60 protein-coding genes, 3 tRNA genes and 2 other RNA genes (1 of these 65 only partly in view) are annotated in these 54660 nt (G+C 65.4%); 31 read left to right on the plus strand and 34 right to left on the minus strand.

What is annotated here, in order from left to right:
- Positions 1 to 61: 61 nt before the first annotated feature.
- Positions 62 to 417: a transfer-messenger RNA gene (gene ssrA / locus HUW43_RS12255) on the minus strand.
- A gap of 39 nt (positions 418 to 456) precedes the next feature.
- On the minus strand, positions 457 to 879 hold the full coding sequence (gene mscL, locus HUW43_RS12260; RefSeq protein WP_188237688.1) for a large conductance mechanosensitive channel protein MscL: 423 nt from the start codon (positions 877 to 879) through the stop codon (positions 457 to 459).
- A gap of 117 nt (positions 880 to 996) precedes the next feature.
- Here mscL and HUW43_RS12265 point away from each other — a divergent pair, with 117 nt between their 5' ends.
- The 4 genes from HUW43_RS12265 (at position 997) to HUW43_RS12280 (ending at position 3774) form a co-directional block, all read left to right on the plus strand.
- On the plus strand, positions 997 to 1599 hold the full coding sequence (locus tag HUW43_RS12265; RefSeq protein WP_188237689.1) for a LemA family protein: 603 nt from the start codon (positions 997 to 999) through the stop codon (positions 1597 to 1599).
- Between the two features lies 1 nt (position 1600).
- Positions 1601 to 2428: a TPM domain-containing protein gene (locus HUW43_RS12270; protein ID WP_317450865.1), complete on the plus strand. Its 828-nt coding sequence runs from the start codon at positions 1601 to 1603 to the stop codon at positions 2426 to 2428.
- 12 nt (positions 2429 to 2440) lie between these two features.
- Entirely contained in the window at positions 2441 to 3127 is a 687-nt protein-coding gene (locus tag HUW43_RS12275; RefSeq protein WP_188237690.1) for a TPM domain-containing protein, read from the plus strand.
- 104 nt (positions 3128 to 3231) lie between these two features.
- Positions 3232 to 3774, plus strand: coding sequence for an NUDIX domain-containing protein (locus HUW43_RS12280; protein WP_188237691.1), 543 nt, complete (start codon positions 3232 to 3234; stop codon positions 3772 to 3774).
- A 30-nt stretch (positions 3775 to 3804) separates the two neighbouring features.
- On the opposite strand, the gene HUW43_RS12285 is transcribed toward HUW43_RS12280, so the two are convergent.
- The 13 genes from HUW43_RS12285 to HUW43_RS12345 form a co-directional block, all read right to left on the minus strand.
- The gene (locus tag HUW43_RS12285; RefSeq protein WP_188237749.1) at positions 3805 to 5109 is read right to left on the minus strand and encodes a sensor histidine kinase; all 1305 of its coding nucleotides are present in this window, start codon (positions 5107 to 5109) and stop codon (positions 3805 to 3807) included.
- A gap of 255 nt (positions 5110 to 5364) precedes the next feature.
- Positions 5365 to 6030: a response regulator transcription factor gene (locus tag HUW43_RS12290; protein ID WP_011541111.1), complete on the minus strand. Its 666-nt coding sequence runs from the start codon at positions 6028 to 6030 to the stop codon at positions 5365 to 5367.
- Positions 6031 to 6145: 115 nt separating this feature from the next.
- On the minus strand, positions 6146 to 6454 hold the full coding sequence (locus tag HUW43_RS12295) for a PepSY domain-containing protein (RefSeq protein WP_188237692.1): 309 nt from the start codon (positions 6452 to 6454) through the stop codon (positions 6146 to 6148).
- A 95-nt stretch (positions 6455 to 6549) separates the two neighbouring features.
- A tRNA-Val gene (locus HUW43_RS12300) sits at positions 6550 to 6624 on the minus strand.
- 179 nt (positions 6625 to 6803) lie between these two features.
- Positions 6804 to 7076 carry an HU family DNA-binding protein gene (locus tag HUW43_RS12305; protein WP_011541109.1) on the minus strand — a complete coding sequence of 91 codons (273 nt, stop codon included), beginning with the start codon at positions 7074 to 7076 and terminating at the stop codon, positions 6804 to 6806.
- Between the two features lie 168 nt (positions 7077 to 7244).
- A complete protein-coding gene (lon, locus tag HUW43_RS12310) occupies positions 7245 to 9641 on the minus strand; it encodes an endopeptidase La (RefSeq protein WP_188237693.1) in 2397 nt (798 codons plus the stop codon).
- Between the two features lie 211 nt (positions 9642 to 9852).
- Positions 9853 to 10188, minus strand: a complete 336-nt coding sequence (locus tag HUW43_RS12315) for a YbaB/EbfC family nucleoid-associated protein (RefSeq protein WP_188237694.1) — start codon at positions 10186 to 10188, stop codon at positions 9853 to 9855.
- Positions 10185 to 11885 (minus strand): DNA polymerase III subunit gamma/tau, encoded by a 1701-nt coding sequence (locus HUW43_RS12320; protein ID WP_411157946.1) that lies wholly within the window; start codon positions 11883 to 11885, stop codon positions 10185 to 10187. Before HUW43_RS12320 ends, HUW43_RS12315 begins: the two co-directional genes overlap by 4 nt.
- 43 nt (positions 11886 to 11928) lie before the next feature.
- An RNA gene (ffs, locus tag HUW43_RS12325) (signal recognition particle sRNA small type) lies at positions 11929 to 12026 on the minus strand.
- Between the two features lie 76 nt (positions 12027 to 12102).
- Positions 12103 to 12534 (minus strand): hypothetical protein, encoded by a 432-nt coding sequence (locus HUW43_RS12330; protein ID WP_188237695.1) that lies wholly within the window; start codon positions 12532 to 12534, stop codon positions 12103 to 12105.
- Positions 12535 to 12539: 5 nt separating this feature from the next.
- A complete protein-coding gene (locus HUW43_RS12335) occupies positions 12540 to 13316 on the minus strand; it encodes a hypothetical protein (protein ID WP_188237696.1) in 777 nt (258 codons plus the stop codon).
- Positions 13317 to 13424: 108 nt separating this feature from the next.
- Positions 13425 to 13754, minus strand: a complete 330-nt coding sequence (locus HUW43_RS12340; RefSeq protein WP_188237697.1) for a 2Fe-2S iron-sulfur cluster-binding protein — start codon at positions 13752 to 13754, stop codon at positions 13425 to 13427.
- Entirely contained in the window at positions 13754 to 14845 is a 1092-nt protein-coding gene (locus tag HUW43_RS12345) for a cysteine desulfurase family protein (protein ID WP_188237698.1), read from the minus strand. The genes HUW43_RS12340 and HUW43_RS12345 overlap by 1 nt, the downstream gene beginning before the upstream one ends.
- 241 nt (positions 14846 to 15086) lie before the next feature.
- On the opposite strand from HUW43_RS12345, the gene HUW43_RS12350 reads away from it, so the two are divergent.
- The gene (locus HUW43_RS12350; protein WP_011541103.1) at positions 15087 to 15743 is read left to right on the plus strand and encodes an alpha/beta hydrolase; all 657 of its coding nucleotides are present in this window, start codon (positions 15087 to 15089) and stop codon (positions 15741 to 15743) included.
- A 104-nt stretch (positions 15744 to 15847) separates the two neighbouring features.
- Here the strand turns inward: HUW43_RS12350 and HUW43_RS12355 are convergent, their stop codons facing one another.
- Complete coding sequence (locus HUW43_RS12355; protein WP_188237699.1) at positions 15848 to 16012, minus strand: hypothetical protein; 165 nt, start codon at positions 16010 to 16012, stop codon at positions 15848 to 15850.
- A gap of 114 nt (positions 16013 to 16126) precedes the next feature.
- On the opposite strand from HUW43_RS12355, the gene rpiB reads away from it, so the two are divergent.
- The 7 genes from rpiB (at position 16127) to HUW43_RS12390 (ending at position 20099) form a co-directional block, all read left to right on the plus strand.
- A complete protein-coding gene (gene rpiB, locus HUW43_RS12360) occupies positions 16127 to 16579 on the plus strand; it encodes a ribose 5-phosphate isomerase B (protein WP_188237700.1) in 453 nt (150 codons plus the stop codon).
- A complete protein-coding gene (gene glyA, locus HUW43_RS12365; RefSeq protein ID WP_188237701.1) occupies positions 16576 to 17883 on the plus strand; it encodes a serine hydroxymethyltransferase in 1308 nt (435 codons plus the stop codon). The genes rpiB and glyA overlap by 4 nt, the downstream gene beginning before the upstream one ends.
- A gap of 4 nt (positions 17884 to 17887) precedes the next feature.
- Positions 17888 to 18106, plus strand: coding sequence for a hypothetical protein (locus tag HUW43_RS12370; RefSeq protein ID WP_188237702.1), 219 nt, complete (start codon positions 17888 to 17890; stop codon positions 18104 to 18106).
- An 11-nt stretch (positions 18107 to 18117) separates the two neighbouring features.
- Positions 18118 to 18585 carry a transcriptional regulator NrdR gene (nrdR, locus tag HUW43_RS12375; RefSeq protein ID WP_188237703.1) on the plus strand — a complete coding sequence of 156 codons (468 nt, stop codon included), beginning with the start codon at positions 18118 to 18120 and terminating at the stop codon, positions 18583 to 18585.
- Positions 18582 to 19331 carry an RNA methyltransferase gene (locus tag HUW43_RS12380; protein WP_188237704.1) on the plus strand — a complete coding sequence of 250 codons (750 nt, stop codon included), beginning with the start codon at positions 18582 to 18584 and terminating at the stop codon, positions 19329 to 19331. Before nrdR ends, HUW43_RS12380 begins: the two co-directional genes overlap by 4 nt.
- A 42-nt stretch (positions 19332 to 19373) precedes the next feature.
- Complete coding sequence (locus HUW43_RS12385; protein WP_188237705.1) at positions 19374 to 19640, plus strand: hypothetical protein; 267 nt, start codon at positions 19374 to 19376, stop codon at positions 19638 to 19640.
- 204 nt (positions 19641 to 19844) lie between these two features.
- Entirely contained in the window at positions 19845 to 20099 is a 255-nt protein-coding gene (locus HUW43_RS12390; RefSeq protein WP_188237706.1) for a hypothetical protein, read from the plus strand.
- A gap of 5 nt (positions 20100 to 20104) precedes the next feature.
- Here the strand turns inward: HUW43_RS12390 and HUW43_RS12395 are convergent, their stop codons facing one another.
- Entirely contained in the window at positions 20105 to 20419 is a 315-nt protein-coding gene (locus HUW43_RS12395) for a chorismate mutase (protein ID WP_188237707.1), read from the minus strand.
- Positions 20420 to 20618: 199 nt separating this feature from the next.
- On the opposite strand from HUW43_RS12395, the gene rpsD reads away from it, so the two are divergent.
- Complete coding sequence (rpsD, locus tag HUW43_RS12400) at positions 20619 to 21230, plus strand: 30S ribosomal protein S4 (protein WP_011541096.1); 612 nt, start codon at positions 20619 to 20621, stop codon at positions 21228 to 21230.
- Positions 21231 to 21317: 87 nt separating this feature from the next.
- Here rpsD and HUW43_RS12405 read toward each other — a convergent pair whose 3' ends face one another.
- The 3 genes from HUW43_RS12405 to HUW43_RS12415 form a co-directional block, all read right to left on the minus strand.
- Positions 21318 to 22283, minus strand: coding sequence for a copper resistance protein B (locus HUW43_RS12405; protein ID WP_188237708.1), 966 nt, complete (start codon positions 22281 to 22283; stop codon positions 21318 to 21320).
- Complete coding sequence (locus tag HUW43_RS12410) at positions 22280 to 24064, minus strand: copper resistance system multicopper oxidase (protein ID WP_188237709.1); 1785 nt, start codon at positions 24062 to 24064, stop codon at positions 22280 to 22282. Before HUW43_RS12410 ends, HUW43_RS12405 begins: the two co-directional genes overlap by 4 nt.
- Before the next feature lie 41 nt (positions 24065 to 24105).
- Positions 24106 to 24190: transfer RNA gene (locus HUW43_RS12415), tRNA-Leu, on the minus strand.
- 119 nt (positions 24191 to 24309) lie between these two features.
- Here HUW43_RS12415 and HUW43_RS12420 point away from each other — a divergent pair.
- Positions 24310 to 25404, plus strand: coding sequence for an AI-2E family transporter (locus HUW43_RS12420; RefSeq protein ID WP_188237710.1), 1095 nt, complete (start codon positions 24310 to 24312; stop codon positions 25402 to 25404).
- A 33-nt stretch (positions 25405 to 25437) separates the two neighbouring features.
- On the opposite strand, the gene HUW43_RS12425 is transcribed toward HUW43_RS12420, so the two are convergent.
- Positions 25438 to 26892 (minus strand): coniferyl aldehyde dehydrogenase, encoded by a 1455-nt coding sequence (locus HUW43_RS12425; RefSeq protein WP_188237711.1) that lies wholly within the window; start codon positions 26890 to 26892, stop codon positions 25438 to 25440.
- A 156-nt stretch (positions 26893 to 27048) separates the two neighbouring features.
- Between HUW43_RS12425 and HUW43_RS12430 the strand changes: the two genes are divergently transcribed.
- Together HUW43_RS12430 and HUW43_RS12435 are read left to right on the plus strand one after the other, a co-directional pair.
- The gene (locus HUW43_RS12430) at positions 27049 to 28236 is read left to right on the plus strand and encodes an acetyl-CoA C-acyltransferase (RefSeq protein ID WP_188237712.1); all 1188 of its coding nucleotides are present in this window, start codon (positions 27049 to 27051) and stop codon (positions 28234 to 28236) included.
- Between the two features lie 246 nt (positions 28237 to 28482).
- Positions 28483 to 28950: a hypothetical protein gene (locus tag HUW43_RS12435; RefSeq protein WP_188237713.1), complete on the plus strand. Its 468-nt coding sequence runs from the start codon at positions 28483 to 28485 to the stop codon at positions 28948 to 28950.
- 224 nt (positions 28951 to 29174) lie between these two features.
- Here HUW43_RS12435 and HUW43_RS12440 read toward each other — a convergent pair whose 3' ends face one another.
- Entirely contained in the window at positions 29175 to 29633 is a 459-nt protein-coding gene (locus HUW43_RS12440; protein WP_188237714.1) for an SH3 domain-containing protein, read from the minus strand.
- 126 nt (positions 29634 to 29759) lie between these two features.
- On the opposite strand from HUW43_RS12440, the gene HUW43_RS12445 reads away from it, so the two are divergent.
- Positions 29760 to 30758 carry a 2-hydroxyacid dehydrogenase gene (locus HUW43_RS12445; RefSeq protein WP_188237715.1) on the plus strand — a complete coding sequence of 333 codons (999 nt, stop codon included), beginning with the start codon at positions 29760 to 29762 and terminating at the stop codon, positions 30756 to 30758.
- Positions 30759 to 30802: 44 nt separating this feature from the next.
- Here HUW43_RS12445 and HUW43_RS12450 read toward each other — a convergent pair whose 3' ends face one another.
- From HUW43_RS12450 to HUW43_RS12460, 3 genes are all read right to left on the minus strand, one after another.
- Positions 30803 to 32206, minus strand: a complete 1404-nt coding sequence (locus HUW43_RS12450; protein WP_188237716.1) for an NAD(P)H-dependent flavin oxidoreductase — start codon at positions 32204 to 32206, stop codon at positions 30803 to 30805.
- An 84-nt stretch (positions 32207 to 32290) separates the two neighbouring features.
- Positions 32291 to 33463: a glycosyltransferase family 4 protein gene (locus tag HUW43_RS12455; RefSeq protein ID WP_188237717.1), complete on the minus strand. Its 1173-nt coding sequence runs from the start codon at positions 33461 to 33463 to the stop codon at positions 32291 to 32293.
- Complete coding sequence (locus tag HUW43_RS12460) at positions 33460 to 34353, minus strand: alpha/beta fold hydrolase (protein ID WP_188237751.1); 894 nt, start codon at positions 34351 to 34353, stop codon at positions 33460 to 33462. Before HUW43_RS12460 ends, HUW43_RS12455 begins: the two co-directional genes overlap by 4 nt.
- 156 nt (positions 34354 to 34509) lie before the next feature.
- On the opposite strand from HUW43_RS12460, the gene astD reads away from it, so the two are divergent.
- The 6 genes from astD to HUW43_RS12490 all read left to right on the plus strand — a co-directional run bounded on the left by astD (position 34510) and on the right by HUW43_RS12490 (position 40034).
- Positions 34510 to 35955 carry a succinylglutamate-semialdehyde dehydrogenase gene (gene astD / locus HUW43_RS12465; protein WP_188237718.1) on the plus strand — a complete coding sequence of 482 codons (1446 nt, stop codon included), beginning with the start codon at positions 34510 to 34512 and terminating at the stop codon, positions 35953 to 35955.
- Positions 35956 to 36117: 162 nt separating this feature from the next.
- Entirely contained in the window at positions 36118 to 36906 is a 789-nt protein-coding gene (gene cobA, locus HUW43_RS12470; RefSeq protein ID WP_223181504.1) for a uroporphyrinogen-III C-methyltransferase, read from the plus strand.
- Positions 36903 to 37199 (plus strand): DUF2849 domain-containing protein, encoded by a 297-nt coding sequence (locus tag HUW43_RS12475; RefSeq protein WP_188237719.1) that lies wholly within the window; start codon positions 36903 to 36905, stop codon positions 37197 to 37199. Before cobA ends, HUW43_RS12475 begins: the two co-directional genes overlap by 4 nt.
- Position 37200: 1 nt before the next feature.
- On the plus strand, positions 37201 to 38832 hold the full coding sequence (locus HUW43_RS12480; RefSeq protein WP_188237720.1) for a nitrite/sulfite reductase: 1632 nt from the start codon (positions 37201 to 37203) through the stop codon (positions 38830 to 38832).
- Positions 38825 to 39238 (plus strand): DUF934 domain-containing protein, encoded by a 414-nt coding sequence (locus HUW43_RS12485; protein ID WP_188237721.1) that lies wholly within the window; start codon positions 38825 to 38827, stop codon positions 39236 to 39238. Before HUW43_RS12480 ends, HUW43_RS12485 begins: the two co-directional genes overlap by 8 nt.
- Positions 39231 to 40034: a phosphoadenylyl-sulfate reductase gene (locus HUW43_RS12490; RefSeq protein ID WP_188237722.1), complete on the plus strand. Its 804-nt coding sequence runs from the start codon at positions 39231 to 39233 to the stop codon at positions 40032 to 40034. Before HUW43_RS12485 ends, HUW43_RS12490 begins: the two co-directional genes overlap by 8 nt.
- Positions 40035 to 40156: 122 nt before the next feature.
- Here HUW43_RS12490 and HUW43_RS12495 read toward each other — a convergent pair whose 3' ends face one another.
- Positions 40157 to 41668 (minus strand): replicative DNA helicase, encoded by a 1512-nt coding sequence (locus HUW43_RS12495; protein WP_188237723.1) that lies wholly within the window; start codon positions 41666 to 41668, stop codon positions 40157 to 40159.
- Positions 41669 to 41799: 131 nt separating this feature from the next.
- On the opposite strand from HUW43_RS12495, the gene HUW43_RS12500 reads away from it, so the two are divergent.
- The 6 genes from HUW43_RS12500 (at position 41800) to HUW43_RS12525 (ending at position 46430) form a co-directional block, all read left to right on the plus strand.
- Complete coding sequence (locus HUW43_RS12500) at positions 41800 to 42297, plus strand: UPF0262 family protein (protein ID WP_188237724.1); 498 nt, start codon at positions 41800 to 41802, stop codon at positions 42295 to 42297.
- Positions 42298 to 42299: 2 nt separating this feature from the next.
- Complete coding sequence (locus HUW43_RS12505; protein WP_188237725.1) at positions 42300 to 43055, plus strand: glycoside hydrolase family 25 protein; 756 nt, start codon at positions 42300 to 42302, stop codon at positions 43053 to 43055.
- Positions 43052 to 43507 (plus strand): cytidine deaminase, encoded by a 456-nt coding sequence (locus HUW43_RS12510; RefSeq protein ID WP_188237726.1) that lies wholly within the window; start codon positions 43052 to 43054, stop codon positions 43505 to 43507. Before HUW43_RS12505 ends, HUW43_RS12510 begins: the two co-directional genes overlap by 4 nt.
- An 80-nt stretch (positions 43508 to 43587) precedes the next feature.
- Positions 43588 to 44142 (plus strand): dCTP deaminase, encoded by a 555-nt coding sequence (gene dcd / locus HUW43_RS12515; RefSeq protein ID WP_188237727.1) that lies wholly within the window; start codon positions 43588 to 43590, stop codon positions 44140 to 44142.
- Positions 44143 to 44449: 307 nt separating this feature from the next.
- Entirely contained in the window at positions 44450 to 45622 is a 1173-nt protein-coding gene (locus tag HUW43_RS12520; RefSeq protein WP_188237728.1) for a saccharopine dehydrogenase family protein, read from the plus strand.
- A 7-nt stretch (positions 45623 to 45629) separates the two neighbouring features.
- Positions 45630 to 46430 carry an acyl-CoA thioesterase gene (locus tag HUW43_RS12525; RefSeq protein ID WP_188237729.1) on the plus strand — a complete coding sequence of 267 codons (801 nt, stop codon included), beginning with the start codon at positions 45630 to 45632 and terminating at the stop codon, positions 46428 to 46430.
- A gap of 181 nt (positions 46431 to 46611) precedes the next feature.
- Here the strand turns inward: HUW43_RS12525 and HUW43_RS12530 are convergent, their stop codons facing one another.
- The 6 genes from HUW43_RS12530 to HUW43_RS12555 form a co-directional block, all read right to left on the minus strand.
- Entirely contained in the window at positions 46612 to 47958 is a 1347-nt protein-coding gene (locus HUW43_RS12530; protein WP_317450866.1) for a sensor histidine kinase, read from the minus strand.
- On the minus strand, positions 47955 to 48689 hold the full coding sequence (locus HUW43_RS12535; RefSeq protein ID WP_188237730.1) for a response regulator: 735 nt from the start codon (positions 48687 to 48689) through the stop codon (positions 47955 to 47957). The genes HUW43_RS12530 and HUW43_RS12535 overlap by 4 nt, the downstream gene beginning before the upstream one ends.
- 142 nt (positions 48690 to 48831) lie before the next feature.
- Positions 48832 to 49422, minus strand: coding sequence for an EF-hand domain-containing protein (locus tag HUW43_RS12540; protein WP_188237731.1), 591 nt, complete (start codon positions 49420 to 49422; stop codon positions 48832 to 48834).
- Positions 49419 to 49559, minus strand: a complete 141-nt coding sequence (locus tag HUW43_RS12545) for a hypothetical protein (protein WP_188237732.1) — start codon at positions 49557 to 49559, stop codon at positions 49419 to 49421. Before HUW43_RS12545 ends, HUW43_RS12540 begins: the two co-directional genes overlap by 4 nt.
- Before the next feature lie 71 nt (positions 49560 to 49630).
- Positions 49631 to 49858 carry a hypothetical protein gene (locus HUW43_RS12550; RefSeq protein ID WP_188237733.1) on the minus strand — a complete coding sequence of 76 codons (228 nt, stop codon included), beginning with the start codon at positions 49856 to 49858 and terminating at the stop codon, positions 49631 to 49633.
- A 183-nt stretch (positions 49859 to 50041) separates the two neighbouring features.
- Positions 50042 to 50115: transfer RNA gene (locus tag HUW43_RS12555), tRNA-Gly, on the minus strand.
- 100 nt (positions 50116 to 50215) lie between these two features.
- Between HUW43_RS12555 and dinB the strand changes: the two genes are divergently transcribed.
- Positions 50216 to 51346, plus strand: a complete 1131-nt coding sequence (gene dinB / locus HUW43_RS12560; protein WP_188237734.1) for a DNA polymerase IV — start codon at positions 50216 to 50218, stop codon at positions 51344 to 51346.
- 3 nt (positions 51347 to 51349) lie between these two features.
- On the opposite strand, the gene HUW43_RS12565 is transcribed toward dinB, so the two are convergent.
- Complete coding sequence (locus HUW43_RS12565; RefSeq protein WP_188237735.1) at positions 51350 to 52951, minus strand: peptide chain release factor 3; 1602 nt, start codon at positions 52949 to 52951, stop codon at positions 51350 to 51352.
- A gap of 374 nt (positions 52952 to 53325) precedes the next feature.
- Between HUW43_RS12565 and HUW43_RS12570 the strand changes: the two genes are divergently transcribed.
- A complete protein-coding gene (locus HUW43_RS12570) occupies positions 53326 to 54123 on the plus strand; it encodes a hypothetical protein (protein ID WP_188237736.1) in 798 nt (265 codons plus the stop codon).
- A 72-nt stretch (positions 54124 to 54195) separates the two neighbouring features.
- On the opposite strand, the gene HUW43_RS12575 is transcribed toward HUW43_RS12570, so the two are convergent.
- Positions 54196 to 54660: the 3' end of a sensor domain-containing diguanylate cyclase gene (locus HUW43_RS12575; protein ID WP_262926804.1), read on the minus strand. Its footprint extends 1272 nt past the window's final position; the window shows 465 of its 1737 coding nt (coding positions 1273-1737); its start codon lies off the right edge, out of view — the gene reads right to left on this strand; the stop codon is at positions 54196 to 54198.

A 54660-nucleotide genomic window follows, 5' to 3' on the forward strand; every position in this document is an offset into this window, starting at 1 on the left:
CCGGCGTCAGCCGGACAGATAAGGTGGGACGATTCTGTTGCCCGGCTCGTCCCCAGCCGCTGGTATCCGATTCTGTTGCCCGGTTCGGTCCGAACCGCGTTCTATTTGTCTAACCTTAGGCCGCGAGGCTTATCGGTTAGGCAGCAAGAGCGAGTGCTTCGTTATCGTTAGCACTTATTGGTTTTGAGCCTTGAACGGGTTACTCAGCCCGGAAGAAAGCATCGTCTTTGAACACACGTCGATCCTGGTTCGGCCCCGTCAGAAACCCGCGCACCCTTGCGAAAACGCGGGTTTGTGGTGGAGCCGCCGGGTACTGCCCCCGGGTCCGCTGTGTCTATTCCACGACACCATTTATCCTCATAGTCGGCCGAAACCGACGCCCCCCATATAGGAAACCGGCCCGCCTATGGGAAGGGGGTCTCCATGCTCCCATCCGCGGCTATCCGGGGGAAAGGATTATTTCCGTCGCAATTCGTCGCGGATTTCGGTGAGCAGATCGACCTCGCTCGGCCCCGCGGGCGCAGCCTCCGCCTCCTGTTTTCGGATCACCCGGTTCACCCAGCGAACGAGCAGGAAGATGATGAAGGCGAGGATCAGGAAATTGATCACTGCGGTGATAAAGGCGCCATAGCCGATCATCGCCACGCCCGCCTCTTTCAGCGCGGCATAGTCGGTTGCGGGCACCCCGTCGGGCACGCGGCCGAGCAGGATGAACTGGCTCGAAAAATCGACCCCGCCAAAGATCGCGCCGACCAGCGGCATGATGACATCTTCGGTCAGCGAGCCGGTGATCGTCGCAAAGGCGCCGCCGATGATGACCCCCACCGCCAGGTCGATGACATTGCCCTTGGCGATGAATTGCCTGAACTCTCCCAGCATGTTGGCGCTCCCCGAAAACCCGAACCTGGCCGCAAAGCGTGCCGCGGCGATTGCACAAAGGCAAGCGCCTTCCTATTATGTGTATTGTTGCGGCAAAACGCCGCCGGAGGGAGCCTGATGACCATGACCTATCGCAACGCCCGCTGGTTGATCCTGCCCGTCGCCGCGATGAGCCTGTCCGCGTGCGGCATCAACAGCGTGCCGACCAAGGAAGAGGCCGCCAAGGCCAAATGGGCCAATGTCGAGGCCGCTTATCAGCGGCGCGCCGACCTGATCCCCAACCTCGTCGAAACCGCCAGGGGCGCCGCGCAGATCGAACAATCGACGCTCGAAGGCGTGATCCAGGCGCGCGCGTCGGCGACGCAGGTCAAGCTCAGCACCGACGACCTGGACGATCCCGCCAAGGTGCAGGCGTTCCAGCAGGCGCAGGGTAACGTGTCGAGCGCGCTCAGCCGCCTGCTCGCCACCGTCGAATCCTATCCGACGCTCGCCAGCCAGCAGCGTTTCGCCGACCTGATGACCCAGCTTGAGGGCACCGAAAATCGCATCAACGTGTCGGTGCAGGATTATAACGCCGCGGTGCAGGACTATAATACGACGATCCGCACCTTCCCCGACATCATCGGCGCCAAGATCGTCCATGGCGCCCGGCCGATGACGCCGTATCGCGCGGTGACGCCCAACGCCAACCAGGCGCCAAAGGTCGATTTCGGACAATAAGGTGGGCACACCCGCCTTTCTCCGTTCGCTGGCGGAAGCGGCCCTTTCCGGGCTGCTGCTTTTTGCCGTGCCCGCAACCGCGCAGACCTTTCCCAAGCTTGCGGGCCAACCCGTCGTCGATCAGGCGGACATCATTCCCGCGGCTGAAGAAGCCGCGCTCAATGCGCAGCTGCTCGACCTCGAAAAACGCACGGGGCACCAGCTTGTCGTTGCGACGGTCAGCGATCTGGAAGGCCGCGATGTGGCCGATTACGGTTATCGCCTCGGCCGCGAATGGGGGATCGGCGATGCCGAGCGTGACGATGGCGTCGTCTTCCTGATCGCCCCGAACGAGCGGCGGATGCACATCGCGGTCGGGCTGGGGCTCGAACCCGTGCTGACCGATGCGATGTCGGGCCGGATCATCCGCGATACCATTACCCCGCATTTCAAGAAGGGCGACTATCCCGGCGGCATCCAGGCCGGGGTGAACGCCATCGCCGAACAGATCGAGCTGCCGCCCGAGGAAGCCGCTGCGCGGGCGCAAGCGGCAGCAGCGCAGGAGCGCGACCGCGCCGACGACGGCAATTTCGGCGGGCTGTTCTTCCTCGGCTTCATCATCCTCATCTTTTTCGTCATCCCCTGGCTGACGAGCCGCGGGCGCGGCAAGAAACGGCGGCGGCGCCGCGACAGCCCATGGGGCGCGGCGCCCATCATCATCTGGGGCGACGATGACGATTGGGGCGGCTGGGGCGGCGGCGGATCGTCGTGGGGCGGTGGCGGCGGCTGGGGCGGCTTTTCGGGCGGGGGCGGCAGCTTCGGCGGCGGCGGCGCGTCGGGCGGCTGGTAGGGAACGAAAAACATGCCACGCAAAGTCCATCATGTGAACGCCGAGGACCATCGCATCGTCACCGCTGCGGTCGCGGCCGCCGAGCGCGCCACCGACGGCGAGATCGTCACGATCATCGCCGCACGGTCGAGCGATTATGACGATGTCGCGCTCGTCTGGGCCAGCGTCGGCGCATTCCTCGCCATGTCGCTCGTCGCGCTGTTCCCCGATTTCTTTCGCGGCCTTTACGATGCCTTGCGCGGCGGCTGGGGGCATGAACCGACCGCGAACGAATGGCTGGGCACGATCATCGCCTTTGGCGTCGTCAAGTGGATCGGCATCTGGCTGATCCTGCTCTGGCGCCCGCTGCGGCTCGCGCTGACGCCGCGGTCGATCAAGGCCGCACGCGCCCGCGACCGCGCGATCGACCTGTTCAAGGTCGGAACCGAGGCAAAGACGGTCGGCCGCACCGGCGTCCTCCTCTATGTCAGCCTTGCCGAGCATCGCGCCGACATCGTCGCCGACGAAGCGATCGCATCGAAGGTGTCGCCCGCCATCTGGGGCGATGCGATGGCCGCGCTGATCGACCGCATCCGCGCGGGCCAGCCCGGCGAGGGCATGGCCGAAGCGGTGCGGCAGGTGGGTGCTGTGCTCGCGACCCATTTTCCGAAAAGCGCCGACAATCCCAACGAACTCTGCGACCGGTTGATCGAGATTTGATTTACCGCCTCGGTGCGGGCAAGGCCGTGCAATCCGGCACGGTTCACGCGCGTTCTGCGCTGCCGCGCGGCTGCGCCGCTCGCGATGACGAAACAGGATGGAAGATGACCCGCCCCGCCCCTGACACGCCGATCGAAACGCGCTGGGAAGGCCGCTTCGTCACGGTCAGGCAGCAGGGCGATTGGGAATATGTCTCGCGCTCGCGCGGCATCCACGCCGCGGTGATCCTGGCGATCGACGACGCGTCGGATGGACGGCACGTCATCCTTGTCGAGCAATATCGCGTGCCGCTGAAGCGCAACTGCCTCGAACTGCCCGCGGGGCTGGTCGGCGACGACAGGGCAGGCGAAGCGGCTGAAATCGCCGCCGCGCGCGAGCTGGAAGAGGAAACCGGCTATCGCGCCGCGACGTGGCGCAACGTCGGCGAGTTCTACAGCTCGCCGGGCATGGTCAGCGAAAGCTTCACGCTGCTGGTGGCGACCGGATTGACCCGGATCGGCGACGGTGGCGGCGTCGATGGCGAGGACATCATCGTCCATCGCGTCGCGATCCGTGACATCGCCGATTTCGTCGCGGCGAAACGCGCCGACGGCTGCGGCATCGACGTCCGCGTTGCGATGCTGCTGGCGGGCGGCTGGCTGGCCTGACGGCGCCTTCCGGTCGAAACGCGGGCGCGCCTATACAGCCGGCAGGCGCAGGCGCACCAGCAGCCCGCCCAGATCCTCGCTCGCTTCCAACGCAATGCCGCCGCCATAGATTTCGGCGACGTCGCGGACGATCGCCAGCCCCAGGCCGGTGCCCGGCTTGCCGCTGTCGAGCCGCACGCCGCGGTCGAAGATGCGCACACGGTCGGCCGGCGAGATTCCGGGACCGTCATCCTCGACGATGATTTCCGCCATCGCGCCGTCGCGCCCGATCGTCACGAAAACGCTTCCGCCTCCATATTTCGCTGCATTTTCAAGCAGATTGCCGACGAGTTCGTCCAGGTCCTGCCGTTCGACCTGCACGACCAGCGATCGGTCCCCTGCGGCGTCGAGCCGTGTGTCGGGATAAAGGGCGAAGACCGCGCGCGACACGCTCTGGACGCTGTCCCACACCACCGCGCGCGCCTGCGCCGCGCCGCGCCGCCCGACCGCGCGCGCGCGCGCAAGATGGTGGTCGACCTGCCGCTGCATCGTCGCCGCCTCGCGCCGCACAATGTTCGCAAGCTGCGAATCCGATCCGGTCGCGCTGTTGACGAGCACGGTGAGCGGCGTCTTCAACGCATGCGCAAGATTGCCGGCGTGCAGCCGCGCCTCCTCCGCTTGCTTTTCATTATGCGCGAGCAGCGCGTTCAGCTCGTCGACCATCGGCTGCACCTCAAGCGGCAGCGGCGCATCGACGCGGCGGTTATGCCCTCCGCGCATCGCGGCGATCGCGCGCCGGATGTGGCGCAGCGGCCAGAGACCGTAAAAGGTCTGGAGCGCGGCGAGGATGATGAGACCGAGCCCCAGCAGCGCGAGACTGGGGATCAGCGTCTTGCGCACCGCGCCGATCTGGGCGTCGAGCGTTTCGCGCGACTGGGCGATCTGATAACGCCAGCTGACCTCGCTGCCCGGCAGGATCACATTGCGTTCAAGGATGCGCAGTTCCTCTTCCGGAAACTGGTCGCTGTCATAGGTGTGAAGCTGGTCGTCGATATGCGGCGTCGGCGCTTTCAATGTGCGTTCCCACAGCGACCGCGAACGATAGGGTTCCTGCCCGCCGCCGCTGATCTGCCAATAAAGCCCGCTATAGGGTTCCAGAAACCGCTGGTCGCCCAGCGGCTCGATCAGCCGAACCTCGCCGTCCGGCCCGATCTCGGACGAGCGGATCATCGCGATCAGCACATATTCAAGGTTCGAGTCGAAATTGCGGGTGATCGCGCTGGTCAGCACGCGGTCGAGCGCGAAACCGCCGCCGATCAGCAGCACCGAAATCCACAGCGCCGCGATCGCGATCATCCGTCGCGCCAGCGAGCCGGTCATGCGGCTGGAGGGGGCCGGGCCGTTCGACTGGGAATCCGCGACGGCGACAGCCCCTTCCCGCACGTTTCGGGTATCCGCTTTGGCTGATTCGTCCTGGTCCATTCTCATCGAGCCGTCATGCTGGCGAAGGCCGGGATCTCGCCGCTGCAATACGAAGCGAGGACGAGATGCCGACCTTTGCCGGGATGACCGTCAAGGACGGCAAGCTGCTGCATTCCCAACGATCGGGCGCTAACCCTGCGGATCGTCGAGCTGGTAGCCGAGGCCGCGGATGGTGGTGATGATGTCGGCGCCCAATTTTTTTCGGATGCGCGTCACGAACACCTCGATCGTGTTCGAATCGCGGTCGAAATCCTGGTCGTAAATATGCTCGATCAGTTCGGTGCGCGACACGACCTTGCCCTTGTGGTGGAGCAGGTAGGAAAGAAGCTTATATTCCTGCGCGGTGAGCTTCACCGGCTCGCCCGCAAGCGTGACCCGGCCCGATCGCGTGTCAAGACGGACATCGCCCGCCGTCAGCTCGCTCGACGCATTGCCCGACGCGCGGCGGATCAGCGCGCGAAGGCGCGCGATCAGCTCTTCGGTCTGGAACGGTTTGGCCAGATAATCGTCGGCGCCGGCGTCAAGCCCCGCCACCTTGTCCGACCAGCTGTCGCGCGCGGTCAGCACGAGCACCGGGAAATTGCGCTTTTCGCGACGCCAGCGGTCAAGCACGGTCAACCCGTCGATTTCGGGAAGGCCAAGGTCGAGGATCGCGGCGTCATAGGTTTCGGTCGAACCCAGAAAATGCCCGTCCTCGCCGTCGGTCGCAAGGTCGACGGCATAACCCGCCCCTTCCAGCGTCGCTTTGAGCTGCGGCCCCAGCGTGGGTTCGTCTTCGACAATCAAGATCCGCATTCAAACGCCTTTCCTTGGCGCGCCGACCAGCATCGGCGGCATGTTTCGACTGTGTATCAAGTCCGCACGTTCATCGCAAAAAATGGTTGCGCGTCGGTGCGGTCAGGGTGCGATGTCAGGGATTGCGACCGACGATCCGGCCCGTGCGCGCGTCGACATAGACGACGACCACCTGGCTGCCGTCCATGAATTTGAGCTTGTAGATCATCCGCCCCGCGTCGAACTGCGGCCCGCCCAGATAGGTCATATCGCTGTAGGGCGGGCGCGAACGGACCTCGGCGACCAGCTTGCCCAGCGGCACCACCTGCCCCTCGGCCGCAGCCTGCCGGAGATGTTCATGGTCGCGATCGCCGCGCGCGACCGCGGGCGCGGCCGCCGAAAGCAGCAACGCAGAGCCGAGCGAAAGGGTCAGGATGCGGAACATGGCCGTGTCTCTAACGCGAAAGCATTGAATAGCCGATGAATGGCCGCGTCAGCCGCGGTTCGGGTTCGTGACCGGATGCCATGGCGGCGACGCCATGGTGGGCGCGACAGGGATTGAACCTGTGACCCCACCCGTGTGAAGGGTGTGCTCTACCGCTGAGCTACGCGCCCGTCCCGGTGCGGACCGTGATCCGCCGTCCGAAAGCCGGACGTCCATAGCCGCTCATGCGGCGAATGCAACGCCCATTTGCCTGATCATCGGGTCAACGGAATCGGCCCGGCCGAAACGCAAAACGGGCCGCAGCTTGCGCCGCGGCCCGAAATGTTCATGTCAAAAGGCGCGGGCCAACTTAGTTGACGGCGTCCTTGAGCGCCTTGCCGGCCTTGAACTTCGGCTGGTTCGACGCCGCGATGGTCATCGTTTCACCGGTGCGCGGGTTGCGGCCGGTCGACGCCTTGCGCTTGCTGACCGCGAAAGTGCCAAAGCCGACGAGACGGACTTCGCCGCCCTTCTTCAGCGCGCCCGTGATCGCGTCGAAGACGGCTTCGACGGCCTTGCTGGCATCACCCTTGGTCAGGCCGCTCGAATCGGCGACGGCGGCGATCAGGTCTTGTTTGTTCATGCCTAAGGAACCCCTGTATTATGGTTGGATGATTCTCATGGCCCGAAGCCATGGCGCGTCACTAACGATGTTTAACCCCGGCTTGTCAAAGCAAAAAAGGCAGAAAAACGCCCCAAAACGCCGTTTCTGCGACGAATTTGGGGCGAAGGGCGGCCTGCGGCCGCCAACTCAGTGGCGAATCGCGCTCTCCGGCTCGTTGCCGGGGCCGTGCGGGGGCGAGGCGGCAAGCTCGTCGGCCTCGGTCCATTCGATCGGTTCGACCGGCGAAACCAGCGCTTCGGCCAGCACCTGATCGACATGGCTGACCGGGATGATCTTGAGCTTTTCGGTGATGTTCGCCGGGATTTCGACCAGATCCTTCTCATTCTCTTCGGGGATGAGCACGGTCGAGATTCCGCCGCGCAGCGCCGCGAGCAGCTTTTCCTTGAGCCCCCCGATCGCGAGCACGCGGCCGCGCAGCGTCACCTCGCCGGTCATCGCGACATCCTTGCGCACCGCGATGCCGGTGAGCGTCGAGACCATCGCCGTGACCATGCCGACGCCCGCCGACGGGCCGTCCTTGGGCACCGCGCCTTCGGGCAAATGGATATGGATGTCCTTGCGCGCGAACAGGCTGGGCTTGATGCCATAAGCGGGTGCGCGCGCCTTCACGAAGGACAGCGCGGCCTGCACCGATTCGGTCATCACTTCGCCGAGCTTGCCGGTCGTCCTGACCTGTCCCTTGCCCGACGCGGTGACCGCCTCGATCGTCAGCAGCTCGCCGCCGACCTCGGTCCATGCAAGGCCGGTGACCGCGCCGACCTGGTCTTCGCGGTCGCTGACGCCATGGCGGAACTTCCGCACGCCCGAAAACTCGGAAAGATTTTCAGGCGTGATCGTGATGCTGGCCGCCTTGCCTTCGAGGATCTTGCGCAACGCCTTGCGCGCCAGCCGCGCGATTTCGCGCTCTAGCGTGCGCACGCCGGCCTCGCGGGTGTAATAACGGATGAGGTCGCGCAGCGCCTCTTCGGTCAGTTCGAACTCGCCATCCTTCAGACCGTGCGCCTCGACCTGCTTGGCGATGAGGTGGCGCTTCGCGATCTCGACCTTTTCATCCTCGGTATAGCCTTCCAGCCGGATGATCTCCATGCGGTCGAGCAATGGCTGCGGCAGGTTGAGCGAGTTCGCCGTCGTCACGAACATGATGTCGCTGAGGTCGACGTCGATCTCCAGATAATGATCCTGAAACTTCATATTCTGTTCGGGGTCGAGCACCTCGAGCAGCGCCGATGCGGGATCGCCGCGGAAATCCTGGCCCAGCTTGTCGATTTCGTCGAGCAGGAACAGCGGGTTCATCGTGCCGGCCTTTTTGAGGTTGGTCACGATCTTGCCCGGCAGCGAGCCGATATAGGTGCGGCGATGGCCGCGGATTTCGGCTTCGTCGCGCACGCCGCCCAGCGACTGGCGCACGAACTCGCGCCCCGTCGCTTTCGCGATGCTGCGGCCGAGCGAGGTCTTGCCGACGCCCGGCGGCCCGACGAGGCAGAGAATCGGGCCTTTCAGCTTGTTGGTGCGCGCCTGCACCGCAAGATACTCGACGATCCGGTCCTTGACCTTTTCGAGCGCATAATGATCGTCGTCGAGGATCGCCTGCGCCTTGGCGATGTCCTTCTTGAGCTTCGACTTCCGGCCCCACGGCAGGCCGATCAGCGCGTCGAGATAGTTGCGCACGACCGTGGCCTCGGCCGACATGGGCGCCATCGCGCGCAGCTTCTTCAACTCGGCGTTCGCCTTGGCCCTGGCCTCCTTCGACATTTTGAGGCCGTCGATCTTGAGCTGGAGCTCGGCGAGGTCGTCGCCGCCCTCGCCATTGTCGTTACCCAGTTCGCGCTGGATCGCCTTCAGCTGCTCGTTAAGATAATATTCGCGCTGGCTCTTTTCCATCTGGCGCTTCACGCGGCCGCGGATCTTCTTTTCGACCTGCAACACGCCAAGTTCGCCTTCCATGAAGGCGAACACCATTTCGAGCCGCTTCGACGGCGCATCCTCGACGAGCAAGGCCTGCTTGTCGGCGACCTTGATGTTGAGATTGCCCGCGACCGAGTCGGCAAGGCGCGAGGCGTCGTCGATCTGCGACAGCTGCACCGCGGTCTCCGCCGGCATTTTCTTGTTGAGCTTGGCGTAATTTTCAAACTGGTCGACGACCGAGCGCATCAGCGCCGCAGTATCGGCGCTGTCATCGACTGTATCGGCAATGGGCTTCACGCTCGCCATCACCGCCTTGCCCTCGTCGGCGAGCGACAAAAGCTTCGCGCGCTCCTTGCCCTCGACAAGCACGCGCACGGTGCCGTCGGGCAGCTTCAAAAGCTGGAGCACGGTGGCGATCACGCCGACATCGTAGAGATCGTCGCGTTGCGGATCGTCCTCGCCCGGATCGAGCTGCGCAACGAGAAAAATCTCCTTGCCCGTCTCCATCGCGGCTTCGAGCGCGGCGACCGAGCGATCGCGCCCGACGAACAGCGGCACGATCATGTGCGGGAAAACGACAATGTCACGCAGCGGAAGAAGGGGATAAGATTGCGTCATCACGGCTCCTGAACGCGCGCCGCGCCCGGGCGCGCCGTTCTGCTATAGGTTGGTCAACGCTAATATGGCGTAACTTGACCGGCGTTCAATGCACGAGTGCTGAACGAAAGGATCAACGTCGCCCCCGCGCAGGCGGGGGTCGCTGGAAGCTGGGTTGAGCCTTGCCGGGAAAAACGACGGCGGCCCGCTTGCGCGGGGGCGGCGGTTCAGGTCAAAACGGCAGCTTGAAACCCGGCGGCAGCGGCAGGCCGCTCGTCATCTTGCTCATCTCCTCGTTGCTCGCGGCATCGGCCTTTTCGCGCGCGTCGTTGAAAGCGGCGGCGAGCAGATCCTCGAGCATCTGCTTGTCAGCGGGGACGATCAGGCTGTCGTCGATGTGGATCGCCTTGATCCGCCCCTTGGCGGTTGCCTTGATCTTCACAAGGCCGCCGCCCGACACGCCTTCGACCTCGACGCTGTCGAGCTTCGCCTGCGCCTCCTGCATCTGCGCCTGCACGGTGGCTGCGGCTTCCTGCGCAGCCTTCATCATTTCTTCGATCGATTTCATGGCATGGACCTATGCTGATTATTGTCGCCTGCGACAAGCCGCGCGTCGGGAAAAGCCGCCAGCGCGGCCTTCACGACGGGCAGTTCCCGAATACGCGCATCATTGTCGGCAAGCTGCGCCGCCTTCGTCTGCCCCAGGCTGGGCCGCCCTTCGCCCACACCTTCGCGCACCTGCCAACGGCTTCCCGTCTGGCTGAACAACGCTTCGCCGAGCCTTCGTGCGAAATCGCCGTCGAGCGTCGGCGCAGGAGCATAGACGAGGCGGCCGGGTTCGAGTTCCAGAACCTGGAGGTCATCATAGACTTGCCGTGCAAGCTGATGGTTTCCGGTGCTTTCGAGCAGATAGTGGATCTGCGCGACGGTGAGTGCGCTCGCCGGAGCTTCATCTTTCGGCGTCGGATCGGCCGTCGCACGTTCCTGTCCCGACGCCGCCGGGGGGGCTGCAACGGGCAGCGACGGCACCCCGCCCGATTCGAGCAGCCGGGCAAGTTCGCCCGGATCGGGGAGCGATGCGGCATAGATGACGCGCAGCAGCAGCATTTCGAGATGTTCGAGCGGATTGTTCGCGCGAAGCACCTCCTCATGCCCCTTCAGCAGCAATTGCCAGAGCCGATTGAGCGGCGCGAAACCCAGCTTTTGCGCCCAGTCGGCGATGCGCTCGCGGTCGGCCGCGGCGAGCGCGGGATCGTCGTGGCGCGACACCTTGGCGAGCGTGACCGCGTGGGTGAGGTCCATCAGGCCGCGGACCATCGCAACGGGTTCGATCCCCAGCGCATATTGCGCACGGGCGAGGTCGATTGCGCCGCCACTGTTCCCTTCCAGTATCGCCGCCATCAACTGCGCGATCGACGAGCGATCGGACAGGCCGAGCATCGCGCGGACCTGATCGGCGCTGATCTTTCCGCCTCCGTCCAGATCGGCGTGGGCGATCGCCTGATCGAGAATCGACAGGCCATCGCGCACCGACCCTTCGGCGGCGCTGGCAATCAGCCAGATCGCCGGCGCCTCGGCCTCGACGCCTTCCTTCTGCAAGATCGCGCTGAAATGCGCGAACAACATATCGGGGGTGATGCGGCGCAGGTCGAAGCGCTGACAGCGCGAGAGCACCGTCACCGGCACCTTGTTGACCTCGGTGGTCGCAAAGAGGAACTTGACGTGCGGCGGCGGTTCTTCGAGCGTTTTGAGCAGCGCGTTGAAGGCGTTGCGCGAAAGCATATGCACTTCGTCGATGATGTAGATTTTGTAGCGCGCCGACACCGCGGCGTAGCGAACCGCCTCGATGATCTCGCGCACATCGTCGACGCCGGTGTTCGACGCGGCATCCATCTCGATCACGTCGATATGGCGCCCTTCGGTGATCGCGCGGCACGGCTCGCACAGGCCGCACGGGTCGATCGTCGGCCCGCCCTGGCCGTCGGGGCCGATGCAATTCAAGGCTTTGGCGATCAGCCGCGCGGTCGACGTCTTGCCCACGCCGCGCACCCCAGTCATCAGAAAGGCGTGGGCGAGGCGGTCGCGCGCGATGGCATTGCCCAGCGTCTTGACCATCGCATCCTGCCCGATCAGCTCGGCAAAGGTTTGCGGACGATATTTGCGCGCGAGAACGCGGTAGGGACCGCTCGCGGCGGCCGCGGGCGGCGCCGTCTCCGGCAGGTCCATGCCCAGCATCGGGGTTTCGTCGTCGGCGGAATCGCTCATGTCCCCGTCTTAGGGGGACGCCGCGGTCTTGTCGAAGGGGGAAATGGGTGGGAGCCGGAACGACCCGCAGCGAATTCGTTGCGGCTGCTTCCTTCCGGACCTGACCGGGTTGGCGAAGACTGCGTCCGCCCGACTCCCGTAGCGCATATGGCGACGGCGGCACGGAAATGCAAGATGCCCGAGCCCGACCAGCCTCCTGCGCGGGCTTACGCGGATTTCACGGCCGGGGATAAGGCGTGCGATAGTCGAGGGGTTCGACCAATTCTGGAATCAGCACGGTCCCACTATTGCAAGCGATGGGCTGATTTCGCGGCTTGTCGATATAAATTTTTCCCGTGATGCGATAGCGCGGCGCACCGGATGCAAAGATATCGGGGCCAGCCAGTCCATCCCTGAGTTGAATACACTCGCGCGCACGCGCTTGGCGATCACCATAGCCATGCATTCGCATCCCCAAATTGCCCCAGAGTTCAGCTTGCCCGAAGGAATTGACACCATGACCGATTACGGAAACATTTTGTCCGCCCAATGCGGCGGCGTTGGTGTTGACGGAGGAAACCGACCTGTCGTTCGACCGTTGTTCATGCATCGCGCAAGACGCCAGCATTGCGACAATGACAGCGACATAGATTGATCGATAATCAGCCATCGCCTTCAACCACCTATATGTTGTTGATGGATTTGAGATGGTTCGACCGGAACTCCACCACCCCCAACATCCCACCCTGCATCAAGTCCGGCTTGAGCGACCACCTGATCCTTGAAAGCGTCCGCAAAATATTCCAAATTCTGCGAATAATCTGTAGGCGGCGTATAGAATTCGCCTGCTGGCGCACTAGGATTCTCGCTTCTCCAAAAATCGAAACTTGCTCGAAAAAACGCAGTTCCTATTGTGGAAATATGGCCCATTTCGTGAAGGATAAGGACTGTCAAACCATATTCTATCGGCCACACATCATTGGTATAGCCGTCGAGCAGGGCGTCCATGTTGATTATATCGGAGTTAGGCTGACCAAGCACGCCGCGCGATGCCGCGCCTACTCCATTATTCTGGAAATCATTCCTGTCGATTATGGTGAAGTCCGTGTTCGCAAGATCGGCCAGGATATCGCCGATCGCGTAAGATCGACCAAGAACGTCAATAGCGGCATTGGGATCGGCTCCAGCCAGTTCCTGCATCACATGGGCGATGCCCTGAACCAGCTTGGCCGCCGCTTCTTCCGCGCGCGCCTGATTCGCCGCATTCTCGACTTTTACGCGCACGACGATCGGCGCCGAGATTGACGGTGCGGGACCGTTCTCATCGACCTCCCGCGGTGTATAGAAGCGCGACCCCTGATATTCAGCGAAGGTCATCGAATGGATGGCGATCAATTCGCCCGATTCGTTACGCTCTCCGATGACGACAATCTCATCGCTTTCATCGGCCATGACCTAAACTCCCCGGAATCCGATCACGGAACGTCCGGGGAGGATGAAAGTTGCGTTTTCGACTTGATAGACAGCGGGTTAGGACTGAAACGCCCCGACCCCTTCCTGCTAGCGCTGCATATTGCGGCTTTCGGCCGGGATATGCACGGTCAGCCCGTCGAGGTCGTCGGTCAGCATGATCTGACACGACAGGCGGCTCGTCCGCCGCGCCCCCGCCGCAAGGTCGAGCATATCTTCTTCCTCCTCGCTCGCAGGCGGAAGGCGGCCGAAATCCTCTTTCGCCACGATGACATGGCAGGTCGAGCAGGCCATCTGACCTTCGCATGTGCCTTCGAGCGGCATCAGATGCGTCTGCGCGACGTCGAGCAATATGTCACCCGGCTGCGCCTCGGCCTCGGTGCGGCCCTTGCCGTCGGCGTGGACGAAGACGATGCGCATCAATCGACCCCCTGCAACCGCGCCGCGGCCCTGATCGCGTTCAAACCGTCGCGCAATTCCGCTTCGGTGGTATAGCGTCCCCATCCGAGGCGGATCGAGGCGCGGGCATCAACCTCGCTGACCCCCATCGCGCGCAGCACATGGCTGACCTTGCCCGACCCGCTGCCGCACGCGCTGCCCAGCGAAAAGGCGATATCGCGCGCATCGGACATCAGCCGCAGACCGTTCACGCCTTCGCGCCGGATATTGAGATTGCCGTGATAGCGGCGCTCCGCATCGCCGTTGAGCGACCATTCGGGGAGCATCTCCATCGCGAGCGACCAGAGCCGCTCGACATGTTCGGCATCCTTGTCCATCCGCCGGGCCGCGAGCGCCGCCGCCGCGCCAAAGCCTGCACAAAGCGCGGGCGAAACGGTGCCCGAGCGCATCCCCTGTTCCTGCGCGCCGCCGACCATCAGCGGTTCAAGGTTCACCCCGTCGCGCACCCACAGCGCTCCGACGCCCTTGGGGCCGTGGATCTTGTGCGCCGACACGGCAATCAGATCGGCGCCTTCGGGAATCGCGATGCGACCAAAGCCCTGGACCGCGTCGCACAGCAGCAAACTGCCCTTCGCATGGGCGGCGGCGGCAAAGTCGGCGACCGGCTGGATCGTCCCGACCTCATTGTTCACGAGCATTGCCGCGACGATTCCGCCCTCCGGGATCAGCGCGTCATCGGGCGGCAAGGCAAGCCCCTTGCCGTCGACCGGAAGGATCGTCGCGTTCAACCGCTCCAGACATTGCAGCGACGCGGCATGTTCGATGCTCAGCCCCGCGACGCCCCCGCTTTGCGCCTGCGCGCCCCGAAACAGCGCCCAGTTGAGCGCCTCGGTCGCGCCCGACGTGAAATAGACGCGCCCGCCCCTGGGCAGCAGCGCGGCGACCTGGTCGCGGGCGACCTCGACCGCCGCAGCGGCGGCGCGGCCTGCCTTGTGCGTACTCGACGGATTCGCAAAACCCTCGCCTTCTCCCGGCCCCGCCAGCCAGCGCAGCATCGCCTCGCGCGCTTCGGGCGCAAGCGGGGTGGTGGCTTGATAATCGAGGTAGATCATAGCGGGCTTTGGCCGTCCTCAAAATCCGCTTGTGTCAAGCGAAGCCGAGACACCCAGCGGAACAGCGGTGGGCATCTCGACTGCGCTCGATGCGAACGGAAAACAAAAAATATCACGCCTTGTTGCGAGCGATTCGCAAAAGTTGCAAGTCGAGACCCAGTTTCTATATAGGCGCCAATCCCGCTCCGCCACCCCGCCGGTCCGGCGAATCGGGGGCCAGCCCAAGAAATCGAGGTGTCCATTGCCCGACGTCATTTTCCCCGGCCCCGAGGGCCGCATCGAAGGCCGTTTTTCTCCGCCGCCGCGTCCGCGCGCGCCGGTCGCGCTGATCCTCCACCCGCACCCGCAGGGCGGTGGCACGATGAACGACCGCATCACACAGGCGATGTACAAAAGCTTTGTCGCGCGCGGCTTCGCGGTGCTGCGTTTCAACTTCCGCGGTGTCGGCCGCAGCCAGGGCACTTTCGACAACGGCATCGGCGAACTTTCCGACGCCGCCTCGGCGCTCGACTGGGTGCAGTCGATCCATCCCGAAGCGCAGACCACCTGGGTCGCGGGGTTCAGCTTCGGCGCGTGGATCGGGATGCAACTGCTTATGCGCCGGCCCGAAATCCGCGGATTCCTGTCGGTGGCGCCGCCGGCGAACATGTATGACTTCAGCTTCCTCGCCCCCTGCCCCTCGTCGGGCATCATCGTCGCGGGCGGGCAGGACGAGATCGTGCCGCCGAGCGCGGTGCAGAAACTGGTCGACAAACTGCGCACCCAAAAGGGCATCACCATCCATCACGACGAAATCCCGCGCGCGAACCATTTCTTTGAGCATGAGCTCGACCAGCTGATGAAGTCGCTCGACAATTATCTGGATATGCGGCTCGCGCCCGATTCGCCGATCCGCTGATATTACCGGCTTCGTCATCACGCGAAGCCAAAGGCGGCACGGCAATCCAGGGACGGCGTAAAGCCGTTCTGGATTGCGTCGCTTCGCTCGCGATGACGACAAGGCTATTTCACCGGCGCCAGCCACACCGCGACATTGGCGAACATCACCAGCGCCGCGACCAGCATCAGCAGCGCGCGGCGCCGGTCGCCGCTGCGGAACACATAAGCCGCGCCGCCGGTCAGCGCGACGCCGGTGAGCATCAGGATCGAGATGATCGTATCGGACATGGCGCGGCTTTACCCGCGGCGTCACAAATTTGCCACCTCGCTTATGGCAAAGTCCGGCGCCTTCGCCTAAAGCGCGCTCATCGATTCCCTTGATCCCTTTGCGGGAGCCGCACCATGCGCATCGCCATCGCCTCCGACCACGCCGCCTTCGAGCTCAAAGCCCTGCTCGCCGACTGGCTGCGCGAACAGGGACATGCGGTCGAGGATCTCGGCACCAACGGCCCCGAAAGCGTCGATTATCCCGATTATGGCTATCGCCTCGGCGCTGCGATTGCCGAAGGGCGGGCGGAGCGGGGTGTGGCGCTCTGCGGTTCGGGCATCGGCATTTCGATTTCGGTCAACCGCAATCCCGCCGCACGCTGCGCACTCGTCTGCGAACCGCTGTCGGCAAAGCTGGCGCGCGAGCATAATGATGCGAACGTCATCGCGATGGGTGCGCGCCTTACCGGCATCGACATGGCCAAGGCGTGCCTCGACGCCTTCCTGACCACCGATTTTGCCGGCGACCGTCACGCGCGCCGCGTCGACAAGCTTTCGAATCCGCCTCAACTGGAGACCAGCCGATGACTACAGACATGCTCGACAAGCCCATCAGGTCGGCCGGCTATTTCACCGACGGCGTCGGCGCGGTCGACCCGGCGGTCGCGGCGGCGATGCAGCGCGAACTTGAACGCGAGCAATATCAGATCGAACTGATCGCGAGCGAGAATATCGTCTCGAAGGCGGTGCTCGAAGCCCAGGGGTCGGTTTTCACCAACAAATATGCCGAAGGTTATCCCGGTCGCCGCTATTATCAGGGTTGCGCGCCGTCCGACGAAGTCGAGCAACTGGCGATCGACCGCGCGAAACAGCTGTTCGATTGCGGCTATGCGAACGTCCAGCCGCACTCGGGCGCACAGGCGAACGGCGCGGTGATGCTGGCGCTGACCAAGCCGGGCGCGACGATCCTCGGAATGAGCCTCGACGCCGGCGGTCATCTGACGCACGGCGCACCGCCCGCGATGTCGGGCAAATGGTTCAACGCCGTCCAATATGGCGTGCGCGCCGACGACCATCTCGTCGATTTCGACCAGGTCGAAGCATTGGCGAAAGAACATCGCCCCGCGCTCATCATCGCGGGCGGTTCGGCCTATCCGCGCACGCTCGATTTCGCGCGTTTCCGCAGCATCGCCGACGATGTCGGCGCGCTGCTGATGGTGGATATGGCACATTTCGCGGGGCTCGTCGCCGGCGGCGCGCACCCTTCGCCGCTGCCGCACGCGCATGTCGTCACCACGACGACGCACAAGACGCTGCGCGGCCCGCGCGGCGGCATGATCCTGACCAATGACGAAGCGATTGCCAAGCGCATCAACTCGGCGGTCTTTCCCGGCCTGCAGGGCGGCCCGCTGATGCACGTCATCGCCGCCAAGGCGGTTGCCTTCGGCGAAGCGCTGCGCCCCGAGTTCAAGGACTATGCGAAAGCGACGATCGCCAATGCGCAGGCGCTGGCGAACCGATTGAAGGCGCGCGGCGCCGACATCGTCGCGGGCGGCACCGACACGCACCTTGCCCTCATCGACCTGCGCCCGCTCGGCATCACCGGCCGCGACGCCGACGAGGCGCTCGAACGCAGCGCGATCACCTGCAACAAAAATGGCGTGCCCTTCGACCCGCTGCCCCCGGTGAAGACCAGCGGCATCCGCGTCGGTTCGCCCGCGGGCACGACGCGCGGATTCGGCATCGCCGAGTTCGAGGCCATCGGCGACATGGTGGCCGACGTGCTCGAAGCGCTGCGCGACAAGGGGGAACATGGCGACGCCGACGTCGAGGCCGATGTCCGCCGCCGCGTGCGCGCGCTTTGCGAACGCTTCCCCATTTATCAGGGATAGGGTGATGGCGCGCCAGCACCCCGAGGAGCCGACGCTGATCGAACTCACGATCGAAGAGGTCAAGGCAATGGGCAGGCAGGGGATGGATCATCCCTCGACGCCCGCGGTGCTGACCGGCGGCGTGATCGGGGCGGTGGCGGGCGCGGTGCTGCCGGTCGTGACCTGGCCGGTCGGCCTTTTCGCGGGCGCCGCGATCGCGCTTTACGCACGGGTGAAACGCTAAGGTTCCGAACGATGCGCTGCCCCTATTGCGGACATGAAGACAGCCAGGTGAAGGACAGCCGTCCGACCGAGGATGGCGCGGCGATCCGTCGCCGCCGCCAGTGCGAAGATTGCGGCGCGCGCTTCACGACGTTCGAGCGCATCCAGCTGCGCGAAGTCGTGGTGCTCAAGGCAGGCGGGACGCGCGAACCCTTCGACCGCGAAAAATTGATGCGCAGCGTCCAGATTGCATGCCGAAAGCGCCCGATCGACGGCGCGCGGATCGAACGCCTGGTGTCGGGCATCCAGCGCCAGCTCGAAACCTCTGGCGAGAGCGAGGTGCAGGCGTCGCAGATCGGCGCGATGGTGATGGAAGCGCTCAAGGGTTTTGACAATGTCGCCTATATCCGCTTCGCCAGCGTCTATCGCGATTTTACCGAAGCCAGGGATTTCGAGGAGTTCGCATCGTCGATCACCGAAGCGGCGCGGCCGCACAAATGACCGCGGCATCCCCGCCCCCCGTCATCGTCCTTGTCCGTCCGCAGCTTGGCGAGAATATCGGCAAGACGGCGCGCGCGATGCTGAACTTCGGGCTGACCGAGCTGCGGCTTGTCAGCCCGCGCGACGGCTGGCCCAATCCCGATGCGGGGCCGGCGTCGGCGGGGGCCGACGTCGTGCTCGCGGGAGCAAGGGTTTTCGGAACGCTCGCCGAAGCCGTCGCCGACTGCACGACCATCTATGCCACGACGGTGCGCAAGCGCGGCGTCACCAAGCCGGTGCTGACCCCCGAAGCCGCGGCGCGGGAGGTCCACGCACGCGCCGGGCGATCGGCCTATGTTTTCGGCCCCGAACGATCGGGACTCGAAACCGATGACGTCGCGCTCGCGCACACGATCGTCACCGTGCCGATCAATCCTGCCTTCGGTTCGCTCAATCTGGCGCAGGCGGTCATCCTGCTTGCCTACGAATGGTCAAAGCATGTCGCGGGGATCGGCGAGGGCGTTGCCGCGCTTGCCAGCCCGCCCCAGGTCCCGCTCGATCCGCCCGCGCCGCACGGCGAGCTGGAGGAGTTGATCGGGCATCTGGTGCGCGACCTCGACAAAAGCGGTTATTTCTTTCCGCCCGAACGCCGCGAGGCGACGCTGCGCGCGCTGCGCACGACGCTGACCAAGACGGGCTGGTCGCACAACGACATCCGCATGATGCACGGGATCATTGTGGCTCTTGGCCGCAGCGGAAAAATATAATAGGCTGGTTCCAATAGATAATTTCAGGAGCCCCTTCCCGTGATGACCCTTCTTCTTGCGGCGGCGTTCGCCGCGTCGGCGCCGACTGACGCCAATGGACAAGCGACCGCGACAACACAGGCCGCGCCCGAAAAGGCCAGGAAACCCAAGCGGGTTTGCAAAAGCGTTCGGCGGACGGGAAGCAATCTCAGCCGCAGCGTCTGCAAAACCGAACAGGAATGGGCGAATGACGGCGGCGCCGGAATGCAATCGCTCGAATTGATTGATCAAAGTTACAAGGCACAAACTGGAAACGGCGCGGTCGATTAAGCGATACGTCGCCCGCAAAGCATTCCAGGCACACAGCTGTGGTCGGTCCCTGTCGCGGCTCGATCAATCCGATCCTTCGTGGCTTCGTCCGTCGACAGGCCAACTAGCTTAGAAGTCATTGTCGCCGACCAGAGCGGCGATCACCGGTAAAATCATAATCGCCGAAGGTCCGTCCGCGTCCCTTCCCCCAGGAGTTTTGTTCGCATGATCAGCCTGTTGCTCGCTCTTTCCCTCGCCACGGCAGCGCCCGAAGCTGCCGCATCGCCGACAGCGACCGATGCCGGTCAGCCTGCCAGGCCGGTCAAGTCGGCCAAGCCCAAAAAAGTCTGTCAGAAGGTCGAAATGACCGGCAGTTCCGTGCCGAAGCGTGTTTGCCGCACGGTAACGGAGCCTGCGACGCCCGTCGGCGACGTGACCCAGGCAGCCGCCGAAAAGGCTGCGGCCGGCAATATGAACTGAACCGCTCAATCGAGCGCGCGCAGGCGGTCCCACCGAACCGCCTCATAGGCGATCGATTGTTCGACAAGTTCGTTCCACACTGCGCGCAGCCGCGCGGGTTCTAGCCCCGCGACCTCCGCCGCGCGCGCGACATTGTCGAGCACTTCGGCCTTGCGCGCCTCGTCGCGCACGCTGGCGCGGTCGGTCTTGATCCGCGCCGCGGCGTCCATATAGCCGAAACGCCGGACGAGCAGGGCGACGAGTTCGCGGTCCACCTGATCCACCCCGGCGCGGACGTCGGCCATGGTTTCGCATTGGTGGGGAAGTTTGGCACTCGTCATGCGCGCAGCCTTTAGCGGCTTTTTCGCCGCTGTCGAGCGGGCGGCGCGGCGCTTGACTTTGCGCCCCTTCCCGTCTAACCGCCCGCCTTCGCAATGGACTCCGCACCCCGGTGAAGCGGCGGTCGCGCACGGGAACGTCCGTGCGGTGCGATCCGGGAAACGCCGAAATCCCTCGGCACACAGCATATTGGAGACGCAAATGTCGAAGCGCCAGAGCGCCAAGTATAAACTCGACCGCCGGATGGGCGAAAACATCTGGGGTCGCCCGAAAAGCCCGGTCAACCGCCGCGAATATGGCCCCGGCCAGCACGGCCAGCGCCGCAAGGGCAAGATGTCGGACTTCGGCATCCAGCTGCGCGCCAAGCAGAAGCTGAAGGGTTATTACGGCGACATCACCGAAAAGCAGTTCAAGAAAAACTATATCGAAGCGTCGCGGATGAAGGGCGATACCGGCCAGAACCTGATCGGCCTGCTCGAACGCCGCCTCGACGCGGTCGTCTATCGCGCCAAGTTCACGCCGACCATCTTCTCGGCGCGACAGCTCGTCAGCCATGGCCACGTCTATGTCAACGGCGTGAAATGCAACATCGCGAGCCGCCTCGTGAAGCCGGGCGACGAAATCACCCTGGGCAAGAAGGCGCAGGAAATGGCGCTGGTCGCCGAAGCGCAGAGCCTGCCCGAACGCGATCTGCCCGAATATCTGGCGGTCGACGGCACCAAGGCCACCTATGTCCGCGTGCCCACGCTCGACGAAGTGCCCTATCCGGTGAAGATGGAACCCAATCTGGTCGTCGAATTCTATTCGCGCTGATCGGGCGTTTCATCGCGGAAACAAAGGGGCGGTCCGGCAACGGGCCGCCCTTTTCGGTTCGCGCGGTGCCGGCGCGCACGCCGCGCTTCAGAACCAGAGCTTCACCCCGGCAACGACATTCAGGCTGTCGACATCGTCGCCGTCGGCGCGCGCGAAACGCGCCGTATCCCCGATCTTGCGCGCCCATTCGATGCCGACATAGGGCGCAAATTCGCGGACGATCTCGTATCGGAGGCGAAGGCCCAGTTCGATGTCGGACAGACCCGCGCCGATTCCGCTTTCGGGCACATCCTGCGCCGCGAGACCGATCTCGGCCATCGGTTGCACGATCAGCCGCTGGGTGATGCGCTGGTCGTAGCTGCCCTCGATGCGCGCGGTGAGGTCGCCCTTGTCGGACAGAAAAAGCGCGCCTTCGACCTCGAACCACCACGGCGCCAGTCCTTCGACCCCGATCACCGCGTGGGTGCGATCAGGCCCGTGCCCAAAATCCTGTCTCACCCCGGCCTGCGCGTTGAAATAGGGGCCGATCGCGCGGCTGTAGAGAAGTTGCGCCTCGCCCGCCTCGACGCCCTCGCCGAACGCGGTTTCACCCTCGCTCTTGACCGTCAGCCGATGGATGTCGCCGCCGTACCAGCCCTCGCCTTCCCAGCGAAAGCCGTCGCGACCCTTGCGGGCCTGATATTCGGCAAGATTGAGGCTGACGAAACCCACCCTCTGACCGCCGTTTTCGACCATCATCGCGTGGCGCGCATGGTCCATCTCGGTTTTCGGGAAATAGCGGTCGGCATACCAGTCACGCGGCGGCGGCGGCGCGGGGGCGTCGCCGGCAGGCAGATCGGTGCCGCTGCCCGCCGGTGGTTCGGCCGGCCTGTCGTCAGCCGGGGTGCAATGCCCCATCGCCGCATGATCGGGCGTGCAGGCAGGATCGCCCTGCGCGGCCGGTTTCCTGGGGTCGGTGGTCGGCGCATGGTGCCCGCCATGGTGCGACTGCGCCGCCGCGGGCACAGCAAAGGCGGCGAACGACATACCGATCAGCAGCAAGGCGCGCGTCACGCCGCATCCCCCTTTGGACGCACGCTGACGACGCGCATCATTCCCGCGTGCATATGATAGAGAAGGTGGCAGTGAAACGCCCAGTCGCCCACGGCGTCGGCAGTGAAGTCAAAGGTCGCGATCCCGCCCGGCTGGACGATCACCGTATGCTTGCGCGGCGCGTGGTCGCCCTTGCCCGTCACCAGCTCGAAAAAATGGCCGTGCAGGTGGATCGGATGGCTCATCATCGAATCGTTGATGAGATTCACGCGCACACGCTCTCCCTCGATGAAGGGGATGGGTTCGTGATGGTCCGACATCTTCACCCCGTCGAACGACCACATGAAACGTTCCATGTTTCCGGTAAGGTGGATGTCGAGCGACCGCGATGGCGCGCGGACGTCGGGGTTGCGATCGAGCGCGACAAGGTCGTGGTAGGTGAGCACGCGGTGTCCCACATCTTCAAGCCCCTGCCCCGGTTCGGCCATCCGGTCGACCGGCATGGGGGATATCGACTGGACGCTGGGGTCGCGCTTTACCTGCGGCGCAACCGAAAAGTCGCGCATGCTGTGGTCCATGCCGCCATGGCCGACGTGCGCACCCTCGTCCGCCGGGGTGCAATGGCCCATCGCGGCATGTTCTGCGGTGCAGCCAGCATCGCCATCGCCGCCCTTCCCGTCCGGCATGTCGCCCATGCCCATGTCCTTCATCGTCGCGAGCGGGCGGGCGCGCAGCGCGGGAACGGGCGCGACCAGCCCGGCCCGCGGCGTCAGCGTCGCGCGCGCCATCCCCGACCGGTCATTGGCCTCGGCGACAAAGCTGTAGGCGCGTTCTTCGACCGGGGTGACGATGGCGTCATAGGTTTCGGCGACGCCGATCTGGAACTCGTCGACCGCGACCGGCCGGACGTTCAGCCCGTCAGCCTGCACCACCGTCATCGCCAGTCCGGGGATGCGGACGTTGAAGATCGTCATTGCCGAGGCATTGATGATCCGCAGCCGCACACGCTCGCCAGGGCGGAACAGCGCGGTCCAATTGTCCGCTGGGCCATAGCCGTTGACAAGGAATGTATAGGTCGATCCATTGACGTCGGCGACGTCGGTGGGGTCCATCCGCATCGCGCCCCACGCCAGCCGGTCCCTGAGCGGCTGGTCCTCGCCCGCCAGCAATCCGGCAAGCGTCTGGCGCTGCATGTTGAAATGGCCCGGATTGACCTTGAGCTTGCGAAAGATTTCGTGCGGCGACAGGCGGCTGTGATCCGACAGGACGATCACATGTTCACGATCGAAAGCCACGCGATCGGTACCGGCGGGATCGATGACGATCGGGCCATAATGACCAAGTTGTTCCTGCAATCCCGAATGGCTGTGATACCAATAGGTGCCCGACTGGACGATGGGAAACTCGTAAACGAAGGTCGAGCGGGGCTTGATGCCGGGAAAGCTGACCCCCGGAACGCCGTCCATATGGAAGGGCAGGATCAACCCGTGCCAGTGGATCGAACTGTCCTCGTCAAGGTCGTTGACGACGGTGAGCCGCGCCTGTTGCCCTTCCTTCAGGCGGATGAGCGGCCCCGGCACCGTGCCGTTGATGCCGATCGCGCGCGTGACCCTGCCGTCGACGCGCAGCGTCTGGCGCGCGATGCGCAGGCGGATGTCGGTTCCCGACACGCTGGGCAGCGGCGGCGCGATGCCCGCCGATACCGGCTGTGCCCATGCCGGATAACAGGCGGCGAGCGCCGCCAGCGCACCGCCACCGAGCGCCCCGTTCACGAACCCGCGCCTGTCAATCTGCATATCCATCCTGGCTTTTGAAATCGCTGGCCGTCGCGTATCGACGGCTTTGGTGCCCCTGGCCGGACTCGAACCAGCACTCCTTGCGGAACTCGATTTTGAGTCGAGCGCGTCTACCAATTTCACCACAGGGGCCCGTGGACGGCGTCGGTGCGGATTGCGATTCCCGCGCGTTTGCCGTTGCCGGGCAGCCGTTGCCACAGAAAGATGCTTTCCGTCTAGTGGATAAGCGGCATCCTGCATAAGAGAGAGATATGACCGACAAGAGCAAGGCATCCCCCGCCCGTCCCGCCCCGCCGGCCAAGGCGCCGCCCGCACCCGCTTTCGGTCCCGGCCGCATTGCCATGGCGGCGGTGATCGTCATCGCGATCGCCGGCGTCGCATGGCTCGCGGTCAGCCTGACGCGCTTTTTCATGCTGGTGTTCGCCGCCGTCGTACTCGGCGCGGTGTTCGATGCGATCGCAAGCTGGATCGTGCGCCATGTGCGCGTCGGTCGCGGGATCGCGCTCGCGCTGTCGGTCGCGGGGATGATCGCCGTCTTTGCCGGGGCCTTCATTCTCTTCGGATCGCAGCTCGCGCGCGAGATCGACACGATCCAGCAGCAGGTTCCGCGCGCCGTGCAGGGGGTCGAGGCCTTTCTCGACCGCTACGGCCTCGGCGCACGGATGCGCACGCTGGCCGAAGTGGGCAGCGAGGATATTTCGCAGATCATCTCGCAGGCGGGGGGCTATGCGCTCGCCGCGGGAAGCGGCATCGCCGATTTCGTGCTTGTGCTCGTCGCCGGGATTTTCCTTGCAAGCGATCCCGCCACCTATCGCCGCGGCCTGCTGCTCTTGATGCCCGCACGCGCCGAAACGACCGCCGCACTCGCGCTGGACGATGCGGCGCGCGGACTGAAAGGCTGGATGGTCGGACAGGCGGTATCGTCGCTGGTCGTCGCGACGCTTACCTGGGCGGGGCTGGCGCTGCTGGGCGTGCCTGCGGCGGGCGGTCTCGGCCTCATCGCCGGGCTGCTCGATGTCATCCCGATGATCGGCCCGATCATTGCGGGCATTCCCGCGGTACTGCTTGCCTTCACCGTGTCGCCGATGACGGCGCTGTGGACGCTGATCCTGTTCCTCGTCATTCAGCAATTGCAGGGCAATTTCCTGCAACCGATGATCCAGAAACAAGCCGTCGACGTGCCGCCGGCGGTGCTTCTGTTCGCGGTCGTGGCCGCAGGATTGCTGTTCGGTTTCCTCGGCGTGCTGCTCGCCGCGCCGCTGACGGTGGTGGTCTTTGTGCTGGTGCAGCGGGTGTATGTGAAGACGTTGCTGGGGAAAGAGATCAAGATTGCGGGGGCGGATTAACGTTGATCGCGCTCGACACGAGCGGAATCGGGCCTATTTCTTCAATTCCCTTGCCAGCGTCTTGGCCGTCGCCTTGCCATAGGGCGGCTTGAAACCCGCAAGACCCGCAACGTCGAGCTTCGGCTGGCGATACACCGCGCGCGCGTGGCTGAAGGTGCGGAAGCCGTCGATCCCGTGATAATTGCCCATGCCCGACGGCCCGATGCCGCCAAAGGGCAGATCCTCCATCGCATTGTGGAACAGAACGTCGTTGACCGTGACCCCGCCAGAAATGGTGCGGGTAAGCACACGCTCCTCCTCGCTCTTGTCCTGCCCGAAATAATAGAGGCCGAGCGGGCGGTCGCGTTCGTTCACATAGTCGATGGCGTCGTCGATATTCCGATAGGTCTTGACCGGCAGGATGGGGCCGAAAATCTCTTCCTGCATCACCTTCATGTCGTCGGTCGGGTTGCGCACGATGTGGAGCGGCATCTTGTGGCCGTTGGCGCTTGCGAAATCCTCCTGCCCCGGATTGACCTCGATCACCTCGGCGCCCTTGTCGCGCGCGTCGGCCAGATAGGATTGCAGCCGGTCATAGTTGCGGCCGTTCACCACCGAGGTGTAATCGTCGTTGGCGAGCAGCGTCGGATAGAGCGCGGCGGCGCCCCTGGCGACACTGTCGATCACCTCGCGCTCCTGATCGTCGGCGACGAGCAGATAGTCGGGCGCAAGGCATATCTGCCCCGCGTTCATCATCTTGCCGAGCGCGACGCGCTGGCCGACCAGATCCTTGTTCGCGCTGCGCCCGATGAAAGTCGGCGACTTGCCGCCAAGTTCGAGCGTGACGGGCACAAGATTGTCGGCCGCGGCGCGCATGATATGCCGTCCCACGCTGGTCGCGCCGGTGAAGATCATATGGTCGAAGGCGAGCTTGGAAAAGGCGATCCCGACCTCGGCATCGCCGGTGAACACCGCCATTTCGCTTTCGTCGAAATATTCGGGCACGAGCCGCGCCATCAGGGTCGAGACATTTTCGGTGAACTCGCTCGGCTTCACCATCGCGCGATTGCCCGCCGCCAGGATGCCCGCCATCGGCACGAAAACCATTCCGACGGGAAAGTTCCATGGGCTCACGACGCCGACAACGCCCTTCGGCTGATAGACCACCTCGGCCTTGGCGCCGAGCAGACCGAGCGGGAAAGTGGGTCGCCGCTTCTCGCCCTTTGCCCAGTTCGCCATATGCTTCTTCGCGTGCTTCAAGGCGCTGACCGACGGCATGATGTCGGTCATCAGCGTCTGTTCGCGGCTGCGATGGCCGAAATCCTCGCTCACCGCCTTGGCGAAATCCTCGGCGTGGTCGACGAGCAGCGCGATCGCGCGGTCGATGCGGTCGGCGCGGACGGACAGGCTTTCGGGCATCGCCGCGGTAAAGCTTGCCTTTTGCGCCGCAAGCACTGCCTGCATCCGCGCCGTTTCGCCTGCGACGTCCTGCCTGATTGCCGTGGCCATGACCTGTCTCCCCTGTGCTTTCGCGACGTTTGACCATGGCGCGCGGCGGGTTGCAAGATGAAACGCGCCTCCCATCGGGGCACTGCCCCTTTCGCACGTGCAGCATTTCCGCTAAGCGAGCCGCCGATGTCGCTTTCCCTTACGGAGTCTCTCGCCATGACCGCCACCGATCCCGTCGTTTTCCTGTCCTTTGCCCGCACCCCGATGGGCAGCATGCAGGGCAGCCTGTCGGACGCCAGCGCGACCGACCTGGGCGCGACCGCGGTGAAGGCGGCGGTCGAACGCGCCGGCGTTTCGGGCGAGGATGTCGAGCGTATCTATATGGGCTGCGTGCTGCCCGCCGGGCTGGGCCAGGCGCCCGCGCGGCAGGCGGCGATCAAGGCAGGCCTGCCCAAGTCGGTTCAGGCGACGACGGTGAACAAGGTCTGCGGATCGGGGATGCAGACCGTCATCATGGGCGCCGAGGCGCTGGCCGCGGGCAGCGTCGACCTGATCGTCGCGGGCGGCATGGAGTCGATGACCAACGCGCCCTATCTGCTCAAAAAGCACCGTTCGGGGGCGCGCATCGGCCACGACACCGTCTATGACCATATGTTCCTCGACGGGCTGGAGGATGCCTATGACGCGGGCCGCGCGATGGGCACCTTTGCACAGGACACCGCCGACGCCTATCAGCTCAGCCGCCAGGCCATGGACGATTATACGCTGACGTCGCTGAGCCGCGCCAAGGCGGCGATCGCCGAGGGCGCCTTCGCCGCCGAAATCGTGCCAGTGACGATCGCGGGCCGCAAGGGCGACGTCGTCGTCGACACCGACGAAGCGCCGGGCAAGGCGATGCCCGACAAGATCCCGACGCTCAAGCCCGCCTTTGCCAAGGACGGCACGATCACCGCGGCGACCAGCTCGTCGATCTCCGACGGTGCCGCCGCGGTTGTGCTGACGCGCCAGTCGGTCGCCGACGCCAAGGGAGCGAAGCCCGTCGCACGCCTGGTCGCGCACGCCGCGCACGCACAGGAGCCCAGGGATTTCACGGTCGCCCCCGTCGGTGCGATCAACAAGGTGCTGGCGAAGGCCGGCTGGACGATCGGCGATGTCGACCTGTTCGAGGTGAACGAAGCCTTTGCCTGCGTCGCGATGTTCGCGATGCACGACCTGGGCATCCCGCACGACAAGATCAACGTCCACGGCGGTGCAACCGCGCTCGGCCATCCGATCGGCGCCAGCGGCACGCGGATCATCACGACGCTGATCGCGGCGCTCCGGCGCCATGGCAAGAAACGCGGGATCGCTAGCCTGTGCATCGGCGGCGGTGAAGCAACCGCCGTGGCGATCGAGCTGGTATAATAACCTGTGCCCCTGCGAAAGCAGGGGCCGTCTCCGGCCGCTCGCATTTTCATTTGGCGACCGTTTGGCAATGATGGGTCAGGTGCCGCACACTCCCCACGCCCCATCGCCCTTCCCGCGACAAATTGCGACACTAATGACCTGAAAATAAACGCGGCATTCCGGGACCGTTCAAGCGGGTGCGCATAATCCTTGTGCTGTCATCGGGCAGATCGCCCACCCCTGACGTTGCAAAGGAATGGCACCATGACGAAGATGCAATATCTCGCGGCCGGCCTGATCGCCGCCATGATCGTCCCGACCGCCGCGCAGGCGCAAACGCGCGAAATCCGTGAAGACCGCCGCGACGTGCGCGAGGAGCGCCGCGAATATCGCGACGCGCTGCGATATGGCGACCGCGACGACATTCGCGAGGAACGCCGCGAATATAATGACGCGCGCCGCGACCTGCGCGACAGCAAGCGCGACTGGCGCCGCGACGCGCGCTACCAGCATTACCGCGCGCCCTTCCGCTATCAGTCGTTCCGCGTCGGCGCGACGCTGCGCCCCGCCTATTATGCGCCCGCCTATCGTCCCGCGTGGGACAGCCGCTGGGGCGTGCCGCGCGCGGGCCGCAATCTGGTCTATGTCCGCCACTATAACGACCTGTTGCTGGTCAATGTGCGCAGCGGCAAGGTGATCCGCGTCTATCGCGACCATTTCCGCTGGCGTTGAGTCGGCCGAAAAGGCGAATCCATGAAAGGGCCGGGCGCGCAGCCGTCCGGCCCATTTCCTGGTCGGCAAGAGAAGGCGGTTCTGGGGTGGACAGTCGGCCTTGACCGATCCGTCATGCCAGCCTTGTTTCACCTTCCATGGCCTGGGCTTTCGTCGGGCGCGGCGCCGAGTGGCGACGATCGATACGAAGGCTTTCGGCCAAAAGCCCCCGCGACCCGCCGCGGTCAATCGCCCCAGATATGGTCGGTCTGGATCCAACCCTTGCGACCCTTGACGTCGAAGCGGCACCATCCGCCCTGGCAATCGCTGATCCGGCCGATGACGCCCGGCTCGGCGCGATAGGCAACCGCAGCGGACAGGCTGGGCTCTTCGCGCATCGGGCGGACCGCGCCGGTGACGATCGCGGTGCGCGTGCGGCTCAAAAGCCGCGCCGCCATCCAGCCGCGCGCGCCGTCGGGGTCCTCGACGCGGCGCCAGTTTTCGTGGCGTGCGATCACCTTTACCGGCAAGTCCTTGCGGCGATATTCCCACAATACGGGCACGTCGATCGACGGCCCCTTGCGCATCCGCGCCTCGTCGACGCTGATCGACGCCCAATAGGGCAATTCGGGGTCCGACTGCGCCGATGCCGGTCCCGCGGCGGCAAGGCTGAACAATATCAGGGCAAGTTTCCGGCTGATCATGGCTTTCCCTTGTCAAAGTCGCCGCCCATTATCAACCGGCCGCATGGCCCACAGGACAGCTCGTCCACAGCCTTCGCTCCGCCTGCCCCCTTGACCCCTCCGCGCGGGCGCGCTCTATCGGCGGCCATGCCCGATTCATCCCGCCCCAAACGCCCGCGCGTCATCGTCACCCGCCAGCTGATGCCGCATGTCGAGGCACGCATGGCCGAATTGTTCGACGTCGCGCTGTCGGCGCACGACCATGCCTTTACCAAGGACGAGCTCAAGGCCGCGGTCGCCGATTGTGACGTTCTTGTGCCCACGGTGACCGACACGATCGACGCCGAAGTGATCGCAGCGGCGGGCGAGCGGCTGAAGCTGATTGCCAATTTCGGCGCCGGGGTCGATCATATCGACCTTGCCGCGGCGCGCGCAAAGGGCATCATGGTGTCGAACACGCCGGGGGTCTTTACCGAAGACACCGCCGACATGACGATGGCGCTGATCCTCAGCGTGCCGCGGCGCCTGGCCGAAGGCGAAAAGCTGATGCGGTCGGGCCAATGGGCCGGCTGGGCGCCGAGCGCGATGCTCGGCCACCGCGTCGGCGGCAAATTGCTGGGCATCATCGGGATGGGACGCATCGGCCTTGCGGTTGCGCACCGCGCGCGCGCGTTCGGCCTGTCGATCCATTATCATAACCGCAGGCGCCTGCCCGAAGCCGTCGAAGACGAGCTGGGCGCCAGCTATCACGCCAGTGTCGACACGCTGCTGCGCATCAGCGACGTCGTGACGATCCACTGCCCGCACACCGCCGAAACGCACGAGATGGTCAATGCGGCACGGATCGGCGCGATGAAGCCGACCGCCTACCTTATCAACACCGCGCGCGGCGAGATCGTCGATGAAAAGGCGCTGATCGCGGCGCTCCAGACCGGCCGCATCGCCGGTGCCGGGCTGGACGTCTATACCCACGAACCCGCGGTCGATCCGGCGCTGCTTGCGCTTCAGAATGTCGTGCTGCTGCCGCACCTCGGCTCGGCGACGATCGAGGGACGCGAGGCATCGGGTGAAAAGGTCATCGCCAACATCCGCGCCTGGTGCGACGGCCACCGCCCCCCCGATCAGGTGCTGGAGGGGTGGGTGTGATACCAGCCGCTGGCTGGAATCACCCAAAGCCAACCAGGCGCGCGTCAGTCCCCCGTCAGAATCCGGTCGACCAGCTGCTTTACCGTCGGCGTGAAGTTGTTCGAGTAAAAGGGGTCGGTCTTGAAATTGAACGCCGCGTGGCCCGCGAACATCAGATTCTGTTCGACGTCGCCGCCATGCGCGATGTCCTGCAATGTTTTCTGGATACAGAAGCTGCGCGGATCGGCGAGATAGCCGGTCGAATAATCGTCATGGTCCTTCCACGCCGAAAAGCCGCAGTGCGACAGGCAGCCCATGCAGTCGGCCTGGTCCTTGCGGATCAGCGCCTTGTCGGCCTCGGTGACGAAAACCACCGTATTGTCGGGGGTCTTCAGCGCCTCGGTATAGCCCTCGGCATACCAGTCGCGCGCGCGGTCGCGGTCGTGCGGAGTGACCCAGAAATTCTTGCCCTTCACGCCGACGTCAAGCTGCACGACATGGTCGCCCGCTTCCTGCTTCGAATAGGGAATCTGGCGTTCCGAGCGCGCCTCAAGGTCGCGCAGGAAGGGGTTGCGCACCGCGCTGGAATAAAATCCCGTCGGCGAAAAACGGTGGAGCAAAACGTCGCCTTCGTCGAGCGTGCGAAGGCGATCCTTCCATGCCTGCGGGATCGGGCTTTCCTCGGTCAGCAGCGGGCGCGTGCCATATTGGAATGCGATCTGCCCCAGTTCGGGATTGTCGATCCAATCTTCCCAATCGCGCAGATACCACACGCCGCCCGCCATCACGATCGGCACATCGTCCGATATTCCCTCGGCGCGCATCGTGTCGCGCAGCGCCTTGACGCGCGGATAGGGCGCCTCGGGCTTCAGCGGATCCTCGGCGTTCGACAGGCCGTTGTGCCCGCCCGCAAGCCAGGGATCCTCATACACCACCGCCGCCATCAGGTCGGCGACCTTGTGATAGGCGCGCTTCCACAACGCGCGAAAGGCGCGCGCCGACGAAATGATCGGCAGATAATGGACATTGTGCCGCGCCGCGATCTCGCTGAGCTTATAGGGCATCCCCGCGCCGCAGGTGACGCCCGTGACAAGGCCCCTGGCGCGTTCGAGCACGCCTTCCAGCACCTGCTGTGCGCCACCCATTTCCCAGAGCACATTGATGTTGATCGCGCCCTTGCCGCCCGCGATGTCGTGCGCGCGCCGGACCTGTTCGACCGCGCCGTCGATCGCATAGGCGACCAGTTCCTCGTGCCGCTCCCTGCGGGTGAGCGCACGATAGATTTGCGGGATGATCTTGCCTTCGGCGTCATAGCTGTCGGCATTGACAGCCGACACGGTGCCGATGCCGCCCGCCGCGGCCCAGGCGCCGCTCGACATATGGTTGGTCGCCGACACACCCTTGCCGCCTTCGACCAGCGGCCACACTTCGCGCCCGCCATAAAGGATCGGCTTCAAACCTTTGAACACTATAAACCTTCTCTCTCTCCACCGATGCGCGATCGCGGACCGGCCCCATTGCCTTTATGCGTAAGCGGAAATCGGGCCCTTTTGTCAATCAATGCCGATCCGGCGCCCGCTGAACGGGCTGTGGCTTCCAAGCGCACGACCATAGAGCTTTTCATAGGCGGCGGCCATCGTTGATTCGTCGAAGCGCGCTGCCGCGACCCGACGGTTTTCGTCGCCAACTGTCTGCCGCAGCGCACCATCGCCCGCCACATGGGCCAGCGCGGCGCGAAACGTCCGCTCGTCGCCGGCGATGAACGGCCGGTTTGCGTCGGACACCATTGCCGCGACGTCGCCGACCGCCGGGCTGACCACAGGCAGCCCCGCCGCCATGGCCTCGATCACCGTGATCGGCGCCTGTTCGCTGAGCGACGACAGCGCGAGTAGGTCGAAATGGCCGATCCAGCGCGCCGGTTCCGCCATGAATCCGGCCAAGACGACGCGATCCGCGATCCCGCATCGCGACGCCTCGGCCTCGATCGCGCCGCGCTCCGGCCCCTCGCCCACGATCACCAGCCGGACGTGCGGCGGCAGCGTGGCGACCGCGCGCACCAAACGCGGCAGATCCTTGACCTTGCGCAGCCCGGCGATGCTTCCGATCACCACTTCGCCCCGACGCCGTTCCAGACCCGGAATCGCGACCGACGGCGGGGCTGCATAGGATGCCGTGTCGATCCCGTTGGGGATCATCACCGTCTGTTCGCGAGCGCCCCATTCGGCCGCCGCGATGCGCTCCAGCAGGGCCGACGGCACGACAAGCGCCTCGGCCGTCGGGAGCGCAACCCGGCGAAAGAGGTTCCGCTTCCAGTTGCGCCGGATGCTTTCATCTTCGTTGAAGCCGTCTTCGTGATGGATCAGCGGGGGCAGGCGCACGAACGGCGCCCACAGGCGACGGGCCATCACCCCGTCCATCGCGCCCCAATTGTAACTGAGCACCAGGTCAAACTTGCCCATATATCGCGCAAGCGCGCGATAGCGCGCAGGCCCCGGCTTTCCATGAAGCGGCGGTGCATCCGGCGGAAAATCGACCACAATGACGGGATCGATCGCATCCCGCGCGCCGAGCGCGTCGGGCACCGCCGACAGGATCGTGTGATGCGCGCGGCCGCCCATCAGGTTCATCAGCCGCACCGCGCGCGCTTCCTTGCCGCCCAGCGAAAAGCTCGAATGGAGGTGCAGGATGCGGATCGGCCGAAGCGCCTCGGGCTGGTCGGCGCTCACGCTTGCGGCAGCTCCGCCACCCACGCGTCGATCGCCGCGCGCGCTTCGGGCTCGTCCAGCGTCGGCGCATGGCCGACCCCCGGCACCTCGACAAAGCGCGCGTGCGCCAGCTCGGCCGCCATTTTTTCCGCCGCGCTGCGCGCCAATATGTCCGACAGCGCGCCGCGCAGAATAAGCACCGGCGCGGCGCCGAGCGCGCGATAGGCGGGCCACAGGTCGATGCCGGCATCGCCGCCGTTGGGAACGCGCAGCGGCGCCGCGATCTGCTTGTCGTAATCGGTGACGATCCGCCCCTCTGGCGTCAGCTTGTGCGTCCGCTTGGTGAGCCGCAGCCAGTCATGAATGCGATAATTCGGATAGATGGCGCCATTGAGTTCGGCAAAGGCGCGCGCCGCGTGCATCCACGTCGGCTGGCTGCCGCCCGCCCCGATATAGTCGCGGATGCGTTCCAGCCCCGCCGCCTGCAATTCGGGGCCGACATCGTTGAGCACCGCGCCGACGATCCGCCCCGGCAGGCTCGCCGCCATCAGCATCGACACAAGCCCGCCGAGCGAGGTGCCGATCGTCGCGAAGCGCGAAATGCTGAGTTCGTCGAGCAATGCCACGACATCCTGGACATAGGTGAGCGGCACATAGGTCATCGGATCCTTGGCATAGGCGCTTTCGCCGCGGCCGCGAAACTCGATCACGATTACCTTGCGATATTGCGCCAAATGTGGCGCCAGATCCTCGAAATCGCGGGCGTTGCGCGCAAGGCCGGGCATGCACAGGATCGGCGGCGCGTCCGCACTGCCTTCGCCCCCCGGATAGACGCGCGCGTGCAGCCGGACGCCGTCGTGCGACCACCAATAATGGTCGGCCCATTCGCGGCGGCTGTCGTTTCTGGCCAGAATCGATCGTCCTCCTGGTTTCGCGGAGCCCCGCTTATGCGATGCGGGAGTCGCGCTCGTCTATCGCCAACGCAGCGCATCGGCGCAAGCCATCCGTCGCGAACGCGCCCACTGTGGTTGCCGCCGCACGCTTTCGCCGATAAGAGCGGGACGACCATGAGCGAAGAGCTGCTTTCCTTTGAACCCGCCACCGGCGAACAGCTTTGGCGCGGCACGGTGAGCGACGTCGACGCCGAGGTCGAAATTGCCCGTCGCGCCTGGCCCGAATGGGCGGCGAAACCCGTCACCTTCCGCACCGAAACATTGCGCCGCTTCGCCGACCGGGTGAAGGCAGAGGGCGGGGCGCTCGCCGATCTGATCGCGCGCGAAACCGGCAAGCCTTTGTGGGAAGCGCGCACCGAGGTCGAATCGGTGGCGAACAAGGTCGACATTTCGGTCAAGGCCTATGCCGAACGCACTCCCAATCGCCGCATCGAGGGCGCAATGGGGTTGCGGAGCGCGGTGCGCCATAAACCGCACGGCGCGCTCGCGGTGCTCGGCCCTTATAATTTCCCTGCGCATTTGCCGAACGGCCATATCATTCCCGCGCTGATCGCGGGCAATTCGGTCGTTTTCAAGCCGTCCGAAAAAACGCCGGCGGTCGGAGCAAAGCTTGTCGAACTGTTCCACAGCGCGGGCGTGCCGCAGGAGGCGCTGCGCCTTGTTATCGGCGGCCCCGACACGGGCAAGGCGCTCGCCGCGCACCCCGGCATCGACGGATTGCTCTTCACCGGATCGGCGCGCACGGGGCTGGCGCTGAGCCGCCAGTTCGCAGGCCAGCCGGGCAAGATGCTGGCGCTCGAAATGGGCGGCAATAATCCGATCGTCGCGTGGGATACCGCCGACATTCGCACCGCCGCGATCCTCATCGTCCAGTCGGCCTTCCTCAGCGCGGGCCAGCGTTGCAGCAATGCGCGGCGGCTGATCGTCAAGGACAGCATGGCCGACGCACTGATCGACGAGGTTCGCGAGCTTGCGAACCGCTTGATCGTCGATCATCCGCACGCCGACCCCGCGCCCTATATGGGTCCGGTGATCGACAATGAGGCAGCCGACGGCCTCACCGAAAGCTTCCTTATCCTCATGTCGAACGGCGGCCAGGTGATCCGCCACATGACGCGCCCCGTCGCGGGTCGCCCCTTCCTGACTCCCGGCATCATCGACGTCACCGCGATGGCGGAGCGTCCCGACGTCGAGCTGTTCGGCCCGCTGCTCCAGGTCATCCGCGTCGAAACATTCGAGGCGGCGATTGCCGAAGCGAGCAACACCGCCTTCGGCCTGTCGGCGGCGCTGATCGGCGGCACGCCGCAGCTTTACGATCAGTTCTGGGCCAATGCGCGCGCCGGCGTCATCAACTGGAACCGTCCGACCAACGGCGCGTCGTCGGCGGCGCCTTTCGGCGGGATCGGCCTGTCGGGCAATCACCGCCCCAGCGCCTTCTACGCCGCCGACTATTGCGCCTATCCGGTTGCGAGCGCCGAAAGCGACGCCCTGCGCGCCTCGATCGGCGTAGGTTTGCGCGATCCCGAAGGGTCGCAGCTGGTGACGAAGAAATATCTCTGACAAATGCTCGCCCCCCGGACTCGATCCGGGGGCCAATTCAGCGACGACGTGATGGGCGCTGGATCGAGTCCAGGGGTGAGCAAGTGTGGGGCAATTTTACCTACACCCCCGTCAACAAAGCCTGCTTTGCGCTTTTCCAGCGTGCGAACCATGTTCACCGGCATGGAACAATCTCTCATCCCCGCGGGCAAGCTGTGGCTCGTCGGCGCCGGTCCCGGCGACCCCGACCTGCTGACGCTGCGCGCTGCGCGGCTGCTCGGATCCGCCGATCTCGTTGTCCATGATGGCCTTGTCGGCGAAGGCGTGCTCGCACTGATTCCGCCGCATATCGAACGGATCAGCGTCGCCAAGCAGCGCAGCCGCCACATGATGAGGCAGGATCTGATCAACGCACTGCTCGTGCGCGAGACGCGGGCCGGAAAGCAGGTCGTACGGCTGAAGGGCGGCGATCCGTTCATCTTCGGGCGCGGCGGCGAGGAACTCGACGCCGCGCGCGATGCCGGGATCGCGGTCGAGGTCGTCCCCGGCATCACCGCCGCCGCGGGCTGCGCCGCGCAGGCGGGGCTTCCCCTCACCCACCGCGAGGACGCAAGCGCCGTCAGCTTCGTCGCGGGCCAGTGCAAGGATCTGACCGATCAGGACTGGTCGGGACTGGCGGGACACGGCCGCACGCTCGTCATCTATATGGGCCTCGCGACGGCACCCGCCATCGCCGACAAGCTGATCGCCGACGGCGTTTCGCCCGGCCTTCCCGTCGCGGTGGTTGAACGCGGCACCGCGGCCGACGCGCGCGTGCTGCGCACCCTGCTCGCCGACCTCGGCGACCTTGTCGCGCGCGAGAAGGTGCAAAGCCCGGCGCTGATCATCGTCGGCAAGGTCGCGGCGCGCGCCGACGCGCTCGACTGCCTCGGCGCGCCGGGCGTCGCCGCTCAAATAAGGGACTTTACATGAAACTGCTCACGGGCAACGACCTGAAAAGCGGCGCCGTCATCTGGTGGACGGGCGCCGACTGGTCGATCCATATCGAGGATGCCGTCGATGTCGACGAACAGGGCGAGGCGATCCTCGCCGTCGAGGAAGCCGCACGCCGCGTCAACGCGCCCTATATCATCGCTGGCGAAATGACCCCCGACGGCCCGCGTCCCGCGCATATCAAGGATCGCATCCGCGCGCTTGGCCCGACCGTGCGCCCCGACCTGACGTTGAAACCCGCCGATCCGACGGCGGGCGACTGGGTGATCTGACATGTATCAATATGACGAATATGACCAGGCGATGGTCGAGGCGCGCGTCGCCGAGTTCAGCGACCAGGTGCGCCGTCGCCTCGCGGGCGAAATCACCGAGGACCAGTTCAAGCCGTTGCGGCTGATGAACGGCCTCTATCTCCAGCTTCACGCCTATATGCTGCGCGTCGCGGTGCCCTATGGAACGCTCGACAGCCGGCAGATGCGGATGCTGGCGCATATCGCGCGCAAATATGACCGCGATTACGGCCATTTCACCACCCGCCAGAATATCCAGTATAACTGGATCAAGCTGGAGGACGCGCCGGCGATCCTTGCCGACCTGGCGTCGGTCGAAATGCACGCGATCCAGACCAGCGGCAATTGCATCCGCAACATCAGTTCGGACCAGTGGGCCGGCGCCGCCGCCGACGAGATCACCGATCCGCGTCCCTGGGCCGAGCTGCTGCGCCAATGGTCAAGCTTTCACCCCGAATTCAGCTATCTGCCGCGCAAGTTCAAGATCGCGGTGATCGCCGCCGACGAGGATCGCGCCGCGATGCGGCTCCACGACATCGGCATCCAGATCGTCGAAAAGGACGGGCAGCATGGCGCCGCCTTCTATGTCGGAGGCGGCATGGGCCGCACCCCGATGATCGCGCCGCTGATCAAGGATTTCGTGCCGCTCGAAGACCTGCTCAGCTACACCGAGGCGTGCCTGCGCGTCTACAATCGCTATGGCCGCCGCGACAATATCTACAAGGCGCGGATCAAGATCCTGATCCACGAGCTGGGCGCCGACGAATATCGCCGCCAGGTCGAGGAAGAGTTCGTCCATGTGAAATCGCTCGGCATCGACCCCCCGAAGGCCGAGTTCGACCGCATCGCCGCGCAGTTCGCAATGCCGCCGCTCGACGCATCGGCGCCCGACGCGATCGACCGCAGCGACCCCGATTTCGCGCTGTGGGTCGACCGGCAAGTCGCCGCGCACAAGATGCCGGGTCACGCGATCGTCAATATCAGCCTGAAACCCGTTGGCGGCATCCCCGGCGATGCCAGCTCGGCGCAGATCGATCTGATGGCCGACCTCGCCGAACGCTACAGCCACGACGAACTGCGCGTCACGCACGCGCAGAATATCGTGTTGCCGCACGTCCGCAAGGCCGACCTCTACGCCATCTGGCAAAAGCTTGACGAAGCGGGGCTGGCGACGCCGAACCTTGACCTGATCAGCGACATCATCGCCTGCCCCGGCCTCGATTATTGCAGCCTCGCCAATGCGCGATCGATCCCGGTCGCGCAGAAGATCGCGACGCGCTTTGCCGACCTCGACCGCCAGAAGGAACTGGGCGAACTCAAGCTCAAGATTTCGGGCTGCATCAACGCGTGCGGGCACCACCATGCGGGCCACATCGGCATCCTGGGGGTCGACCGCAAGGGCACCGAAAATTACCAGCTGCTGCTCGGCGGATCGGGCGCCGAGGACGTATCGCTCGGCACGATCACCGGCCCCGGCTTCGACGAGGACGGCATCGTCGATGCGATCGAGCGCGTCACCGACAAATATCTCGCCGAACGCGCCGAGGGCGAACGTTTCCTCGACACCTATCGCCGCGTCGGCATGGCCCCGTTCAAGGAGGCGATCTATGGTTGAGCATCTGCATAGCGACGGCGAGGAACCCTGCGTCACGCTCGACGCATTTCTTGAACAATCGAACGCGACCGCCGTGCGGCTTGAACCCGACGAGGATGCACGCGCGCTGATCCCCTATCTCGACCGATTGAAGCTGATCGAGGTGGCCTTTCCGGCGTTTCGCGACGGCCGCGGCTATTCGTCGGCGCGCATATTGCGCGAGGCGGGGTTTACGGGCGAACTGCGCGCGCAGGGCGACGTGCTTGTCGATCAGATCGCCTATATGAAGCGCTGCGGCTTTGACAGCTTCGCACCCGAAAAGGCGCTCAATCCCGCCGACGTCGAAGCGGCGCTGACGCGCTGGCCCCAACATTATCAGACCGCCGCCGACGGCGCGGTGCCGATATGGAAATTAAGGCATGGCTGACGTGAAACATTCGCTCCCCAAAGCCGACGAAGACCGCTCCCGCGACCGGATTGACGTCGCGCCGCGTTTTACGCAGGCCGATGTCATCCGCCTCAACAACCTGTTCCGTGGTCAGGACGCGGCGGAGGTCGTCGCGAGCGTGATCGGCGCCGGGCTGCTCGGTGAAACGGCGATCGTGTCGAGCTTTGGCGCCGAAAGCGCGGTGCTGCTCCACCTGGTTTCGCGCGTGGCACCCGACATGCCCGTCCTGTTCCTCGACACCGGCAAGCATTTCCCCGAAACTTTGGCCTATCGCGACGAGCTGGCCGCGAAGCTCAGGCTCAATGTCGTCAACCTGACCCCCGATGCCGACGAGCTGGCGAAAAAGGACGCGACCGAACTGCGCTGGTCCTACGACCCCGATGGATGCTGCGAAATCCGCAAGGTGAAGCCGCTCGAAAAGGCGCTGGCCGATTTCGATACCTCGATCACCGGGCGCAAGGGGTTCCAGTCGGCGACGCGGCAGGGCCTGCCGCGCTTCGAGCTCGACGGCAATACCGGCCGCCTCAAGTTCAACCCGCTCGCCAACTGGACGCGCGAGATGCTCGACGATTATTTCGCGGCGCACGACCTGCCGCGGCACCCGCTGGAAGCAAAGGGCTACCCGTCGATCGGCTGCTCGCCCTGCACGTCGAAGGTCAAGCCGGGCGAAGACCCGCGGTCGGGCCGCTGGCGCGGCTGGGACAAGACCGAATGCGGCATCCACGAAGCGGTGACGCCATTGGACGACGATCCGGCGAACGATCCGGCGTTTTGACCTGACGCATCGGAGAAAGTTTCGTCATTGCGAGCGAAGCGAAGCAATCCGAAACGCCTTACGTCAATGCCGGATTGCCGCGTTGTTTCCTCCCTCGCAATGACAAGGTTGCCGGGCAACCCTTACTCATAATCCTCATACGCCATGCTGTCGTCGGCCAGGTCGCTGAACTTGGTCGTCTTCGCCTCGAAGTGCAGGCGGACCTTGCCGGTCGACCCGTGGCGCGATTTGGCGACGATGACTTCGGCCAGACCGAAGACACGCTCCATCTCGGCCGCCCATTCCTCGTGCGCCGCGTGGATCTTCACATCGTCGCCCTCGATCGGGCGTTTCGGCTCGCGCGCCGCGACATAATAATCCTCGCGGAACACGAAAAGGACCATGTCGGCGTCCTGTTCGATCGAGCCCGATTCGCGCAGGTCGGAAAGCTGCGGGCGCTTGTCCTCGCGGCTTTCGACCTGGCGGCTGAGCTGCGACAGCGCCATCACCGGGACATTGAGTTCCTTCGCCAGCGTCTTTAAACCGCGCGAGATTTCGGAAATCTCCTGCACGCGATTATCGCCGCTCCGCGACGACCCCTGCAAGAGCTGAAGATAGTCGACGATGATAAAGCCGATGCCGTGGCGGCGCTGGAGCCGCCGCGCGCGTGTCCGCAGTCCGGCGATCGTCAGGCCGGGGGTGTCGTCGATATAGAGCGGAAGCGTCTGGAGCGTCTGCGCGGCACGCGAGAGCTGCTGAAACTGCTCCTTGCTGATCTTGCCCATGCGCAGCGCCTCGCCCGACACCCCCGACTGTTCGGCGAGCACGCGCGTCGCCAGCTGGTCGGCCGACATTTCGAGGCTGAAGAATGCGACCTTGGCGCCCATATTCTTTTCGGGCGGAATGCCGTCCTCCTCGTCGCGGCGCCAGCGTTCGGCGGCGTTATAGGCGATGTTGGTCGCGAGCGACGTCTTGCCCATGCCGGGACGCCCGGCGAGGATCATCAGGTCGCTGTTGTGCATCCCGCCGATCTTGGCGTTGAGACTGGCGATTCCGGTGGTGATCCCCGACAGATGCCCTCCCGAATTGAGTGCGCGTTCGGCCGCCTGCAGCGCGGTGAGGCTTGCCTGGCTGAAGCTTTTGACCGACCCCATTTCGGCCTCGCCCCCCGCAACGCGATAGAGTGCGGTTTCGGCCTCCTCGATCTGCGCCTGCGGGTCGACGCGCTCGCTGGTGTCGAGCGCGCTTTCGACCAGCGCGCGCCCGACCCCGGCCAGCTCGCGGAGCAGCGCCAGGTCGTAAATCTGCCTGGCAAAGTCGCGCGCGCCGATAAGCCCCGCGCCGCTGCCCGTCAGCTGCGCCAGATAACCGACGCCGCCGACCGCTTTCATCGCCTCATCAGCCTCGAAAAAGGGTTTGAGCGTTACCGGGGTCGCGATGCTGTTGCGCTCGATCAGCGCCATCGCCTGCTGAAAGATGCGGCCATGCAGCGGCTCGAAAAAATGCGCGGGCGCAAGCTGGACGGGCAGATCCTCGACGACTCGATTGTCGATCAGGACCGCGCCCAGAAACGCGGCCTCGGCCTCGATATTGCGGGGCAATTGACGCTCGTCCCCGGCGGTTGCCGGGGTCGGGATAAGGGCTAATTCGGGCATGGCGACCTTCATGCGGCGGTCGCCCCGCAGGCGCAACCGCCGATGTCGGCAGGCATATCATAACTGTGGAATGCTGTGAATAAGTCGCCCCCCTTGCCCTTCGCTACAGCCCAAGTAGAAGCACGGTCAACATGTCCGACGCCGATCCCTCCAAGCAGCGCATCATTTCGGTCGAGCTTGACGAAAGTTCGATCGTCTGGCGCAATCCCGACGTCGAGCAGGAACGGCGCGTCGCGATCTTCGACCTCATCGAAGAAAACAAGTTCGTGCCGCAGCGCGGCCATCCCGACGGTTATGCCGGCCCTTACCGGTTGAAGCTGCGTGTCGAAGACGGCCGCCTGATCTTTGAAATATCGCGCGAAGACGGTTCGCCGCTGGAAGCGATCATCCTCGGCCTCGGCCGGTTTCGCCGCCCGATCCGCGACTATTTCGCAATCTGTGATTCCTATTATCAGGCGATCAAGACCGCGACCGCGCAGCAGATCGAGACGGTCGATATGGCACGCCGCGCGCTCCACAACGAGGCGGCCGAGATGCTGATGGACCGGCTCGACGGGAAAATTGCGGTCGATTTCGACACCGCGCGGCGGCTGTTCACGCTGATCTGCGTGCTCCATATCAAAGGCTGACGATGAAGGCGGGGGCGATCGGAAGCGGACAGGGAGCAAGGCGCGTCAGCGACTGGCGCGGCGCGATCGCACGGTTGCTGCGGCGCGTGGGTGCCGCGGCGGTGCTGCTGCTGCTCGCTGCGGGTCTTGTGCTCTGGTGGGCGGCGCGCTGGACGCCCGACCGCGCCGTCTATCCTGTGCAGGGAGTCACGATCGACGGCGGCAATGGCGAGGTTCATTGGGGCTCGATCAAGGCCGCGGGGGCCGATTTCGCCTATATCGTCGCGACCGAAGGCGCCGTCGGGGTCGACGCGCATTTTGCGCGCAACCTGCCCGGCGCGCGCGACGCCGGAATACAGGTCGGCGCGATCCACCGTTACAGCCTCTGCCACCTTGCGACCGACCAGGCCGCCAATTTCATCCGCCACGTGCCGCGCCGCGCCGACATGCTGCCCGCGGTCGTCTGGCTCGACTATGACGACCGCTGCCCCGACCGGCCGACGCGCGCGCTGCTTCTGTCCGAACTCGCGACCTTCCTCGCGCAGATCGAGGCGCATATGGGCAAGCAGAGCCTGATCGCGCCCGGCCCGGCGTTCGAGGCCGATTATCGTGTGACGCGCGGCATCGCGCGCACGACCTGGCTGCGGCGCGATTTCTTTGAGCCCGGCTATGGGACACACCCCTGGGCGATGTGGCAGGCGAACGACTATGTCCGCCTGTCGGGCGCCGACGGCACCGTCGGCTGGAATGTGCTCGCCGCGCGAGGAGAGACAAGATGACCGACACGACGACCCGCGACGCGCTGATCGCCGCCGCGCGCGACGCCGCAAGCCGCGCCTATGCCCCCTATTCCGGCTTTCATGTCGGTGCGGCGCTGCTGCTCAAGAATGGCGACATCGTGACCGGCGCCAATGTCGAAAATGCGAGCTATGGCCTCACGCTCTGCGCCGAAACCGCCGCGGTGGCGAAAATCGCGAACGAAGGCTGGATCGGCGAGCTGACTGCGGTGGCCATCATCGGCGGCCGTCCCGATGGCGCTGTGCTGACCGGCAGCGATCCCGTCCACCCCTGCGGGCGCTGCCGCCAGATATTGAACGAGGCGGCCGAACGGTCGCGGGCCGACATAATGGTGCATTGCGCGTCGGGGGATGGCCACGCGGTGAAAAGCTACAGGCTCAGCGAACTGCTTCCCGCGTCTTTCGGGCCAAAGGATCTGGGATTGATCGGTTAGGCGACCCTGCCCGTGCGAAGACGGGGGCACGCCATAAACATCGGCTTGCGCAAAATGCGCAGGCCTTACAAGAGACAGGCATGGCCATACTCTCCGACCGCTGGATTCGCGAAGCCGCCCGCACGCAGGGCATGATCGAACCCTTTGTGGAGGCGCAGCGACGCGATGGCTGCATCAGCTATGGCCTTTCCTCCTATGGCTATGACGCGCGCGTCGCGCCCGAGTTCAAGATTTTCACCAATGTCGACAGCGCCGTCGTCGATCCCAAGGATTTCGCCGCGAACAGTTTTGTCGATCGCGAAACCGACGTCTGCATCATCCCGCCGAACAGCTTTGCCCTGGCGCGGACGGTGGAGTATTTCCGTATCCCGCGCGACGTTCTTGTCATCTGCCTTGGCAAATCGACCTATGCACGGTGCGGCATCATCGTGAATGTCACCCCGCTCGAACCGGGCTGGGAGGGGCATGTCACGCTGGAGTTTTCCAACACCACCCCCCTGCCCGCCAAGATTTATGCCAATGAGGGGGCGTGCCAGTTCCTGTTCCTCAAGGGCAACGAACCGTGCGAGACGAGCTACGCCGACCGCGCGGGCAAATATATGGGACAGAAGGGCGTGACGCTGCCCAAGCTGTAACCGCGATCCGTGGCAATGGATGGCGGCTCCGGGACGGGAAGCGTAGGAAGCGCGATCAAACCCCGCGCCTTCGGACGAGGGGCAAGGAAGACCTTGCAGCTTGCTTGCCTGGTCCCCACCCCAAGCCAGCGTCAGCCAAAGCGTCCCCCGGACGGTTCAGGTCATGCCGGGGGCATGACCTGACGCGCCCGAAGGAAAGGGGCCTTATGCCGCTTCCGGTCGAAACCTGCCCTTCCCTCACCCCTTGGCACCGCCCCCCATCTGCGCTAGCGTGCCGACTTGACGTTTACGTAAAGAGAGAGGGTCGATGGCCAACGCGCGCGATCTCGACATCATCATCTATGGCGCAACGGGTTTCACCGGCCGCCTCGTCGCCGAATATCTCGCCCACCAATACAAGGGCCGCACGGACGCGCCCAGATGGGCGATGGCGGGGCGCAGCGCCGCCAAGCTTGCCGAGGTGCGCGACCTGATCGACGCGCCCGGCGACACGCCGCTGATCGTCGCCGACGCCGACGACCCCGCGAGCCTCGACGCGATGGCGGCGCGGACGGCGGTGGTGCTCACCACCGTCGGCCCGTATCAGCTTTACGGCAGCGGCCTCGTCGCCGCCTGCGTCCGCGCGGGCACCGCCTATGCGGACCTTTGCGGCGAACCCGGCTGGATGCGCGAGATGATCGACACGCACGAAGATGCGGCAAAGGCGTCGGGCGCGCGGATCACCTTCAGTTGCGGTTTCGATTCCATCCCCTTCGACCTTGGCGTGCTGTTCCTGCAGGCCGAAGCGGTCAGGCGCCACGGCAAGCCCGCGCCGCGGGTCAAGGGCCGCGTGCGCAAGATGGCGGGCGGCGCGTCGGGCGGAACGATCGCCAGCCTCACCGAAACGCTGAAGGCCGTCGCGAAAAAGCCCTCGCTCGCGCTGCTGCTCAAATCATCCTTCGCGCTGACCCCCGGCTTCGAGGGGCCGACGCAGCCCACCGGGCTGATCCCCGAATATGACGGGGCGACCGGCACCTGGACCGCCCCCTTCGTCATGGCGCCGATCAACACCAAGAATGTCCACCGCACCAACTATCTGCTCGGCCATCCATGGGGCACCGACCTTGTCTATGACGAAATGGTGATGACGACGATCGGCGATGCCGGCAAGGCAATGGCCGAAGCGATGGCCAAGGCCAATCCGTTCGGCGACAGCAAACTCCAGCCCGGCGAAGGGCCGAGCAAGGAAGAGCGCGATAACGGCTTTTACGACATCCTTTTCATCGGCGAATATCCCGACGGCACCACCGTGCGCGCAAGCGTGCAGGGCGACCGCGATCCCGGCTATGGCTCGACGTCGAAGATGCTCGCCGAAACGGGCATGGCGCTCCTTGAAAACAAGGGCGCGGGCGGCGTGTGGACGCCGGGGGCGCTGCTGGGGGATACGCTGATCCAGCGGCTGACGGCGAATGCCGGCCTGACCTTTCGGATTGAGGAATAAGAACAGGATGACCCCCTCTCCCAGCGCGCTCGACGTGCTGCTCGCAACGTTGCGCACCGAAGAGGGCGTGGCAAAGGTGCATATCGACGAAGGCTGGATGCAGGGCCGCACCGCCTATGGCGGGATCAGCTCGGCGGTCGCGCTCGCGGGCGCGATGGCGCTTCACCCGACCCAGGTGCCGCTGCGCTATGCGCAGATCAGCTTCGTCGGCCCCGTCGGCGGCGACTGCACGGTCGAAACGCGCGTGCTGCGCCAGTCGAAATCCTCCCTGTTCATCGAGACCGGCGTATCGAGCGACATGGGGTTCGGCACCGCGGCGGTTTTCGCCTTTTCCCCCGACCGGCCAAGCCATGTCGACCATGACCGGCTGGCGATGCCCGACGCGCCCGCCCCCGAAACGCTGGCGCCGGTGCCCGAACATCACGCACGCCCCGCCTTTACGCGCCATTTCGACATGCGCCCGACAACGGGACCGCGCTTTGCATGGAAAAGCGAGGTCGGCGAATATCTGACCTGGGTGCGCTTCGTCCAGGAACCGGCGTGCCATCCCGCGGTTGCGCTGCTCGCGATGGGCGACGCGCTGCCCCCTGCGGCGATGGCCCTGTTCAGCCAGTTCGGGCCGATCAGCTCGATGAACTGGACGGTCAACATGCTGACGGCCGCGCCCGCCACCGACGATGGCTGGTGGCTGCTCTCGGCCAGGACCGGCTATGCGCGTCACGGCCTGTCGGTGCAGGACATGATGCTGTGGAACCGCGCGGGTCAGCCGATCCTCAGCGGCAGCCAGGCAATTGCAATCTACGTCTGATTGGGGTCGATTGCGACTGTTTGCATCCCCCCCTCGGAACGGGGGGCGGACGACCGCGAAGCGGTGGTGGAGAGGGCGGGCGCACAGGGCTGACCTGTCCTGAACCCTGGAATGGCTACGCGGTCGCTGCACCCGCCGGTCCCAAGGCCGGACCGACATGACCGACAACGGCAACAGCCGTTCAGCCCCGAACCGGCAACGCGATCACCGCATCCAGTCCGCCGCCCGCGCGATTGGCGAGCGTCAGCGTCCCGCCTTCGTTCTCGGCGATCTCGCGCGCGATCGACAGGCCCAGCCCCGCGCCGCCCGTCGCGCGGTTGCGCGACTGTTCGCCGCGCGCAAAAGGCTCGACCAGCGTGCCGATCTGTTCATCGGTCAGGCCGGGGCCGTCGTCGGACACGATGATCCGCGCCTCGCCGCCTTCGATCGCCACCGACAGCCGCGCGCGCACACCATAGGCCACCGCATTGTCGATGAGGTTGCGGATCGCCCGCTTCAGCAGCATCGGCCTTGCCCGTACCGCCGCATCGGCCAGCGCGCCCGCCGCGACATCCTTGCCGCGCTCGCGGTAATCGGCCGCCAGTTCACCGACCAGTTCGCGCAGCGAAACCACCTCGACCGCCTCGGTCCCCGCGCCCGATCGTGCGAGCGCCAATATGTCAGCCAGCATCGCGGTCATCTCGTCGATGCTCGCGATCATCTTGTCGCGCAGTCGGTCGTCGTCGACCTGCTCGACGCGCACCCGCAGGCTGGCGAGCGGCGTGCGCAGGTCGTGCCCCACCGCGCCGAGCATCCGGTCCTTGTCCGACAGCATCGCCGCGATGCGCGCCCGATAGGCGTTGAAGGCGGCGATCAGGTCGCGCACGTCCGACGGCCCCGCCTCATCGAGCGGCACCGCTTCGTGCAGTGCGGGACTGGCGCGCGCCGCGCGCGTAAGCTCGCGCAGCGGCGCGGCGACGCGCCACGCAATCACCAGGATCGGGATGAGCAGCAAGAGGTAGAGCGACAGCGTCTGCCAGATCAGAAAACCCTGCAAGCGTCGGCCATCGGGCGCGACCCGCGTGCGGACGCCGTAAAAGCGCCCGCCCACCTCTGCAACGACGAGCACGGTGCGGCCGGGCAGTGGCGTCCGCCCCAACCGCGGTCGCTGCGGCAAGGCCCATGCGGTCACGCGCGTGGCGTCGACCGCCGCCTCGGCGAGCAGGTCGTGGACATAGTCGGCCATCGTCGGCATGGCGACCGCGCGATCGGGCACCGGCGGCGGGCTGGTGCCGACCCATAGCTTCGGGATGCGCGCACGGCCGGGGCGTTGGCGGCGCTCGGGCATCGCCGCGATCCGGCCGCTTTCATAGCGGTCGACCGCGTCGATGATCCGCGCCACCGCCATGCCGCCACCGTGCGCCAGCACCTGCTGTTTCTGTCCGCGCACGAGCAGCGCAAAATTGACCGCCTGCGCGACGAACAACATCACCGCGACCGCGAACACGAGCTGGCCGATCAGGCTGCGGGGCCAGAGCCGCAACGTCACGCGGCCGGTCCCAGCCGCTTCACCTCGCAGGCCAGCGTATAACCCCCGCCCCACACGGTTTTGACAATCTGCGGGCGCGCGGGATCGGTCTCGATCTTCTTGCGCAATCGGCTGACCAGATTGTCGATTGCGCGGTCGAAAATATCGGCCTCGCGACCGCGAACCAGGTCAAGCAGCCGGTCGCGGCTCATCACCTGTCGGGGGTGGCGCACGAGCGCGTGAAGCAGGTGATATTCGCCGGATGACAGCGCGACCTCCCTGCCTTCGCCATCGACCAGAACACGCTCGACTTCGCGCAGCACCCAGTCGCCAAAGGCATAGCAGGTGCCGCCCGCATCGAGCGCCCGCCCGCCCTGCTGCGTCCGGCGGAGCACGGTGCGGATGCGCGCGACCAGTTCGCGCGGGTTAAAGGGTTTGACGACATAATCGTCGGCGCCGATCTCCAGCCCGATGATCCGTTCGGTATCCTCGGCGCGCGCGGTCAGCAGGATGACCGGGATGCTGCTCGTCTCGCGCAGGTGACGCGTCAGCGAAAGCCCGTCCTCGCCCGGCATCATGATGTCGCTGACGACGAGGTCGACCGCTTTGGCGCGCAGCACCGATCGCGCCTCGGCCGCGCTCGCGGCGTCGGTGACCGCAAAACCCTGGGCGGTCAGATATTCGCCCAGCGGTTCGCGAATCGAAGGCTCATCGTCGATCAGCAGGATGCGCGGCATGTCGCTGTCGGTCATCGGCTTTCCGTCGCTCGAAATGGCTCGCCCACCGGCCGCGAACGGCCGGTGGGCGATAGCTGGCAGGGACCGGCGACAAAGGCAATGCCGGGAGGGGGGGGGGGGAGAAGGCATCGCGCCGCCGGTCGCCCCTGCCGATTGGCTATTCGCCGGTCGCGGCGGCCGCGCGCTTGGCGCGCCATTCGGCGCGTTTCGCCGCGCGGACAGCCTGGCGTTCCTCGGCGGTCACCTGGCCGTCCTGATTGGCGTCGGCGGCGCCGAAACGCGCCAGCGCTGCCGCCTGGAACTCGGCCTGGCTGATCGCCTTGTCGCCGTCGGTATCGGCCTTGCCCATCATCATCGCATGATGGCCGCCACGCTTGCCGCGATGACCCAGCATCGCGTGGCGCTTGCCCTTGCGACCCTCGCCAGCTTCGGCACGCTTGGCTGCGCGTTCGGCGCCATGCTGGTCCCATTCGGCGCGGCTGATATTGCCGTCCTTGTCGGCGTCGATCCGCTCGAACATCTTTGCCTGCATTTCGGCGCGCCTCTCGGCGCGGTCGGCGGCGTCAAGCCGACCGTCCCTGTTCGTATCCATCCGCGCGAACATCTGTGCCGCATGCGCCTCGGCCTCGGCGCGCGTCAGCGTGCCATTGCCATCGGCGTCGCCGCGCGCGCCGTCGCCGGGGGCGGCGAGGACCGGCACCGCGATCAGCGCGGCGCCCAGCGTCAGTAAACCGATCTTCCTGTTCACGTCGCAAACTCCTTCATGGCGATGCGGCGGGGTCGCCGCGCTTCCAGTAAAGGCCATTTACGCGCGATTTGTCCCAACGCCGTGCCGGGTTGCCGAAAAATTGTCGCAAATTGTCGCAGCGCCGCGCCCTTGTTCATGGCAGCGCAAGCGAAACAGCCGGCTGCGCAGCTTCGCAGCCCGTCGTTGCCGCCTGTCGCGGCGCGTGTTGTCAGGGGCTGACGGGCGAATCCTCGTCATTCTCGGCAACCAGGACAATCGCGGTGATACCGGCCATCAGGCCGATCAGCCCGATGACCCAGCTTGCATTGCCTTCGAGCTGGCTCGTCCCGCTCGTCGCCGATGCGGCGCGCACGCCGCTCGCTGCCGACGCGGCGACGGGCGCCGCGACGACCGACAATGCCGCCAGCGAAATCGCGGCTTTTCCGGCCATGCTCATATCAATCTCCGTCGAATATATTGCACTAGTCCTTGAGAAACCGCCACAATCCCCGTTCGATGCGCATCAGCCCACCGCTCGTCGCGAACGCGCGGCGGCTTATCCGATCGCGGGGAGGGGCAGAGCATGGCGGGCGACAAGGACAAGGCCCGAAATCACGAGCAGCGACAGATATGCTGTCGATGGAGCGGGTAGCGGGAATCGAACCCGCCTAGCTAGCTTGGAAGGCTAGAGCATTACCACTATGCTATACCCGCGTCGCCAAGGCCGCGGCGATTGCCATTTTGATCGGCCCCCGTCAAGCGTGGCGTCGAGCCTGCCATTGAGAACATCGTGGCAACATGATAGAATTGCGCCGTGGACGATCGCGACGATCAAAGGCCCGGTGACGGCGCGGACACCCCCGTCCGCAAGATCATCCATGTCGACATGGATGCCTTTTACGCCTCGGTCGAGCAGCGCGACGCCCCCTCGCTGCGTGGAAAGCCCGTTGCGGTCGGCGGATCGTCGCGGCGCGGGGTGGTCGCAGCGGCGAGTTATGAGGCGCGCAGGTTCGGCGTCCGGTCGGCGATGCCCAGCGTCACCGCAAAGCGGCAGTGCCCCGGCCTTATCTTCGTGCCCCCGCGCTTCGAGGTCTATCGCGACATTTCGTACCAGATCCGCGCGATCTTCCGCGACTATGCCGACGAGGTCGAGCCGCTGTCGCTTGACGAGGCCTATCTCGACGTCAGCGCCGACAAGGCGGGATTGGGCAGCGCGACCGCGGCGGCGCGGCTGATCCGCCGCCGCATCCGCGAAGAAACGGGCCTGACCGCATCGGCCGGCGTTTCCTACAACAAGTTCATCGCCAAGCTGGCGTCAGACCAGAACAAGCCCGACGGGCTGACCGTCATCCCGCCGGGCAAGGGGGCCGCCTTTGTTCAGGCGCTCTCGATCCGCCGTTTCCACGGCATCGGCCCGGTCACCGCGGCAAAGATGGAAGGGCTCGGCATCTTTTCGGGCGCCGATCTTGCGGCGAAAGATCGGCTTTGGCTTGCGACCCATTTCGGCAACAGCGCCGAATGGCTCTATAACCTCGCCCGCGGCATCGACCATCGGCGGGTCAAGTCCAACCGGCCGCTGAAGTCGCTGGGCGGCGAGCGAACCTTTTTCAACGACCTCATCTCCGACACCGAAATCCGCGAGGCGCTGGCGCATGTCTGCACCGTCGTGTGGGACCGCGCGGCGAAGAGGGGCGCGCGCGGGCGCACCGTGACGGTGAAGCTGCGCTATGCCGATTTCCGGACGATCACGCGTGCGAAGTCGGTGGCCACGCCGATCCTCGACGGCGCAAGCCTGCTCGCCGCAGGCGAAGCGATCCTGGCCCCCTTGCTGCCCACCGAACAGGGCATCCGCCTGCTCGGCGTGACCCTGAGCAGGTTCGAGGGGGAGCAGGAAGAGGAGCGGGAGGAGCAGGCCGGGTCGGCCGATCTGCTCAGCCTGATCTGAGGATCACGATGGTCGGTTCGCCGCCGCGAACACCCGTTCCTTGGTCGCGCTAAATCGGATCGAGGGATTGCGCTGCGTCACATAGCCGACCTCCCACGCGTCCTTCGCCATGAACACCGGCGCGCCGTCGCGGTCGGTCGCCGCGCCGGCGCGATTGTCGGCCTGGAACGCCTTGAGCGCCGCGGCATCGTCGCTCGCGATCCAGCGCGCGGTCTCCCACGGCGACTGTTCGAGCTTCGCCTCGACCTTATATTCGGCATCCAGGCGGCTGATGAGCACGTCGAGTTGCAGTTGACCGACGACGCCGACGATCATGTTCGCGCCGATTTCGGGATAGAAGACCTGGATGATCCCCTCCTCCGCCATGTCGTCGAGCGCTTTCCTCAGCTGCTTGGTCTTGGTCGGGTCGACGAGCGCGACGCGGCGCAGGATTTCGGGCGCAAAGTTCGGCAGGCCGGTGATGGTCACATCGCTGCGTTCGGACAGCGTATCGCCGACGCGCAGCGTGCCGTGATTGGGGATGCCGATGATATCGCCGGGGAAGGCCTGCTCGGCCATTTCGCGGTCCTGCGCGAGGAACAGCATCGGGCGGCTGATCGCGATCGCCTTGCCCGTGCCGCCCTGCATCAACCGCATCCCGCGCTCGAACCTGCCCGAACAGAGCCGCATGAAGGCGATGCGGTCGCGGTGCGCGGGGTTCATGTTCGCCTGCACCTTGAACACGAATCCGGTCACGGCATCGTCGCCCGGCTGCACCGGTGCGGGCTCGGCGGGCTGCGGCTGCGGACCCGGCGCATGGTCGGCCAGACCGGCGAGCAGGTCGACGACGCCAAACTCCTTGAGCGCCGAACCGAAAAACACTGGCGTCAGGTCACCATTGCGATAGGCCGCGGCATCGAACGGCGCGTAGCACGCCGACGCCAGCTCGGTTTCCTCCTTCAGCAGCGCCAGCCGGTCGGCGCTGACCCGGTCGGCGAGCCTGGGGTCGTCCAGCCCCTCGACCGCGATGCGTTCGCCCTCATACATGCGCGACGCATCGCCGCCCGGCACCATCAGCGCGGGATCGGCAAGGTCGTAGAGTCCCTCGAACTGCCCGCCCATGCCGACCGGCCAGTTCATCGGGCACACGTCGAGCGCGAGCCGGTCGGCGACCTCGTCGAGCAGCTCGAACGGCGTCCGCCCTTCGCGGTCGACCTTGTTGACAAAGGTGATGATGGGCACCGAGCGCAGCCGGCACACTTCGAACAGCTTGAGCGTCTGCGGCTCGATGCCCTTGGCCGCGTCGATCACCATCACCGCGCTGTCGACCGCGGTGAGCGTGCGATAGGTGTCTTCGCTGAAATCCTCGTGCCCCGGCGTGTCGAGCAGGTTGAAGATCAACCCCCGATGTTCAAAGGTCATTACCGACGAGGTCACGGAAATGCCGCGCTGCTGCTCGATCTTCATCCAGTCCGAGCGCGCGCGCCGCGCGGCCCCGCGCGCCTTCACCTCGCCCGCGATATGGATCGCGCCGCCCGCGACGAGCAATTTTTCGGTCAGCGTCGTCTTGCCCGCGTCGGGGTGCGAGATGATGGCGAAGGTTCGGCGTTCGAGGTGCTTGGACATGGCGGCGGCGCCTAGCAGGGGGCGCGCCGTGTGGAAAGGGGTCGGCGCGTTGCCGCGAAGGCTGATTCAGCGTCGCGCCACGAGCCGCAGTGCGTTGCGCGCCGCAACGGCAAGCGACGGGAAAAGAGCGGCTGCATTGCGCCAAGGGATTCCCGCCATCATTCTATCGGTTGTCGCGGCGCGGGCCGGATGCCGATGAAGCCTGTATCGGAAACCGCTCATTCCTTACATCGGCCGCACCCCATTTCGGGACGCCTATACTCGCTTCATCGTATCTCAGGCACGGTTTGTCAGCCGTGGCGTAGCCCTTGCCCGCTCATGCGCGTTCAAGCTTTGTCGTTCCAATCCCGATTAGCTCAAGGAGACCGTAAGCGATGCGGAAACTCGCAGGCTTTGTTGCAACCCTCTCTCTTTCCATGGCGGCCGCCACCGCGGCGCCCGCGCTTGCGCAGAATGCCGCCGCTGCGGCCGTCGAACTTTCCGTCGGCACCAGGGTTTTCGATTCCGAAGGCGCCGAACTGGGCACGGTGACCAGCGTGCAAGGCCCCAATGTCGTCGTCGATCTTGGTGACAGCAAGCAGATCGCGCTTCCCAGCGCATCGTTCGGCATGCTGGAAAAAGGCCCGACGATCGGCGCCACCAAGGCACAGGTCGTCGCCGCGGTCGATCAGGCGGCGGCGGCCAATGAAGCAAAGCTGACCGCGGCGCTTGTGCCCGGCGCCGATGTGCGCGGCGTGAACGGCGACGCCGTGCTGGGCCAAGTCAAGCTTGCGATGGCCGATGGCGTGGTGCTGACGACCCCGACCGGTGAAGTCAAACTGCCGCGCAATGCCTTTTTCATGGGCCAGGCCGGGCTTCAGACCAGCTTTACGCCCGAACAGTTCGCCGAGGCGATGAAGGAAGTGAAGACCGCCGCCGCGGCCGATGACGCGGCGGTCGCCGCCGCGCTTGTCGCGGGCGCCGAAGTGCGCAGCCTCAAGGGCAGCGCAGTGCTCGGCAAGGTCAAGTCGGCGGGCGCCGACGCCGTGGTCGTCACCACCCCGGCGGGCGAGGACGTCAGCCTGCCGCGCAGCGCTTTCCTGATGTCACCCGCGGGGCTTGCCGCGGCCTACACTGCCGAACAATTCGCCGCCGCGGTGGCCAAGGCAACGGGCACCCAGCCGACCAGCTGAGGCAATTCGCAACGCCGCATGGCGATCCAGGGCGCGGGAGCATCGCTTCCGCGCCTTTTTTCCATCCGGCGCTTACGCCGCGCGCCCCATCCGGTTGCGACCTTCGCGTTTCGCGACATAGAGCGCCTGGTCGGCGCGGTGCAGCAATTGCTCGACGTCGGGTTCGCCGTCATAAACCGCCAGCCCGATGCTGATCGTGGCCTGCGGCAGCCCATCGCCCTCGCCGACCCCGCTCTCGACCGCCTTGCGCACGCGCTCGGCGACGATCTCGGCCGCGCGTGCGCTCGACCGCTGGAGGATGCAAACAAACTCGTCGCCACCGATCCGGCCCAGCAGATCCTCGTCGCGAAGGGCGGCTTTGGCACGCTGCGCGACGCGCCGGATCACGCGGTCCCCCGTTGCATGGCCGTGCGTGTCATTGATCCGCTTGAAATGGTCGATGTCAAAGATTGCCACCGCCAGCGGCGCGCCATGCGCGCGTGCGCCCGCCATCGCCTGGTCCAGAAAGGACAGCGTGTGTCGGCGGTTGGGCAAACC

It is taken from the genome of Sphingopyxis sp. LK2115 (genome assembly GCF_014595975.1).
Taxonomy (GTDB): Bacteria; Pseudomonadota; Alphaproteobacteria; order Sphingomonadales; family Sphingomonadaceae; genus Sphingopyxis.

Excerpts from the sequence above, each read along its gene's own strand:
- mscL (WP_188237688.1), bottom strand. The coding sequence starts at position 879 with ATGCTGGGAGAGTTCAGGCAATTCATCGCCAAGGGCAATGTCATCGAC.
- HUW43_RS12265 (WP_188237689.1), top strand. The coding sequence starts at position 997 with ATGACCATGACCTATCGCAACGCCCGCTGGTTGATCCTGCCCGTCGCC.
- HUW43_RS12275 (WP_188237690.1), top strand. The coding sequence starts at position 2,441 with ATGCCACGCAAAGTCCATCATGTGAACGCCGAGGACCATCGCATCGTC.
- HUW43_RS12280 (WP_188237691.1), top strand. The coding sequence starts at position 3,232 with ATGACCCGCCCCGCCCCTGACACGCCGATCGAAACGCGCTGGGAAGGC.
- HUW43_RS12285 (WP_188237749.1), bottom strand. The coding sequence starts at position 5,109 with ATGATCGCGATCGCGGCGCTGTGGATTTCGGTGCTGCTGATCGGCGGC.
- HUW43_RS12290 (WP_011541111.1), bottom strand. The coding sequence starts at position 6,030 with ATGCGGATCTTGATTGTCGAAGACGAACCCACGCTGGGGCCGCAGCTC.
- HUW43_RS12295 (WP_188237692.1), bottom strand. The coding sequence starts at position 6,454 with ATGTTCCGCATCCTGACCCTTTCGCTCGGCTCTGCGTTGCTGCTTTCG.
- HUW43_RS12305 (WP_011541109.1), bottom strand. The coding sequence starts at position 7,076 with ATGAACAAACAAGACCTGATCGCCGCCGTCGCCGATTCGAGCGGCCTG.
- lon (WP_188237693.1), bottom strand. The coding sequence starts at position 9,641 with ATGACGCAATCTTATCCCCTTCTTCCGCTGCGTGACATTGTCGTTTTC.
- HUW43_RS12315 (WP_188237694.1), bottom strand. The coding sequence starts at position 10,188 with ATGAAATCGATCGAAGAAATGATGAAGGCTGCGCAGGAAGCCGCAGCC.
- HUW43_RS12320 (WP_411157946.1), bottom strand. The coding sequence starts at position 11,885 with ATGAGCGATTCCGCCGACGACGAAACCCCGATGCTGGGCATGGACCTG.
- HUW43_RS12330 (WP_188237695.1), bottom strand. The coding sequence starts at position 12,534 with ATGGCTGATTATCGATCAATCTATGTCGCTGTCATTGTCGCAATGCTG.
- HUW43_RS12335 (WP_188237696.1), bottom strand. The coding sequence starts at position 13,316 with ATGGCCGATGAAAGCGATGAGATTGTCGTCATCGGAGAGCGTAACGAA.
- HUW43_RS12340 (WP_188237697.1), bottom strand. The coding sequence starts at position 13,754 with ATGCGCATCGTCTTCGTCCACGCCGACGGCAAGGGCCGCACCGAGGCC.
- HUW43_RS12345 (WP_188237698.1), bottom strand. The coding sequence starts at position 14,845 with ATGATCTACCTCGATTATCAAGCCACCACCCCGCTTGCGCCCGAAGCG.
- HUW43_RS12355 (WP_188237699.1), bottom strand. The coding sequence starts at position 16,012 with ATGTCCGATACGATCATCTCGATCCTGATGCTCACCGGCGTCGCGCTG.
- rpiB (WP_188237700.1), top strand. The coding sequence starts at position 16,127 with ATGCGCATCGCCATCGCCTCCGACCACGCCGCCTTCGAGCTCAAAGCC.
- glyA (WP_188237701.1), top strand. The coding sequence starts at position 16,576 with ATGACTACAGACATGCTCGACAAGCCCATCAGGTCGGCCGGCTATTTC.
- HUW43_RS12370 (WP_188237702.1), top strand. The coding sequence starts at position 17,888 with ATGGCGCGCCAGCACCCCGAGGAGCCGACGCTGATCGAACTCACGATC.
- nrdR (WP_188237703.1), top strand. The coding sequence starts at position 18,118 with ATGCGCTGCCCCTATTGCGGACATGAAGACAGCCAGGTGAAGGACAGC.
- HUW43_RS12380 (WP_188237704.1), top strand. The coding sequence starts at position 18,582 with ATGACCGCGGCATCCCCGCCCCCCGTCATCGTCCTTGTCCGTCCGCAG.
- HUW43_RS12385 (WP_188237705.1), top strand. The coding sequence starts at position 19,374 with ATGACCCTTCTTCTTGCGGCGGCGTTCGCCGCGTCGGCGCCGACTGAC.
- HUW43_RS12390 (WP_188237706.1), top strand. The coding sequence starts at position 19,845 with ATGATCAGCCTGTTGCTCGCTCTTTCCCTCGCCACGGCAGCGCCCGAA.
- HUW43_RS12395 (WP_188237707.1), bottom strand. The coding sequence starts at position 20,419 with ATGACGAGTGCCAAACTTCCCCACCAATGCGAAACCATGGCCGACGTC.
- rpsD (WP_011541096.1), top strand. The coding sequence starts at position 20,619 with ATGTCGAAGCGCCAGAGCGCCAAGTATAAACTCGACCGCCGGATGGGC.
- HUW43_RS12410 (WP_188237709.1), bottom strand. The coding sequence starts at position 24,064 with ATGGATATGCAGATTGACAGGCGCGGGTTCGTGAACGGGGCGCTCGGT.
- HUW43_RS12420 (WP_188237710.1), top strand. The coding sequence starts at position 24,310 with ATGACCGACAAGAGCAAGGCATCCCCCGCCCGTCCCGCCCCGCCGGCC.
- HUW43_RS12425 (WP_188237711.1), bottom strand. The coding sequence starts at position 26,892 with ATGGCCACGGCAATCAGGCAGGACGTCGCAGGCGAAACGGCGCGGATG.
- HUW43_RS12430 (WP_188237712.1), top strand. The coding sequence starts at position 27,049 with ATGACCGCCACCGATCCCGTCGTTTTCCTGTCCTTTGCCCGCACCCCG.
- HUW43_RS12435 (WP_188237713.1), top strand. The coding sequence starts at position 28,483 with ATGACGAAGATGCAATATCTCGCGGCCGGCCTGATCGCCGCCATGATC.
- HUW43_RS12440 (WP_188237714.1), bottom strand. The coding sequence starts at position 29,633 with ATGATCAGCCGGAAACTTGCCCTGATATTGTTCAGCCTTGCCGCCGCG.
- HUW43_RS12445 (WP_188237715.1), top strand. The coding sequence starts at position 29,760 with ATGCCCGATTCATCCCGCCCCAAACGCCCGCGCGTCATCGTCACCCGC.
- astD (WP_188237718.1), top strand. The coding sequence starts at position 34,510 with ATGAGCGAAGAGCTGCTTTCCTTTGAACCCGCCACCGGCGAACAGCTT.
- cobA (WP_223181504.1), top strand. The coding sequence starts at position 36,118 with ATGGAACAATCTCTCATCCCCGCGGGCAAGCTGTGGCTCGTCGGCGCC.
- HUW43_RS12475 (WP_188237719.1), top strand. The coding sequence starts at position 36,903 with ATGAAACTGCTCACGGGCAACGACCTGAAAAGCGGCGCCGTCATCTGG.
- HUW43_RS12480 (WP_188237720.1), top strand. The coding sequence starts at position 37,201 with ATGTATCAATATGACGAATATGACCAGGCGATGGTCGAGGCGCGCGTC.
- HUW43_RS12485 (WP_188237721.1), top strand. The coding sequence starts at position 38,825 with ATGGTTGAGCATCTGCATAGCGACGGCGAGGAACCCTGCGTCACGCTC.
- HUW43_RS12490 (WP_188237722.1), top strand. The coding sequence starts at position 39,231 with ATGGCTGACGTGAAACATTCGCTCCCCAAAGCCGACGAAGACCGCTCC.
- HUW43_RS12495 (WP_188237723.1), bottom strand. The coding sequence starts at position 41,668 with ATGCCCGAATTAGCCCTTATCCCGACCCCGGCAACCGCCGGGGACGAG.
- HUW43_RS12500 (WP_188237724.1), top strand. The coding sequence starts at position 41,800 with ATGTCCGACGCCGATCCCTCCAAGCAGCGCATCATTTCGGTCGAGCTT.
- HUW43_RS12505 (WP_188237725.1), top strand. The coding sequence starts at position 42,300 with ATGAAGGCGGGGGCGATCGGAAGCGGACAGGGAGCAAGGCGCGTCAGC.
- HUW43_RS12510 (WP_188237726.1), top strand. The coding sequence starts at position 43,052 with ATGACCGACACGACGACCCGCGACGCGCTGATCGCCGCCGCGCGCGAC.
- dcd (WP_188237727.1), top strand. The coding sequence starts at position 43,588 with ATGGCCATACTCTCCGACCGCTGGATTCGCGAAGCCGCCCGCACGCAG.
- HUW43_RS12520 (WP_188237728.1), top strand. The coding sequence starts at position 44,450 with ATGGCCAACGCGCGCGATCTCGACATCATCATCTATGGCGCAACGGGT.
- HUW43_RS12525 (WP_188237729.1), top strand. The coding sequence starts at position 45,630 with ATGACCCCCTCTCCCAGCGCGCTCGACGTGCTGCTCGCAACGTTGCGC.
- HUW43_RS12535 (WP_188237730.1), bottom strand. The coding sequence starts at position 48,689 with ATGACCGACAGCGACATGCCGCGCATCCTGCTGATCGACGATGAGCCT.
- HUW43_RS12545 (WP_188237732.1), bottom strand. The coding sequence starts at position 49,559 with ATGAACAAGGGCGCGGCGCTGCGACAATTTGCGACAATTTTTCGGCAA.
- HUW43_RS12550 (WP_188237733.1), bottom strand. The coding sequence starts at position 49,858 with ATGAGCATGGCCGGAAAAGCCGCGATTTCGCTGGCGGCATTGTCGGTC.
- HUW43_RS12565 (WP_188237735.1), bottom strand. The coding sequence starts at position 52,951 with ATGTCCAAGCACCTCGAACGCCGAACCTTCGCCATCATCTCGCACCCC.
- HUW43_RS12570 (WP_188237736.1), top strand. The coding sequence starts at position 53,326 with ATGCGGAAACTCGCAGGCTTTGTTGCAACCCTCTCTCTTTCCATGGCG.